Origin of the sequence: Pedobacter sp. MR2016-19 (assembly GCF_014947265.1) — a bacterium.
In the GTDB taxonomy this organism is placed as follows: Bacteria; Bacteroidota; Bacteroidia; order Sphingobacteriales; family Sphingobacteriaceae; genus Pedobacter.
Genome location: NZ_JADCNK010000015.1, coordinates 57,672 through 115,342 on the forward strand (window position 1 = coordinate 57,672; position 57,671 = coordinate 115,342).

Genomic DNA, 57,671 nt, shown 5'->3' on the forward strand with positions numbered 1-57,671 from the left:
TTTTTATGGTAGCCGCTATTTGGGTTTTTCGCGTTGATGATATAAAACCCTTCTGGTGTTTTTTCGTCACCTTCAAATTCCTTATGGCCCAAGGGATTATCACCTAAAGAAATTTTGTATGTTTTGATCAGCTTGTGCTTCGTGTAAGCAAATAGCTGCCGATCAGATTTTTTTACAATAATGTAATCAATTTCGGTATTTAGTGGGAGTTTTTGTTCGGGATATAAATTGTAAATGGCCGCACCGATTATGAAAAACGAAATGATAAAAAGGATTATTTTTTTCATGCGATGTAAATTAGTAACTAAATTAATATGGTTTACATCAGGCGATTTGCAGTAAGCAATGAATATCTAACAATAAAACAATATTAACAATTAGCTAACTCTTCCCAAACCTGTAGTATAAACTCAAACCACCATAATTCTGCGCCTTTGCCACACTTTTAACCTCTTTCGTTTTAAAAATCACATTAAAATCAGCTGTAAATCGCTTCGAACTATAATTTACGCCAAACTGTTGTTCAAAAACGATTGGCTTTACTCCAAATGTTACCGGACTGTTGTTATTGAAAAGGCTTCCCTGTATGGTAGCATCATAGGCAACAAAGTTTAGCTGCGGTTTAACGTAAAAGAAAAACTCTGAATTATTTAGGCTTTTTGTTTTCGAATTTCCAATTACCGCATTATGGTAAGCACTATTGAACAATTGATTGATTTTACCTGCCCTAAATAAAACCGACGCGCCTAGCCCTGAAAAAGTGGTGCCTAAATTGGCATAACCCTGTGCACTGATATCTAAGATAGGATCTTCAGGTCTAAAAAGTAGTTTACTGTAATTTGCGGCAAAGTTTACGGCCAGTTCATTTTTAATCTGGTAATCCCAGCCCGCAGGAGTATAAAAACCTACGGTTTTATGAAGGAAACGTTGCGCAGTTTGAGCAAGTGAGTTGGGGCCAACCGTTCCCAATTCTACACTTGTTTTTAGAACACTTTCATTTTTGTAGAAAACCGAATAAGCGCCACCGGCATAAAGGTAACCTGCAAAAGGCCTGTCCTGATCTGCTTTATTTGGTACCTGGCCCCAATAGGGCGTATACATTTTTTGTCCGGCAGAAATTTCGTAGGTTTTCTTTTCGATCTTATCGGATAGTTTTTCCGTATTAATGGCCCGGCGGAAGTAGATAAATAATCCGTTGGTATAATATCGATCGTTTAAAGTAGCCAGATAAGCGTCGTTTTCAGTTTTAAAACCGAATTCGTTTTTAAAAGATTGGGCAAAACTGGTTGAAACAACCGAACAGAAAACTATGGTAAATAAAAATGATCTCATAAAAAAGCCCAGGCAATTTACCTGAGCTATAAAAGTATTTATTGTAATTGGATTTTTGATCGTTAATCCAAAAGAATTAGCAATTAGTTTACAATCGGAGCAATTTTAACGCTCAGATCTATAGGTTTTTTTACCTTATTTTTAGTTAATGCCAATTCAATTACTTCGCTCATTTCAGTTACATAGTGAAACGTTAAATCTTTAATGTAACTTTCTTTAATCTCTAAAATATCTTTACGATTGCTTTTGCAAAGGATAATTTCTTTAATATTTGCCCTTTTTGCTGCAAGAATTTTTTCCTTAATTCCACCAACAGGAAGTACCTTTCCGCGTAAAGTAATCTCACCAGTCATAGCTAAATGTTGTTTTACCTTACGTTGCGTAAATGCAGAAGTTAAAGCCGTAAGCATCGTTACCCCAGCGGATGGTCCGTCTTTTGGTGTAGCACCTGCAGGCACGTGAACGTGAACATCCCAATTGTCAAATAAAGTGTAGTCTATACCAAATTCAGCTGCATGGGCGCGTAGATAAGCCAAAGCAATTACTGCTGATTCTTTCATTACATCACCCAGGTTACCGGTTAAGGTTAATTTTCCTTTCCCAGGACTTAAACTCGATTCAATAAATAAAATATCACCTCCAACACTTGTCCAGGCTAAACCTGTTACTACCCCAGCAACTTCATTACCCTCGTACAAATCCTTATCGTAAATCGGGGCACCTAAAATACGCTCAACATCATCATTGCTTAAGTTTGCTTCGTAGGTCTCTTCCATTGCAATCTTAGTAGCCACACCACGTACCAAAGAGCCGATTTTTTTCTCTAAGCCACGCACACCCGATTCTCTTGTATAATCTTCGATCACTTTTTCGATCAGGGTAGTCTTAAGGCTAATATCTTTGGTCTGCAAACCATGGTTTTCTTTCTGTTTTGGTAACAGGTATTTTTTTGCAATCTCTATTTTCTCTTCAATAGTATATCCGTTCACCTCAATAATCTCCATACGGTCTAACAAAGCAGGCTGTATCGTACTTAAAGAGTTTGCTGTGGCAATAAATAAGATGTTTGATAAATCGTAATCCACCTCTACATAATGGTCGTAAAAAGCATTGTTCTGCTCAGGGTCTAAAACCTCCAGCAAAGCTGATGATGGATCACCACGGTGATCAGTACCTACTTTATCAATCTCATCCAAAACAAAAACAGGGTTATCTGCTCCGGCTTTTTTAATTGATGAAATAATACGGCCCGGCATGGCACCTATATAAGTTTTACGGTGGCCACGAATCTCTGCTTCATCGCGGATACCACCCAATGCCATACGTACATATTTACGGCCCAATGCCTTTGCAATTGATTTTCCTAAAGATGTTTTACCAACTCCCGGAGGGCCAACCAAACATAAAATAGGCGCTTTCATATTACGTTTTAGTTTTAGCACAGCCAGGTATTCGATAATACGCTGCTTTACTTTTTCTAAACCGAAGTGATCTTTATCTAAGATGCGTTGTGCTCTTTTTAGGTCAAAATTATCTTTTGTAAATTCGCTCCAGGGTAAATCTAATAGTAGTTCTAAGTAGTTTAACTGAACCGAATAATCAGGCGCAGCAGGATTCATTCTACCTAACTTATCTATTTCTTTATCAAAATGATCAGCAACGCCCTGGGTCCATTTTTTCTTTTTAGCCCTTTCCTGTAAAGCATCAAATTCTAAATCAGCAGAATTTCCGCCCAGTTCTTCCTGGATGGTTTTTAGCTGTTGATTTAAGAAATAATCGCGTTGTTGTTTATCTAAATCGGTACGCACTTTTGATTGGATCTGATTTCTCAGCTCCAGCATCTGTAATTCGACCATTAAGAGTTCCATTACTTTTTGCGCTCTTTCCTGCAATTTATCCATTTCAAGGATTTTTTGCTTATCCGCCATTTCGGCATTCATATTTGATGAAATGAAATTGATCAAAAATGAATTGCTCTCAATGTTTTTTAGTGCAATGCTGGCTTCGCTCGGAATATTTGGTGAAAGCTGGATAATCTGTGCAGACATCTCGCGTATAGAAGCAATTAATGTTTTAAACTCCTTATCCGCCTTATGCTTTTGTTCTTCGAACTTTTTAACAACGGCTTTGATATAAGGTTCATTCTGCACCTCTTCAATTAAGCTGAAGCGTTGTTTACCCTGAATAATTACAGTCGTATTCCCATCAGGCATCTGCAACAATTTAATGATGTTGGCAACAGTACCAACAGTGTTAAGTTGCTCAAAAGTGGGATCTTCAATAGAAACGTCTTTTTGAGATACAACACCAATAATCTTATTTCCTTTGTAAGCTTCTTTAATTAGCTTAATCGATTTATCTCTTCCAACAGTAATAGGAATAACTACTCCTGGAAATAAAACTGTGTTTCGCAAAGGCAATATGGCCAACGTTTCAGGCGTTTCCTCATTGTTCATTTCCTCTTCGTCTTGTTGAGACATTAAAGGAAAAAACTCTGTATCTTCATTTATGATTGGCATTGCTGTATGGAAATCAAATATATCTTGTTTACTCATTATCACATTTTCCGCTAACGACAAACTGGCAGTTTGATCGCATTCAATTTGTTTAATTTTGGTATTCGCTTAATAAATTCAACTCTTGTGCCAAAATGAAAATAATATTAATCTTATGTTAAAAAGGCAGAAAAATATAAATATTTTCGCCAATATCATATTAAGCATTTTTTAGCGTTTAAGCTAATGTTTAGGGCACCTGCTGTGAATGAAAGAAAATTAAAAACTTTTAAATTATCAGAATAGGATTATATTGCAAAAAATTTCTCCTATAAAATTCTGTTAGGCGTTAGATTTGTTAACTTATTACTCATACATGAACTATTTTAAAAAGGCGATTTTAGGGTTAATTATTTTTACATCAACGAGTAGTTTTGCGCAAAGCAATTACGAAAGAAGCATGCAGGCTATGATGAAAGGTGATTATAAAACTGCGGCTATACAATTAGAAAAAGCAGATACTAAAACTCCTGATAATGCAAACGTACTTCAGATGCTTGGATATTCTTACTTCCAAAATCGCGAATACGAGAAGTGTATTGCCACTTACAGCCGGTTATTAAACATCAAACCTGGAGCGGTTTCCGCTTACTACTATCGTGGTATCGCAAGGTTGAAAATAGCTAACGATCCCAAAGAATCGTTAAATACCATGCGCGAAAATTTTTATCTGGCATCTCTCAAAGATTTTACAAAAGCCATTGAAATTAATGGTGATGAAGATGTACAGATGTTTCAGAACCGGGGCTTAGCTTACAAGGATTATGCAATTTTCAGATCTTTTAAAGCAAAGAAAAAAGAAGAAAAAGCAGCTTGTGTAGCTTTGTTCAATAACTCTATCGCTGATTTTCAGAAGGTATTAACCTTGCAGCCATTAAGAAAAGATATTGTTGATTGGGTAACCTACGATAAGGCGCAGATTGCTAGCCTAAAATAAAATACATCCTTTCAAAAAAAATGGAACCTGAATATTTTCGGGTTCCATTTTTTTTATTTCAGTTTTCCAATAACTGAATACTTTTTTTCTTTTAGCAATCTGATTTTCTGTTGTTTTTTGATTTCGTATAAGCTATCAGGGCAGTAGATTAAAGTGTCCTGAGATTGGTATAAGATGTTTTTATTATCGATTATGATCTCTATTTTACCTGCTTTCTGGCCTTTCCAGGTTATAGAAATCTTCTTGATAGGGATTTTCTTATTATCGGAAGTGTAAATATCAATTCCATCTTGTTCTTTAGTTTTAAAACTACCTTTCCAGGAGGTTTTATTGATATCGGCATTAACAAAAATGGCAAGTTCCTTTGTCCAATCGGTAATTTTGGCTTTTTTATGTTCCGCTATACCATTTATGCTCACCGTTTTATCTACATCTGGATTTAAATGCTGCAGGCGTGAAATTTCTTTTCCGAAATAACCCTTAACATCGAAATAACTTAAACTGGTATTTGCTTCAGCTTCTTTCCGCTGGTTGCATGAAAATAAAACCAAAACAAATACCGGGATAAAAAGTTTTTTAACCATTATACTAAAACGTTTCCTGTCATTTCTGCCGGAATAGCTACACCTAATATTTTTAGAATAGTAGGGGCAATGTCGCCTAATTTACCATCTGCAATGGTTTTATAATCTTTATCAATTAGAATACAAGGTACCAGGTTGGTGGTATGCGCTGTATTGGCAGATCCATCGCCATTCACCATAAATTCGGAATTTCCATGATCGGCTAAAAGGATAAACGAATAACCATTTTCCAAACCTTTGTTTACCACGGTTTCAGCACATTTATCTGCAGTTTCAACCGCTTTTACTACCGCTTCAAAAACGCCTGTATGCCCAACCATATCTGGATTAGCAAAGTTTAAACAAATAAAATCAGCCCATCCTGTTTCCATTTCTTTGGTAATGACATCGGTAATTCCTGCTGCACTCATTTCAGGTTGAAGATCGTAAGTTGCTACTTTCGGTGAAGGAATTAAAATGCGTTTCTCATTGGCAAATTCAGCCTCTCTTCCGCCAGAGAAGAAAAAGGTTACATGAGGATATTTTTCAGTTTCAGCAATACGGATCTGGTTTTTATTATTATTGGCCAATACTTCACCGATGGTCTGGATTAAATCATCTTTGGTAAAAATTACATTTACCTTTTCAAAGCTCTCATCGTAGGTAGTCATGGTAACATAATACAGTGGCAGTTTATGCATTTGCTGCTCCGGGAAATCTTTTTGTGTTAATGCTGTTGTAATCTCACGTCCTCTGTCAGTACGGAAATTGAAACAGATTACCACATCATCATTTTGAATGGTCGCTACCGGAGCACCATTGTCTTGTGTTAATACTATTGGTTTTAAAAACTCATCAGTTACGCCATCGGCATACGATTTTTTGATTGCAGCCAAGGCATCCTGGGTTTTTTCGCCAATGCCATTTACCATTACATCATAAGCTTGTTTAACGCGCTCCCAACGGTTATCGCGGTCCATCGCATAGTAACGGCCAACCATGGTTGCTAGTTTAGCATTGGTGTTTTGGATATGGTTTTCCAGATCAGTAATAAAGCCCAGACCAGAGTTTGGATCCGTATCACGGCCATCCAAAAAAGCATGAACAAAGGTGTTCGGTACATTTGCTTCATTTGCGGCATCGCATAAAGCTTTTAAATGTTCGATATGTGCATGTACCCCACCGTTCGAAACCAGGCCGATGAAGTGAACTGCTTTATTATGCTGTTTTGCATAATCGAACGCACTTACCAAAACCGGGTTGTGGTGCAATTCCCTGTCGGTAATCGACTTATTAATTCTTCCAAGCTCCTGGTAAACAACTCTACCTGCGCCTAAGTTCATGTGTCCAACTTCTGAATTTCCCATTTGTCCGGCTGGTAAGCCTACTGCTTCACCAGATGCTTCAAGCCTGGAATTTGGGTATTTCTGTAATAATGAATCGAAAAAAGGAGTATTGGCAGCATATGCAGCATCAGAATTATCTTGTTTTCCGTAGCCCCAGCCATCAAGGATTATAAGTGCGAGTTTTTTATCGTTTACCATTTTTATTGTAAAATTTATTGATCCAAATCAAAACATTTTCATGTATAACATGGTTTAGTGTTTTGTTTATATGGCAAATATAACTTTATTGATGCTTATACAAATGAAGAAATCCTTTTTTTGATATGCTAATGGCATAATTTTAGCTATAGGGTTCTGTATAAAATACAGAAATGATCCGGAGCTTATTTTTACTCGTTATTAGTTTATCGTCATTATATTACCCTACAGCCATCCAGGCAGATATAATTGATGATTTATCTTCGTATTTTAAAGCTGGCAACTCAAAAGAAATTGCTAAAAGTTTCGCCTCAACCATCGAACTTATCATTGTTGATGAAGAAGATGTATACTCAAAAGCACAGGGTGAACAAATTTTGAGAGATTTTTTTATTAAACATCCTCCGGTAAAAACAAGTATTTTTCATAAAATTAATACAAATCCAAATTATCGTTTTGGCGTAATTATTTTAAGTACTGCTAAAGAAACCTTCAGGATTTCTATTACCATGAAAAAATTCAATACCAGCTTTTCAATTACTGAATTAAGAATTGAACCGGCTAAGGATTAATTGGCTATCCAGAACTTACGGAATTTTGCCAACGCTATGCCTTGCCAACTTCATAAGTCGCGGAGGCTGGAAACTTCTGATGTTAACAAATTCACTTTAACCTTTCAGTAAATTGCCTGCTAATAAATAATTCTTATTTTTGCGGCATAAAACCTATATTTTGGATACTCAACTTATACATCAATTCATAAAAAATGCCCTTACCGAAGATGTTGGTGATGGAGATCATACTTCACTTTCAACAATTCCAAAAGGAACGCAGGGAAAAGCAAAACTGATTATCAAAGAAGATGGTGTTTTGGCTGGAATTGATTTGGCCCTTGAGATTTTTAAGGAGGTTGATGCCGGACTGAAAGTTGATGTATTGCTACAGGATGGTGTTGCTGTAAAAGTAGGCGATATTGCTTTAACCGTTGCTGGAAGTACACATGCTATTTTAATAGCAGAACGATTGGTTTTAAACTGCATGCAGCGTATGAGTGGTATTGCTACCAAAACTCATCGTATTGTTTCACTGTTAAAAACGGCTAAAACCAAGATTTTAGATACTCGTAAAACTACTCCCGGTTTGCGTTATTTAGAAAAATGGGCAGTTAGGATTGGTGGTGGTGTAAATCACCGCATTGGTTTATATGATATGATCTTAATCAAGGATAATCATGTAGATTATGCAGGAGGGATTTCAAACGCCATTACCGCTGCACAAAAATATCTGATCAATCAGAATAAATCACTACAGATCGAAATTGAGGTTAGGAACTTAGAAGAGTTATCCCAGGTTTTGGCTATTGGTGGTGTAGACCGCATTATGCTTGATAATTTTAGTTTTGAAAACTTAAGGGCTGCCGTTGCATTAATCGACGGGAAATTTATTACAGAAGCTTCCGGAGGAATTACTGAAGAGAATGTTGCAGAATATGCAGCTTGTGGAGTAGATTTTATTTCGATGGGTGCGCTTACACATTCTGTGAAAAGCCTGGATATGAGTTTAAAAGCATACTAAAGTGATTTGCTATAAAATTGAAAGCTTATTTTTTGTATCATTGTAGGCTATGGTTACGGTTTATTCTCTCAGCGCGTTATTAATTGCTTACCTTTTTGGATCTATACCAACAGCTGTATGGCTTGGTCAGGCATTCTATGGAGTTGATGTAAGGGAATACGGAAGTGGCAATGCGGGAGCAACCAATACTTTTAGGGTACTAGGCAAAAAAGCCGGAATTGCTGTTATGATCATTGATATTGCAAAAGGTTATACTGCAACCAATCTTGCCTATCTGATCGGTATGTCGGTTACCGGGCCACAAAATTCAGTTGTTTTTGTTAACTACCAACTTGCCTTGGGGGTGACCGCGGTAATGGGACATTTATTTCCTGTTTTTGCGGGTTTCAGGGGGGGGAAAGGAGTAGCCACACTTTTTGGAATGATTTTAGCAGTTAACTTCGAAGCATCTATGCTTTGCGTTCTGGTTTTTGTGGTGGTATTGTTGTTAACTAAATATGTTTCATTAAGCTCTATTTGCGCCGGATTTACTTTTCCGCTAAGTGTAGTTTTCTTGTTTCAGGTTTCCATCAAATCTGAAGTGCTTTATGGCATGGTGGTTTGTATTTTAATCTTAGTTACGCACCAAAAAAATCTCGAAAGATTGCTGAAAGGCAAAGAATCTAAAGTGTATTTGTTTAGGAAGAAGACTAATTAATTAACAAAACACATTTCTTTAAAACTTATTTATAGGCTTACTGTTTAATCATCGACTTTACCTATAGGTATTACTAATCATTTAAAATCGCATTTATGAAAAAGTTATTTTTAACAGCAAGTGTTGCTGGGATTTTATTATTTAACTCATGTTCTACAGTTCCTTTAACAGGACGTAGTCGATTTGATTTAGTTAGTAACGATCAGGTTTTGCCAATGGCATTCCAAGCCTATAGTACCTTTTTAACAGAAAATAAAGCAACCGTTTTACCCGCTTCAAATGCCCAGGCCTTAAAGGTGAAAACGGTTGGAAGCAGGTTAATTACAGCTGTAAAATCTTATATGAACAGCAATAATTATGGCAACCTGATTGCTGATTATCAATGGGAAGTTAATGTAGTACAGAACAATGAAAAAAATGCCTGGTGTATGCCAGGAGGGAAGATTGTGGTTTATACTGGTATTTTGCCTGTTACCCAGGATGACGCCGGTTTAGCAACTGTTATGGGGCATGAGATTGCGCATGCCATTGCGGGTCACTCAGCTGAGCGTATGTCGCAGGAGATGGTTGCCCAGGGTGTTGGTGCAGCAGCGGGAGTCGCTTTATCTAAAAACCCTAAAACGCAGTCTATTTTTAACACATTATATGGCGTTGGTACACCAGTTGCGATGTTGAAATTTAGCCGTAATCAGGAATTGGAAGCCGATCGTTTGGGCTTGATTTTTATGGCCATGGCCGGATATAATCCGCAAAATGCGACCAGTTTCTGGAATAGAATGTCGGCTGCATCTGCAGGAGCCCAAAAGCCGGCTGAATTTTTAAGTACCCACCCAAGTGATGCTACACGTATTGCACAGATTCAAAAATATTTGCCTGAAGCACAACAGTATTATAAGAAATAAGGTAGAAGGCTGAAGGTATAGAGGTGGAAGGTTTTGCAAGATGCAGAATTTTCTGCCTTTTTTGTTTTCCGAAAATTGTCATTCTGAGTTTACTAAGAATCTGCAATTCGAAAGTGTAAAACGATTACGAGAGGATAAAGCAAGAAATAAAAAGATTCTTCACTGCGTTCAGAATGACAAACTGGCTAATGAATGAATGGCAAGTGAACTAATGAACAAATTAACCTCCCAATACCTTCAATATCGCACTGGCTTTTAGCAAACACTCCTCATATTCTGAAGCCGCATTACTTTGGTAGGTAATCGCTCCTCCAACCTGAAAAGATAAATATTTGGAATCGGCATTATACAAAATGCTGCGGATAACCACATTAAAATCGAAATCACCATCAGGACTGATGCAGCCGAAAGAACCCGAATAAATACCTCTTTTGGTCACTTCGTATTCTTCAATTAATTTCATGGCTTTAACCTTTGGGGCACCTGTCATGGAACCCATTGGGAAAGCATTTTTAATGGCATCAATAAAATGCACTTCTGGATTTAAGTCACAGCTAATAGTAGAAATCATCTGGTGTACCTGCGGGAAGCTGTAAATGCCGAATAATTCATCAACGGTAACAGAACCCTTAACGGCTGATTTGGTAAGGTCGTGGCGTACCAAATCAACTATCATTACATTTTCTGCCTGTTCTTTAATGTCGTTTCTAAGCTGCAGCTTTATGGCTTCATCTTCTGCCACATCAGAACTTCTTTTAGCTGTGCCTTTAATGGGCTGTGAGGTAAGTTTTGAGCCACGTTTGCACAAAAATCTTTCTGGTGTGGCAGATAAAATATATTTACCATAAACCTTAAAATAACCTGCAAAAGGGGTGGGAGAGACTTGATTTAGCGCCTCAAAAGTTTGAATGGGGTCTATTTTTATATTTTCGGCAAAAAACTCCTGACAGAAATTAACTTCATAAATATCGCCACGAATAATATGATCTCTTAAGGAGCCTACTTTTTGAATATATTGGTCCTTAGACAATCGTTGCGCTATCGTTACTTTTTTAGATTGGGTTCCTGTGTTAAGCTGAAAGGAATTTATGTCCGCTAAAATCGATTCAGGACCAATCAGAACCTCAACATTGCCCTTTTTGAAGGCTACGAGGTATTTTGGAACAAAAAAATATAGATCTGGGAAATTTAAATGATCCGGATGATTAGATTGAAGATCTTCGATTTCGTTTTTCAGGTCGTAACTGAAAAAGCCGAAGATCCACTGCTGATGTTGAGAATGAAAACTTTTTAGCTGATCAAATGCATTTCCTGCTCCACATTTTAGTTCTGCATGAGCACCGGCCGCGATAATGAAATCGTAAGCTGAATAAGCATCTTTGTAGTTATTTGAATCTAAAAAGCAACAAATCTCGAACTGGTTGGCCCAATGCAATGCTTTTTGTTTGAAATCGGATATGTTTTGCGGGGTTTTCAAGCTGCCGCAAAGGTAAAAATAGAGATGGTATTGTAAGAAATTAATTTTTATCTTTTGGAGCGGCTTATTGATTTTCTCATAGCACTTTCATTCATATAAATCGTCATTTCGAGCGGAGTGTAGCGTAGTCGAGAAATCTGTTTAGATAGATCTCTCCGTTTCGCTACGCTTCAGTCGAGATTACGTTAGGTATAGTTAAGTAATCCTGAAGCCTATTGCAGTAAGATTCCCGCCTGCGCAGGAATGACGATTTTTTTATTATAATTAACTGAAAAACAAAAAAGCAATCCGCTATGGATTGCTTTTCTTTAATTGATTGTCACCCTGAATTTATTTCAGGATCTATTAGTGTTAATAGAGTAGATAGATGCTGAAATAAATTCAGCATGACGAATTATGTTTCTAACGTAACGCTAAAGTTTGTGCTCTATCTGGTCCTACTGAAAGGAATTTAATCGGCACTTCTAATTCTTTCTCTAAGAAAGCAATATAATCGCTCAATTTAGCTGGAATTTCATCTACAGAAGTAATTTTAGTTACATCAGTAGCCCAACCGTCAATTGCTTTTAATACTGGTTTTGGTTCGATTGAAATGATATCATATGGCATATAATCAATCGTTTCACCATTATATTCGTAGTGGGTACAAGCATAAATGGTATCAAAAGTATCGAGAACATCAGCTTTCATCATAATTAATTCGGTTACACCGTTTAACATGATGGCATATTTTAATGCAGGAAGATCAATCCAGCCACAGCGACGGGCACGACCTGTAGTTGCGCCAAATTCGTGACCTAAAGCGCGTAAATTTTCACCAACTTCATTATCTAATTCAGTAGGGAAAGGGCCGCCACCAACACGCGTACAATATGCTTTGAAGATACCATAAACGGTTCCTACTTTATTCGGTGCAATACCTAAACCAGTACAGGCACCAGCAGTTGTAGTGTTACTAGAAGTTACAAAAGGGTATGAACCAAAATCCACGTCCAATAATGTTCCCTGAGCACCTTCTGCTAAAACCGCTTTTCCTTCTTTTAAGAAACCATTCACATAATGTTCGCTATCTACGTGAGGGATGGTTTTTAAGAATTCGATTGCTTCAAAGAATGATGCTTCTTTTTCCGCTAATTCATATTCGAAGCCTTCGTAATGAGAAAGGATTTCAGTATGTTTTTCTACCAGTTTAGCATAACGCTCTTTAAAATCAGGTAGGGTAGTATCACCAACACGTAAACCGTTACGGCCAGTTTTATCCATATAAGTTGGACCGATACCTTTTAAAGTTGATCCAATTTTATTTTTACCCATGCGTGCTTCGTTCGCAGCATCCAATAATTGGTGGGTTGGTAAAATTAAGTGCGCTTTACGGGCAATCACCAATTTGCCATCGGCAACAGGATCATGACCAGCTTTTTTTAAATTATCTAACTCTCTTTTTAGGATAATAGGGTCGATTACTACACCATTACCAATCAGGTTCATGGTTTTTTCGTTAAAAATTCCTGAAGGAATTGTATTTAAAACGAATTTTTTGCCATCGAACTCTAAAGTATGTCCGGCATTTGGGCCACCCTGAAAACGGGCAATAAGATCATATTTTGGACTTAGTACATCAACGATTTTTCCCTTTCCTTCATCGCCCCATTGCAGGCCGAGAAGTACATCTACTTGCGTCATTATTAATAAATTAAGCTGGTTTTATTTGTATTTTGATTTAATTTTGTTTGATTTTTTCGACTGTGGCCGCACTTTCGCTAACTTTTCTGGCCATACTGCAGTCAGAGCAGAAACCATAAAGATTTAATGAATGGTGTTTAACATCAAATTTTAAAAGATCGCCAACCATAGTTTGGATCTGGTGGATTCGGGGATCGCAGAACTCTACTACTTTACCGCATTCGATACAGATCACGTGATCGTGCTGGCGGTAACCATAAGATTTTTCGAATTGTGCCATGTTTTTACCAAACTGGTGTTTGGTAACTAAATCGCATGAAACCAATAACTCCAATGTATTATAAACCGTAGCACGACTTACGCGATACTTTTGGTTTTTCATGTGGATATAAAGGGTTTCTACATCAAAGTGATCGTTTCTTGAATATATTTCTTCCAATATAGCGAAACGCTCTGGTGTTTTACGTAGATTTTTGTTTTCTAAATAAGCCTCAAAAATCTTGCGAACGAGCTCATTTGTTTTTTGTTCAGACATAGTTTTTAAACTCCACTCAAAGGTAGGTAAATAGTTTTGAAAAATGATTACACCGATTAAATGATTACACAGATTTGGGAATTGATTGATCGTTGTAGTGTTTGATCGTTGAAATAAAGTCGGAGGTCAGGAAGACAGAGGTCCGAAGTTCAATCTGTCAAATAGCGTATAACGTTCCGAGGCTTGGCGAAGGTGGCAGCTTGAGATAACCCATACATTTAACATGTGATGCAATATTTCTTGCCCCTTTATCTAAGCCACTCTTATTAGTAGTGATTTGAATCATGTTAAAGAGCTCTGTTCCATTTAGGAAGCTGCCCAAATATTTCTGTATGTCGCTTGAGTAGCTTATTTTCTAATACTCTTGGACAGTCATTTAAATTTATGTCATGTGTTGCATACCAATAAACATCCAAAGCCTCAATCCCCTCACTTAGCATTTGGATTGGCCATGATTTTCGTCTGGCAATTTTACCAAATTGATGCCCGTTTACAATCCTGTCTTTTATGCCACCCAAACCTGTTTTTCGAATGAACATTGTACCATCAGATTCAATCTTTCCTGATCTTCCAATATAGATTAATTCAATTTTTCCACTCTTTAAAGCATATACAATATAAATTCCACTTTGGTTGGTTGGTGCATTGCAAACTTGGCTTAAAGTATCGGTGGCTCGAAAGAAGAAATGGTCCTTCTTTTTATATTTTGTCAATTCATCGAACATAGTATTTGCATTTATTTTAGTCGTACTGATCATTATGATTTAAGACTTATGACTATTTGATCCTGCAATCTGACTTCCAACATCGGACTCCGGACTTTCGGACTAATTAGGCATCAAACCTCGTTACTCCCGTTACCCCTCTAACTTTTAATAAATTTTTAATCAGGTTTTCCAGGTGTTCGGTATCATTTACAAAAATCATAATCGAACCATCAAAAATCCCCTCATTGGTATCAACCGTAATCGATCGCATATTTACTTTAAAATCGGTAGAGATAACCCTGGTAATGTTGTTGATCAAACCGACATCATCAATGCCAACAATCCGTAAGCCTGTTAAAAAGGTTAATTCCTGTTGTTTGTTCCATTTGGCTTTTACCACACGATAACCATAATTGGCCATTAACTGTGCTGCATTTGGACAATTGGTACGATGTATTTTAATGCCTTCGCTCACGGTGATGAATCCAAAAACATCATCTCCAGGTATCGGGTTACAACAGGCTGCCAATGTATAATCAATACGCTGCATATCTTCACCAATCAGTAAAATATCAGATTCTCCGCCTTTTATTTTACTCTTGATTCCATCTACAGAAAGGTTTTCAGGACGTTCTGGTCCACGGTTTTCGACCTCTTTCTCGCTAGACAGGTATTCTTTTATGTCTTTTAGCTCGATTTTGCCCAAGGCAACATTTACAAAAAGCTCTTGTGTAGAAGGCAGCTTAAAGAAATAGCTGAGCTTTTGTATATTATCGGTATTATAAGTGATTTTTAATGACTTTAGCTTTCTTTCCAGGATTTCTTTCCCGTTTTCAGCAATTTTCCGCTTTTCTTCTTTTAGCGATGACTTAATTTTAGATTTGGCTTTAGCAGTAACCACCACGTTTAGCCAATCTTCTTTAGGGGTTTGTTTGCTCGAGGTAATAATCTCTACCTGATCGCCATTTTGCAGTTTATATGAAATCGGAACCAGTTTGTGGTTTACTTTAGCACCGATACAGGTTGCGCCCACATCGGTATGGATCTCGAAAGCAAAATCCAATGCGGTAGCGCCTAAAGGCAACTGGATTAAAGCGCCTTTTGGCGTGAAAATAAAAATCTCATCAGAGAAAAGATTCATCTTGAAATCGTCAAGGAAATCTAAAGCATTGGCCTCAGGATTGCTTAACATTTCGCGCACTTTCTGGATCCACTGATCCAGACCGTTATCGTTACTCGATTCTTTGTATTTCCAGTGTGCGGCGAAACCTTTCTCTGCAATTTCGTTCATCCGTTGCGTACGGATCTGTACCTCAACCCATTGTCCACGTGGGCCCATTACCGTCGTGTGTAAACTTTCGTAACCATTTCCTTTTGGTGAGGAAACCCAATCGCGTAAACGATCAGGATTGGGGCGGTATAAATCGGTAACGATAGAATATGCTTTCCAGCAATCAGCCTTTTCATTTTCCGGGGCCGAGTCCAAAATAATCCGGATCGCAAAAAGATCGTAAACCTCTTCAAAAGGGATATTTTTCTTTTTCATCTTGTTCCAGATGGAGTGGATTGACTTCGGCCTGCCGTAAACATCGGCTACTAAACCTTGTTCATGAACAATTTCATCAATAGGTTCTACGAATTTTTTGATGAAAAGCGCACGTTCTGCTTTTTTCTCATTTAATTTTTTAGCGATGAACTTATAAGTATCAGGATCAAGATATTTCATCGAAAGATCTTCCAACTCTGATTTTATGGCATATAAACCCAATCTATGGGCTAATGGAGCGTATAAATAAATGGTTTCTGAAGCGATTTTAAGCTGCTTGTGGCGGGGCATAAAATCCATTGTACGCATATTGTGCAAACGATCGGCAAGTTTGATCAGGATTACCCTCACATCATCCGCCAGGGTAAGCAGCATTTTACGGAAATTTTCGGCCTGTAAAGAGCTGTTGGTATCGAAAACGCCAGATATTTTAGTTAAGCCGTCGATAATTTTAGCGGTTTTTTTACCGAACTCACGTTCAATATCTTCTAAAGTGATATCGGTGTCCTCTACCACATCGTGTAGTAAGGCGCATACTATTGAGGTTGTTCCCAGGCCAATTTCTTCAGCAGCAATCTGAGCGACAGCGATAGGGTGGTAGATGTAAGGTTCGCCAGATTTACGGCGCATATCTTTATGGCTTTCCAGTGCCATATCAAAAGCTTTTCTGATTTCTTTTTTATCGCCCTTTTGTAAAGTAGATTTGCTTGCCCGTAGTAATGCCCTATATCTTTTTAGAATCTCTTGCTTTTCCGCCTCTAAATCAATCACTAACTCTGTTTTCATTTGTATTTTTTGCGTAAAAATTTGCGTCTTATTTATGAATAAAACTTATATTAGTTTTGTGAAACAACTAATATATGAAATAACACCTAACTTTGTAAAAGTATAAATTTATGAAATTTAAAGGGCTCTTTTTTCTTTCTATTGTAATGATTTGCAGCATTTCGCTACGAGCCCAGGATCCTGCTGCACCTGTATTTCCAAAAAAGGGTAAAAGCGATACGATTAGAGTAGCCTCAACAAACGATAATGGTGTCATGATTCCCTGGATGCAACTTAATGAGGTTAACATTTACGCAGCCAGAATCTGGAAATCGCCGGCAGAACAGGCTGCCTACAACCGTTTAAGGTATAACGTACTAAAAGTAATGCCTTATGCACTGTTTGCAAAACGCCGATATGAGCAATTGGAACAGGATTTGGCCCGGACTCCCGAGAAAAAAGAACAGAAACAACTGGTTAAACAATGCGATAAAGAAATTAAAGACATGTTTAACCGCGAAATAAAGGAATTAACGATTACTCAGGGTCAGATTTTAACAAAACTGATCGACCGCGAAGTAGGCAGAACAACATATGATATAGTAAAGCAAACCAAAGGCGGTTTCGCTGCATTTTCTTATCAGATTGTTGCCCGTGTGGTAGGACATAATTTAAAAAGCACTTACGATCCGAATACAGATAGAGATATAGAGTCTATTATCCGTACGTCAGGATTTTATCAATAACATATAATGCAGGAACGCATTCCGAATATTTATTCGTTTAAGGTTAAGAAAATTAATGGCGAAGAGCAGCCATTATCAGCCTACCGCAACAAAGTTGTTTTAATTGTAAATACGGCATCAGAATGTGGTTTTACGCCACAGTTAAAAGAATTACAGCAACTTAAAGACGAGATTAACAGCCCTGATTTTGAAATTCTGGGCTTTCCCACAAATGATTTTGGAAAACAAGAACCTTTAAATGGGTCTGATATCGCATCTTTTTGCGAGATTAACCATGGTGTAAAATTCCCTGTTTTTGAAAAGATTATGGTCCGTGGCGAACATGCTCATCCACTTTATCAGTTCCTGAGCGATAAAAAGCAAAACACAAAATTAAGTTCGAAACCCCGTTGGAACTTTCATAAATACCTGCTGAACAAAAATGGCGAACTGGAAGATTATTTCTTGCCCTTCACCAAGCCGTTGAGTTCGAAAATTAAAAAGAAAATTCAGCAACTGCTGAGCCAAAATACCCAATAATTACGTCATGAAGTTAGATATTTTAGTTATAGCCGTGCATCCTGATGATGCAGAGCTTTGCTGTTCCGGTACTATTTTAAAACATATTGCCCTTGGTAAAAAAGTTGGAATTGTAGATTTAACCAGAGGCGAACTGGGTACGCGTGGCACAGCAGAAACAAGAGATGAAGAGGCTGCAGACTCTGCAAAAATTTTGGGCTTACATGTTCGCGAAAATTTAAGATTGAGAGACGGATTTTTTCAGAATGATGAATTTCACCGTTTAGAAGTGATTAAAGTCATCAGAAAATATCAACCCGAAATTATTTTAAGCAATGCTTTGGAAGACCGTCACCCTGATCATGGAAGGGCAGGCGACCTGGTGTACGATTCGGTTTTTTTATCAGGTTTACCAAAAATAGAAACGTTGATAGATGGTATTAAACAAGAGGCCCACCGCCCGAGGTTGCTGTTGCAATACATCCAGGACAGATACTTGAAGCCTGATATTATTGTAGATATTTCTGATCACATGGATAAGAAAATTGAATCGATTAAGGCTTTTAAAACACAGTTTTATAATCCTGATGTAGATGGTTTGCAAACTTATATTTCATCGCCGGAATTTTTCGAAAGCGTAATTGGCCGTTCAAGAGAATTTGGTAAAAGCATTGGCGCCACTTTTGGCGAAGGCTTTACTTCGCGGAAATTGTTGGGTGTTGATAATTTGTTTGATTTAAGGTAGAAAAATTTGTCATTCTGAGCGCAGAGAAGAATCTTTCAGGTAAATGCACTAACGCAAATACAACAAATTTTTTTGTACTCTTATCGTGCGAGGCACAAAGCATCTTTTTCATCGGTTAAAGATTCTTCGTTCCTCAGAATGACAAAGCCCGGAGTCCAACAAAACCGCCCTTTATTTGTTATTCTCAAAACGAATAATAATGGCGAATATATTCTCTTCTCTCAAAAACGCTTACAATCTCTTTAAACACGTAGATTTCGATAAGTTAGAGGCTTTATCGAAAAAAGTCGATTTACCCAAAATGGTCGAAACCATATCAAGCCTGGATGATAAACAAATCCAGGGAATGATGAAAATGATGGGTGGATCGGGTAAAAAGAAAGAATTACCACCCATTGAAGGTGATTTTTACCATTTGGGCGATGAAGCGCTCAAAGATGAAGACCGTGAGCTTCAGTTAAAAGTACGTGCTTTTTTAGAAAAAGAAGTAAAACCCATAGTTAACCATTACTGGAACAAAGCTGAATTCCCTTTCGAAATTATTCCAAAACTTGCCGAACTCAACATTTGTGGATTAACCTATAAAGGTTATGGCTGTCCGGGGAAATCGAATTTAATGGAAGGTATTTTAGCGATGGAAATGGCCAGGATTGATACCTCGATTTCTACTTTTTTTGGTGTACAGAGCGGCCTGGCCATGGGGTCGATCTATTTATGTGGATCGGAGGAACAGAAACAACAGTGGTTACCGCTCATGCAGCAATTTAAAATTATTGGTGCATTCGGATTAACCGAACCCGAAGTTGGCTCTGCCGCTGCTGGCGGTTTAACCACAACCTGTAAAAAGGTAGCCGATAAATGGATTTTAAATGGTCAGAAAAAATGGATTGGTAATGCCACCTTTGCAGATATCTTAATTATTTGGGCACGCGATGAGGAAAGCGGAGAAGTAAAAGGCTTTATCGTGAAAAAAGACAATCCAGGTTTTACTGTAGAGAAAATGCAGGATAAAATGGCATTGCGGATCGTGCAGAATGGAATCATTACCTTAACCAATTGCGAGGTAGAAGAGGCCGATCGCTTACAAAATGCCAACTCATTTAAAGATACCGCTAAGGTATTGCAAATGACGAGGGCAGGGGTTGCCTGGCAGGCGGTAGGCTGCGCCCGTGGTGCTTATGAAAATGCTTTGGAATATACCCAGACCCGAAAACAGTTTGGTAAACCCATTGCTTCTTTTCAATTAATTCAAAACCACCTGGTGGAAATGTTATCAAATTTAACAGCGATGCAAACACTTTGTTTCCGTCTTTCGCAATTACAAGACCAGGGTTTATTGAAAGATGAACATGCTTCGTTAGCAAAGGTATTCTGTTCATTAAGAACGCGTGATGTAGTAAGCAAAGCAAGGGAAGTAATGGGCGGAAACGGTATTTTACTCGAATATAATGTAGCACGTTTTGTGGCCGATGCCGAGGCGATTTATTCTTATGAGGGTACAAAAGAAATTAATACACTGATTGTTGGCCGTGCAATAACCGGATTTTCAGCATTTGTTTAGAGGGGAAACTCACGAAGTTTGAAAGGGTAAGAGCAGTTTGGGAACTTCGTTAGTTTTGAGTTGGGTCAATTAGTTGCTTGTCCGTCTGAGCGTAGCCGAAGACTCATAGGAATAATAAATAATAGTGTTAGGAAACGAACGTCAGCATTTCATAGGGGCTATGGTCCTGCCATTCGCTGTAGCCCGATAGAAAAATCGGGGCTGCCGCTGCTGTCAGGTTTATTGAATAGCGTTTTTTTTCAAGGCACAAAACATTGTTCATAAACCCGATTGGAACGGATGCCTCCCGATTTTACATCGGGATCAAATTGGCAGGAGGGAAAGCGGGACTGAAAATGCCAAATGCACAAAACCCTTCATTTCCAAATCATAAGGATTAACGCATTCGGCAAACAAGTCATGGAATTTTACATATTTGAATGCTGGTATTTCGTTCTGTTTAATTAAATCGCTTTTAAAACCCAGGTTTCCCTGATTCTCCCAATTTTATTAGCCTGTTCTTTCATTTTTTTTAACAATTCAATATCAATATATTTTAGCGAGGAAAGTTGATGCCAGACTGAAGTTGCTTTAGTGATCAATTTGAAACCTTGTTCAAGAAAGAAGTGTTCAGCCTGTTCAAAGCTATCAAACTTATTATCTTCTACATGGTGTGCTTCCAGAAACTGAGAAAAATGATCATTGGTTTCATTTTTAGGTATCGGTCTTTTAACATATACATCAGCTGTGATCCAATAACCACCTCTTTGTTTTAATGATTTATGGATGGTTTTACATAATGATATCTTTTCTTCATTATTTAAATACACCAATAAACCTTCATTTATAATACTAACCGGGCCAAGAGGCATTTGATTTATAACATTTGAAAAAGCATCTCCATCCAAAGCATTTAAAGCCTCGGTTTTGAGTTTACCCTTTAGTTGTAATTTCTCATCTACAATTAGCCGATCAATCAAATCTTTTTTGATATCGATTACGCCTTGTAAATCAGTATCCAAATAATAAATCGTTGGATGCCTTAAAACCAGGTCCAAGCCCCTGAAAGAAAAGCCAGAAGAAATTTCTATAATATTTAAAGAGCCTGATGCAAAAAGTAAGCTATCCAGAGATAAATATCTACTTTCAAAATGCACCAAGCGTTTTAAAAATACCTCATCAAAATCTTTATGATATAATTTTTCAAGGGCGTCGTTACCGTAAATTAACTTAACAGCATCGGCAACAAAGGGAATATTTGTTAAACTTTTGGCAAGTAAAAGCGATTTTGCTGACGGACTTATCGAACTATAATCACGGTTCATTTGTAATTAAAAAAACTGCTTTTAAAACGGATACTTGTTAAACGCCACCTGGCTCATTGCACTTTTTTCAAATAAGGCAATACAATTTTTATTAAACTGAGGGTCGAAGTTTACTTCTCCAGGCTCTAATATACTTGGAACATTTCCATTTTGCATAAAGAAGTAAACTTTCGTATTCCCGTATTTAGTATGGGGCATTAGGTTGCCATAATCTTCCATCTCTTTCCATATCGAATCTTTAACCGTTACGATGTAAATCCGTTGTACCGGCCCAGTGTTATTGGCGTTTCTATACTTGATAATTTCCTTAAAGCCAGCTTTCATATCCCCAATCCCAGGTTGGTCGAAAACATCTTTAACCATGAAAATGATCAATACTAAAATCCCTGCAACGAAGAAATAAACTAACGATTTTCTATTCATGCCTACAATAAAGGCAATATTTTTTCCATAACCGTCAAGCCTTCGTCAATATGCTTTTGCTCAATACAAAGTGCCGGACGAAAGCGTATGGTTTTATCGCCACAGCCCAAAAACATCACATTGTTCTCCAATCCTTTACCAATAAATGCATTGCGCATTTCTTTTGTCGGGAAATCAAATGAACACAGCAAACCCCTTCCGCGTATATTTGTCATTTGATCAAACTTATGTGACAGATTTTTCAACTGCTCTTTTAAATACATGCCTATTTTTGCCGCATTGTCGCATAGCTGATCTTCTTCTACGATCTGTAAAATCTGGGTAGAACGTACCATATCTACAAGATTGCCTCCCCATGTTGAATTAATCCGGCTGGGTACTTTAAATACATTGGTTTCAATTTCGTCTACTTTATTCCCAACAAGGATGCCGCAAACCTGCATTTTTTTACCAAAAGCCAAAATATCAGGTCTGGCTTTTTCGCTGAAATGTTGGTGACACCAGAATTTACCGGTTAAGCCAACACCAGTTTGTACTTCATCATAAATCAAAAAGGCATCATTTTCATCGGCCAAAGTCTTAAGTTGGATCAAAAACTCATCCCGTAGGTGATTATCTCCACCTTCAGATTGAATCGGTTCTACAATTATCGCGCAAATATCATCTTTATTATCCGCAAAGGCTTTTTTGATCTGTTGGAGCGAAGCTTCTTCAGTTGCAATGGCATGACTTAAATTATCTCCTGAAAGTGGAAATTTAACTTCCGGAACAGCCACTCTTGGCCAATCAAACTTGGCAAACCATTTTGTTTTATCGGGTAAGGTATTGGTTAAGCTTAAAGTATAGCCTGTTCTGCCATGAAAAGCTCTTTCGAAGTGTAAAACCTTGAAGCCTTTTTCTTCTGTATATCCTTTTGCAAAGTTTTTCTGAACCTTCCAGTCCATGGCTACTTTAATTGCATTTTCTACTGCTAAGCCTCCGCCCGCAATAAAAAAAGCGTGTGGCAAATAATCAGGGATGCCAACTTTAGAAAATGTTTCAACAAACTGTGCATACTGCTGGGTGTAAACATCAGAGTTCGATGGATTGGCTAAAGCAGCGAGGAGAAGATTTTTCTTAAACGCTTCATCATTAATCATTTTAGGGTGGTTATAACCTAAAGGAACGGAAGCAAAGCAAGTAAAAAAATCGAGCAAAGTTCTGTTGTATTTAGAGTCGTAAATATAGGCGCCGTGACTCTTTTCCATATCGTAGGTCAGGTCGAAACCATCGGCCAGAATGTGCTTACTTAAAGATTCGTTAACGTGATCTGCAGGTACTGTTAATTGATACATAAACTTGGTTTTGGTATAATCCAAATTTAGTTAAATGTGCCTAAAATCAAAATTTAAGCACTTTTTGTGCCCATGAAGCAAAAAATAGGTTTAAACAGTTTAAAGTATGATTATAGACAAAATAGGGTTTTGGACTTCACAGGTGTGGAAAACTTTTTGGCAGGAATCTCTTTCAAAGCATCTCTATTTCATCTTTCTCCATTAGATTTATTCCTTACTTTTTTGTGAAATTAGCTCTATTATTATTTTAATGTTGTTTTTTATTATTGTATTCATTGACTATTTTTCTAAAAAAAAAAATAATCTTAAAACGCTATAATCGTTGCGATTCATTTTCCAGTCCAGACTCGCGGCTGTCTTTTGATTTGATCTTGGTGTTTCCAAAGCGATAGGTAAAACTCAATCTGATCTGTCGGCTCTCACCTACATAGGTGGTATGAAGCAGTAAATTGTTAAGTTGAGTATCTGTAATAATCTTATTTTTCCTTAATATATCGGAAGCCGCTATTCTAAGCGTTGCTTTTTCATGCATCAAATTCTTTTGCAGGCCAATGTCAACCTGTGAATTACCCTTTATATAAGTATTTAATCCACTTATATTTTTTGAGTTAACCACGCCTATTGCCTCGGCAGTAATGTGACTGGGAAGATTGAAGGTTTGTTGAATATTAATCGTTCCCGCAAAACGGCTCCGGTTATAATTCCCATAATCTATAGTTCCTACTTTATTCTCCAGACGATATCCAATACCGGTCAGACTCATATTCCACCATTTTGCCAACCTGATCTGTTGTGTAACAGTTAGGTTTATATTGTTCTGAAATCCGATATTCCTGGGCACCATATTAATGATACTCCCTTTAATTACTTCCGTAATAGTGCTGCTTATATCGCTTGTATGTGTGTAACTGGCAGCGATGGTCGTCTTTTTGTAACTATATTGAAGCGCTAATGTATTCGCATACTGTGGCTGCAGGAACGGATTACCTTTCCAATAGGAGAGTTCATCTACAGGATATGAAAATGGATTCAGGTTGTTATAAGCCGGGCGGTCAACGCGACGTGCAAAACTTAGGTTGTAGGTGCCTTCTTGCTTAGTTTTATAAGTTATTGCAGCCGTAGGGAAAACGTTCAGGTAGTTTCTAACTACAGAAGTTGCAGATTGACTACTACCTGCTGTCGGTAGTAAGTTTCCTTCGGAATGTGTATGTTCTAATCTCACGCCAAGATCAAAGCTCAGTGCATCATTTATTGGCGTTTCATATTTAAGGTATCCAGCACTTATTTGTTCCTTGTAGTCAAAAGTATTGGACAGGTTGATATCAATAATATTGACGCTGCCATTTGCATCATACTGGTCAAATACATTTTTTGCATTTACCTCAGAGAACTTGGCGCCTGTTAACATCCGCCCTTTCCCGATTGGAAAGCCATAATCACCCTTAACCGCATATAGCTTAATATTTCGGCTATTGGCCACAAGGAAATTATTTGAGGACTGGAATTTTCCTTCAGCTGAATAAAAAGCATTGGTACTCAAATTTTCTGTAGCAGCATCAAAAATGCCATAGTCGGCATCTATGTCCAGACTTGTGCGATTACTACCTTTATACCTATAGTTTAAGTTGGCGTTATAACGTCTGGCTCTTTGTGCCGGATAGCTACTCTCACTTTTAAGTGTCTGTAAAAGTGCTCCTGTTAACTGATCAAAAATATTTGTCGTCGGTGTGATCAAGCCGCCACCACTTGAAAAATTACCATTCACTACCATTCCGATTGTTTTGGTGGTATCTATTGCGTAATCTAAACCGACAGTAGATCCCATACTATGTTTTTTGTCCACATCATGATTGGAGTTTAAGTATACCTTTCCGTTTGTTGTCCGGTCATAGTCGTAGTCCATCGCAAAATGTCCAAAATTATGATTGTAACTACCGAAGGCATTAAATTTACCCTTTCGAAAATTAAGGTTCAAATTGGTGTTTTGTTTTAAGGTAATACCAAAAGCGACACCATTATTAATAGTACCGTTGAAACCCTCTGCAATTGATTTTTGAAGTACAAGATTGACGATGCCACCAGTTCCGGCAGCGTCATACTCAGCAGAAGGATTTTTGATGACTTCAATGGCTTTTAAATCGGATGCGGACATTGACTTAAGCAGTTGAGTCAATTCTTCAGCCTGTAAATAGGTCTGTCTGCCATTAATCATCACCAACGCAGCACTGGCTCCATTCAGGGTGATAGTATTGTCCTGGTTCACAACTACTCCCGGTGTTTTTCTTAAAGCTTCCAAGCCATTTAAACCCTGAGCTGTTATGCTTTTTTCAATGTTATAAATCATTTTTCTTCCTTCGATTTTAACAAGCGGCTTACTCATGGAACTCTGAATAACAACTTCTTTTAAACTGTGGGCGGTAGTTTCAATCGTTATAACACCTACATCCATGTTGCCTGTTAATTTTAACAGCTCACTCTGGTAAGACAGCGTGCCCAGATAACTAATAAAAATCAGATAAGTACCAGACTTAACCGTAAAAGAAAAGTTGCCATCCTTATTGCTCAATGTCTGTTTAATTAACTCACCATCAATACCGCTTTTTAAAAACAGAGTTGCACCATCTATAACCTCATTATTCGAATCTTTAATGATACCTTTTAAGGTATTGTCCTGATTACTTTGCGCAAAAGACTTCGAACAAAAACATGTCAAAATGAAGAATAAATAACAGGTTTTCCTTAGTTTATAGGTTATCATAATAGTTTTTATATTATTCAATCTGATAAAATTTAAATATTGATTTTTTTTAGTTTCTTCAGTATTTCCCATTGCTGTTTTAGCGTTTCGTTACCAAAAAACGGATGTGAAAGGAAAATATTCCTTTTCTCAGAAGTAAACATCTCTATGTTATCTAGGATAAGCAGATCGCAGATATTTGAAGTTGGATTCATTCAATACTTGATTATGGGTGCATTTATGACAGTCCTGTAAGATAAGAACTTATATTAAACCTTCTTTACAAACCATTATTACATGAAATTAAATAATTGTGCTAATCACCATTTCCTTATTGTTTTCCTAACCAAAAGTCTGGCGCAAGTAATAACAAAGCGATTAGAACTACTTAATTTGTAACTTTCCCCTCAAAAATTAATTAACTGTTATTAGTTCACTGCCCTGTAAAACATGATAAAAAAACTATTTTTCAGCATATTCTTTTCCTTGGGCTTCTTCACCTCCTTTGCTTTGTTGCCCGTAAAGCGTCAGGATTCCCTTCTTAGTAAGTTAAAGGATTCAATCTTAAGCAACCATTATCCAAAAATTCATAGTTTACTGATTGCCCGGGGGAAAAATTTGTTAATGGAATCCTATTTTAATGGCTACACCCGCGATTCACTCCACGACACCCGGTCTTCATTTAAATCGGTCACGAGTTTATTGGTCGGCATCGCAATAGATAAAGGTTTTATAAAAAATGTTGATCAAAAAATTTATGAATTCTTTCCTGAATACCCATGGCTGAAAGAAGATCCGCTCAAAAAATTGCTCACCATCAGAAACCTGCTGGAAATGAAATCCGGGCTGGACTGCGAAGAATTTAATGAAACAAAGGATTGTGAAGATGAAATGAGCCAGACCGATAACTGGGTGAAATATGGACTTGAAATTAAAATGATTCATAAGCCCGGGGAAATCTGGTCGTATACTTCGGTCGATCCTATGATTCTCAGCGGTGTTTTGCGAAGAGCCACTCATATGACTGTAATGAAATTTGCAGAAAAGTACCTGTTTAAGCCGCTGAACATAACGCACTACAAATGGAGTACTGATTCATCTGGTAATGGCATGACCGCGGGCTCTTTTTACATCAGGCCGGTTGATATGATTAAATTAGGTCAGCTTGTGAAAGGCGATGGGGTTTGGAATGGTAAAATGGTAATTTCAAAGCGTTGGATTCAGCAGTCTACAGACTGTAAAATTGAGATCCCGGATTTTTCTTATATGCAAACGAGTCGAACCAAGTTCGCTTACCCACAGCAGGCTTACTATGGATTTTATTGGTACAGGGAAATGATAAAAACTGACCTTTTTAAAGAAGATGTATTGTTCGCATCCGGTAACGGGGGGCAATACATTTTTGTTATCAAGCGTTTAAACCTGACAGTAGTTTTTACCCAGGGCAATTATAAAACTTTCAAAGCAAAGCAGGCTTTTGAAATTCTTGCCAAATACATCATCCCTCATTTTATATCAAAAGCGTAACCAGTGCAAGCTTTTGCTCCAACAAGTGCTTCCTGTGATCATACAGATCAAAAGGTTGAATATCGGAACGCTTTGGATTACACACTGAATCTGATAAAAAATATCAGATCCCACAATCTTCTATTAATTTGTCCGGGATTAAAAGATACCCATATCTACAGCAATCTGAGGACCCACTAGCCCAGCAACGAGTCCTATGATCATCAAAAAACCGCTTAATGTTAAAAGGGGGATAGCGATTAGAAAATAATACACTGGCTGACTTTCGCGAATCTGTATAAAATAATGGTCTTTATCTACTGGTTTGACTGGCAACGTGTCTTTAAGCATTTTTTGTAGGAGATTACCGTCAGGTTGATCGAGGAGAGATAGGGTATACTTGCCGGCAGCTGCTGTAAACTTTTTGAGCTCGGTTCTGCCAGTATCCCATCCATTTTTATGCACCCTGAACCAGGTGGGATTGAGTCTGATTATTGTTCCGCTTTCATCCTTGACTTGTAGCTTGAAGTCACCGATTGGAGTTTTCCGGAATAGCTGTCCTTTTTGCCAGATGGCATAATGCCCCGATTCCGGTAATTCAAAGGTGCCTGATTTATCCTGGAAAGGTATTTCCTTGATGATTTTTCCACTGAAAGTTTTTTTGAGCATCCTGATGACTTTGACCAGCAAAAAGATGCCGATTGGGATCATGCTGAACATAAGAATTCTAAATAGTATAGGTTCCATCTCTTTCAATGAATAATTTTGCTTCTTTTCTGGAAAGATACGGAATTAATGAACTGGTAGTAGATGAGACAGGCAATCAGTAGATATTTGATATCAAGTTCTCTTTTTAGCCCGAAAATCCCCGGAGTTTACAGGATATTATAACAGGGATGGGGCTTAGTTTATCAAAGGAAACCCGACCGATGATATAATAACCCTTACCATCATGAGTAACTTTAAATATAAAGTACACGGTTAGATGAAAGTGAGGGCTAATGTTGCAGACAGGATAAATAGTGTACATTTACGTTCTTGGCAAGCCACTACAAAGACGCTATGTTATGAATGTAGACAGAAAGAACCGCCAAATGGTGCATTTTTTTAAATTGTATTAAACTATAACATATGAAAACTTTTACACTGTTCCTTTTGATAGTTTTGTCGTGTTCTTTGGCGGCGATTTCACAGAATCGTGTTCTAACAAAGAAAATAAAAGCAGAAACCATTGCTGGCATCTCAAAGAGCTTAAAAGAAAATTATATTTTTCTTGATACTGCCATTCGGATGGGGGATTTTATTAGCCGGCAATTTAAAATGGGTGTCTACGATACCATCAAGACACCAAGTGTTTTTGCAAACAAATTAACTACGGACCTACTGTCGGTTTATCAAGATGGTCACTTGTCGATTAGCTATGATCCTCAGACAGCTGAATTAGAAGAAAAACCTGATACCGTTGCACAAAGGACAAGGCGTCTTCAATTCAGAAAAGAAGTAAATTTTGGAATGGAAAAAGCTGAAATTATGCCCGGAAATATAGGGTATTTAAAGTTGAAAGGTTTTTTCCCGCCTGACCAGGAGGCTAAGGTAGCAGTTACAGCGGCATTACAGTTTATTAGCAATAGTAATGCACTAATAATCGACCTCAGGGATAATCGGGGTGGAGATCCGGCGGCTGTAAGTTTTTTCTGCGGATTCTTCTTCAAAGAAAAAACACATCTAAACGACCTTTATTGCCGTAACGACCGCTCTTATACTCAATTCTGGGCAATACCAGAAACTTCTTTACAGGCGCTTAAGACCATCCCAATCTATATTTTAACTAATAATCAAACCTTTTCAGCTGGAGAGGAATTGGCTTACGATCTTCAAGCCCAGCGCCGGGCGTTAATTGTTGGCGAACGTACCGGAGGCGGTGCGCATCCCGTAGCTCCAGAACCGGTAGGTAACGGATTTACGGCTAATATTCCCAATTCCAGAGCAATAAATCCGATTACGAAAACGAACTGGGAAGGCGTTGGTGTACGTCCTGATAAGGAAGTGATAGCCGATAAAGCTCTTGAAACAGCATTAAAACTGATAAAGTAGAAATGAGCAAGGTAACTAGATGCTACTTTGTTTCCCCCGGCATACCCAACTGGCAAGTGCTTATCTTTATCTGATCGGCTGTCCATAAATTTAAGCAACCAACTCATTGTAGAATCAATTTCGAGGCAAGCAACTCGAGCTGGAGCAACGACATGAATATTATGGATTTTGCAAATGATGATAGCTACAGGTCTTCATGGGAATCAAACAGTACAGCCACCAATCCCTGGTACGAAGTTGATTTTAAGAATGAAAAAGCTATAAATATATTTAAAACTTATCCTTCATCCCAAAAAGCCCCATCAATCCTCCGGTATGGATGGCCAGGATTTTTTCATCCTTACCGATAATTCCTCGTTTCTGTAAATCAAAAATGGCATAAAACATCTTTGCCGTATAAACAGGATCTAGCAGCAGTCCGGTTTTTGAAGTAAAATTTTTGATAAAGCTGATCAGTTCAGGGGTTATTTTTGCATAGCCGCCAAAGTGATAATCTAAGTGGAGATTTAAATGATCAGAAAGAGGCGTATGCTGCACAATTTCATCTTCAATAAATGAACCGCCTTTTAGCACGGGAATAATGTGGAGTTTCGTGTTTAATTGATGTTGCTGAATTCCTTTCAATAAACCTGCAGCTGTGGTTCCCGTTCCGGCAGCGCAGAAAATATGATCGTAAGTTTCGGTTAACTCACCGATGATTTCTGCACAGCCTATAGTAGCTTCTGGCGAAGCACCACCTTCATCAATAAAATAGCTTTTTTCATCGTCAGCAAAATGCTGTTGAAACAATTTGTGTTTATCCCGATAACTTTCACGGTCGGTAAAAATGAGTTTCATCCCGAATAAACTGCATAGCAATAACATTTCATTCTGTACTTCTTCTCCACGTACAAAAGCTGTAGCGGTTAACCCTGATCTTGATGCAGCAGCAGCTGTAGCTACCAGATGATTGGAATAAGCCCCTCCAAAGGTGACCAAATGTGTTTTTTTTTCCTCCTCAGCCTTAGCTAAAATGTATTTAAGTTTGCGCCATTTATTACCCGAAATATAGGGGTCAATCAGATCATCCCGCTTTATAGAAAGATTGTTAAAAGGTGCAAATGTTATTTTTTGTACCGGGCTATATATTTCTTCGAACACGTGTAAAAATAAAAAACACCTGAATATTTCAGGTGTTTTTAAACAAAATTATATCTAATCGTTTGTTATTTACCGATCCCTAACCCAATACCTGCATTAACCATGCTGTATTTTGCCTGGGTATACGAGCCATAAAATTTAAAGAAACCAAATTTCAGCTGAAAGCCTAAACTTGCCCTCACACCATCAATGTCGGTTTGTTTAACCGAAATCGGGTCAACATAAGTTGCCGAAGTTGTGGCACTGGTGGCAAAACGGTAAGTACCCAAAGCCTTTAAATTAGTATTTGAAGTTTGGTAACCGATGCTGGCGAAAGGGGTGAAAAACAGAATTTTTTTGGAAACAATGGCATCAAAGTTTACACCATTGAATTTAGCATCTATACGTTGATCCGAATTCGTCGAATTATCGATATTCAATGGTAAATTATATTTGTATTGGGTAAATCCTCCTGCGATTGCAATGTCTACAGGAACCAGTTTCTCTGTTGTTGATCCCATAAATAAAGGTAAAAGTTCAACTTTTGCACCAAAACCGATCATGGATAAACTTCCTAAATCGTTACCCAATTTTACTTTAGGCATTGCCCTTAAAGTAACATCAATGTTTTTTGGTAAACCCAGTGTAGCCTGTATCTGTGCCGAAGGTACTACATGGAAACCCACGCCCTGTGGCAGGTTGAAAAATTTACCTGTAGGGATACCGCTGCTGGTGTACACTTCCATTTTACCACCTTCGCGATCATCGCCAAAAGCAGTAGGGCCTATTGAAGAAGCACCAGGAGCAGGTTTAATATTGCTTAAGCCTAATGTATTTACATCGTAACTTCTGGCCGATTGCGGAACAAAAGCCCCGGAGGCTGAAACCCTGACATCAAATTTTAAAAAACCTTTTGATTGGGCAGTGTTAGACCATCCATCGGTTAAACCCAGTCCTAAGCCTTTGTATAAAGGATCGAAATAGGCATTAACCAATTTGGTTGCATCGGCTGGTCCGCCCACAAACAAGCCTCCAACATCTTGTTGAGCACTTGCTTTTTCAGCCGTTGCCAATAAAAATAAGGCACATAAAGCTTTTAAAATGTGATATTTCTTCATATAAACGATTTAGGATGATTTCTTTGTCTAAAGATAGAGTTGTTTTCTTTAAAACTGTAATCATTAAAAAATTCTTGAAGTTAAAAGTTTATTTTTGCCCCATGGAAAATGTGGTCGAATTGCAGGAATCAGAAGAGCAGGAATTATATGAACATTTAAAAATTATTGTCGATAAGGGGCAGTCTTTGCTGCGTATCGATAAATTTTTGATGGTACGCGTAGAAAATGCTTCCCGAAACCGTATTCAGAATGCAATTGATGCAGGAAATGTATTGGTTAACCAGAAACAGATCAAAGCGAGTTATAAGGTTAAACCTCATGATGAAATATCTATTGTTTTACCGCACCCACCGCGCGATACCGAAGTTTATCCTGAAGATTTGCCATTGGATATCATTTACGAGGATAGCGATCTTTTGGTGGTAAATAAAGCTGCCGGGATGGTTGTACACCCAGGTTTTAACAATTATACCGGAACCTTGGTTAATGCTTTGGCATTCCACTTTGAGCAACTCCCTCAACTGCCGGGCAATGATGGCCGCCCAGGCCTTGTGCACCGTATTGATAAGGATACCTCGGGTTTACTGCTAATCAGTAAAAATGAAAAGTCGATTACGCACCTTGCACGTCAGTTTTTTGATCACAGCATTACCCGTAAATATATTGCGTTGGTTTGGGGCGATATCGAAAACGATGGAACGGTAACCGGTTACATTGGCAGAAGTGTGAAAGACCGTCGGGTGATGGATATTTACGACGATGAAGAAAAAGGGAAATGGTCTGTAACACACTATAAAGTATTAAAACGTTTGGGTTATGTTACCTTAATCAGCTGTGAGTTAGAAACGGGCCGTACGCACCAGATCAGGGCACACATGCAACATATTGGTCATCCACTTTTTAACGATGCGATGTATGGTGGCGATAAGATTTTAAAAGGTACTACGTTTAATAAATACAAACAGTTTGTAGATAACTGTTTCGAATTGTTGCCACGTCAGGCTTTACATGCACAAAGTTTGGGTTTTATCCACCCCACCACTAAAGAGTATGTTTATTTTGAATCGCCATTGCCACCCGATTTTAAAGCTGGCCTAACCAAATGGGAAAATTATATCGCTACATCATAAAATATGCATCAGGAGTACCTCTTATTTAATGATGAATTTCAGGCGGTAGATGACCCGATTTTGACAGCTTCCAACAGAAGCTTCAAATTTGGCGATGGACTGTTCGAAAGCATGCGGATGATTAATAATAAGCTGCAATTTGCCGATTTACATGCCGATAGATTAACGGCTGGCATGAAGGCGCTTAAAATTGACGGTCATGCTTTAATGGATGATTATTTTCTGCGCCAAAAAACCGCCGATCTGGCAAAACGCAACAAATGGAACGGTAACGTGCGTTTTCGTCTTTCAGTTTATAGGGGAGGAGCAGGTGTTTATACACCCGAAATAAATAAAGCAGGTTATATTTTAGAAGGCATTCCCTTAAAAGCATCCACATATGAGTTAAATAGCAAAGGTTTGATCATAGATGTTTTTGACGAAATGACCAAGCCGGTTAATAAACTCTCGAATTTTAAAACAGCCAATGCCCTGCTGTATGTTATGGCCGGACTTTTTAAAAGTCAAAACCGCCTGGATGAGGCGATGATTTTGAACCAATATGGCTTTCTTTGCGAAAGCATTAGCGCTAACGTTTTTGTGGTGTACAACAAGCAGATTTATACGCCCTCATTAGCTGAAGGTTGCATAAGTGGTGTAATGCGGACGGCTATTATGCAGTTGTGCAAAATGAACGATATGCCTTTGATTGAGGCACAGATCAACCCTGAAATATTAAAAGAAGCTGAAGAAGTTTTTATCACCAACGCTACGCAAGGCATACAATGGGTAATGGGCTACGGCAGAAAGCGTTATTTTAACGAAGTATCTAAGTTTTTGATTGAGAAGCTGAATAATTTCTAGCGTTAATCATGCGCTGGTCAAGAGATCACATTTTACACTTTGTAAATACTAGCTGATTGGATCGCTTCATATTTAACTCATTTCTTTTTTTGGAAAGCAAAGCTTGTAGTGCTTCGGTTCAGGTTAGTCCCGCTCTTTGCTTAATCCCGATGAAATTTACTTCACAAGAGAAACAAATCCCTAATCGGGATAACGCTGTCGGTCGGGTTTATTTAACAAGGGATAGTTCTACTCTGCAATTTAAACCCAAATAATTGCACTTTGTGGCCACTTAAACCCGATCAAAGCGGGATGCCAATTTTCTTCTAATTGGCAGAAGCGGGAGCGGGACTGCATTATCCTAAAAGTTACTGTTACTGCTTTCCAAAAGAGAATTGCTGCATATTAAATGCTGTCTTCATGCTGATGCTATAGCTATCGGATTATTAAACATCTTTTATGCTAATCTTGTTCTGGACCAACCACCCTTCATGAAATCAACTAGCAGAGTTGTCAACTTTCTTGCATCATGGTCATTAAAGTTGACAACTCAAATTCCCAATTACAACCGCATTCCTCTCAAGAAATCTTCGATCAGCATCCGTTTTTTGCCTTCGTACTGAATATCTAAAAGCTTGATAAAACCATCTTTAGCGGCAAATTTTAAATAGGTTTTACCGTCTGTTAAAAAGCCGCCAGCAACTATACCCGGTTCTTTATCTTCTATTTCGGCCTTAAATACCTTCAGGGTTTTATCGTTTAAAAAAGTAAAAGCAGTAGGATAAGGGCTCAGGCCACGGATTAAATTATAAATCGTCTGCGCTTGGTTATTCCAATCGATTTTGCAATCGTCTTTGAAGATTTTAGGTGCATGCTTTAATTCGCCGCTTTGTGGCTGCGGTTGTTCGTTAACCTCTCCAGCCTCAATTGCTTTAAGCGTTTTTACCAGCAGGTTGGCACCAATGTACATCAGTTTATCGTGCAGGTCGCCAGCGGTTTCATCATCGGCAATGGTGGTGCTATCACTAAGGATAATATTACCGGTATCAATTTCATGTGTAAGGAAAAAAGTTGTTACACCACTTTCCTTTTCTCCGTTTATTATGGCGTGGTTTATTGGTGCGGCACCACGGTATTGTGGTAAAAGCGATCCGTGTAAATTAATGGTTCCCTTTGGAGGCATATTCCATACCACTTCGGGTAACATTCTAAAAGCCACTACCACTTGTAAATCGGCTTGGTAAGATCTTAGTTCTTCAATAAACTCAGGGTTCTTTAACTTTTCAGGCTGTAGAACTGGAATTCCTTTTTCTACAGCATATTTTTTTACCGCACTTTCGTTCAGTTTTTGGCCACGACCTGAAGGCTTATCTGGTGCAGTAACTACTGCAACTACATCGAAATTGGCTTGTACCAAGGCATCTAAAGAGGCTACCGCAAAATCGGGCGTACCCATAAAAACTATTTTCATAAAGAAAGTGTTGTGTTTCTAAAAATAACGTGGATACCCACGCTAAAGTTTTGCAAAATAACTAAAAATAAACCCATACTTACAGGCAAAAATGGTACAAGGCAAAGATGTTGTTAAAGCAAGTGGATTGGTGTACGTAACCGACGGTATGCCTGGGATTTACCGGAAAGGCAAACCGGGGAAATTCCACTACGAAGATAAAGATGGACATAAAATAACCGAAGAGAAACACCTTGAGAGGATCAAAACACTAGTTATTCCTCCCGCGTGGCAAAATGTATGGATTGCCAATAAACCCAATGCCTACCTGCAGGTTACCGGTATTGATGCTGCCGGCAGAAAACAATATAAATACCACAGCAAATGGACCAGCCGCCGATCGGAAGATAAATATTTCCGTTTACTCGAGTTTGGAAAGGCCTTACCCAACGCAAGAAAAAACCTGGAAAAAGACCTCAGAAGGAAAGAATTAGATGAACGTAAAGTCTTAGCCATTTCGGTAGATGTGCTTCAAAAAACACTCATCCGTGTGGGTAACGAAAGTTATAAACAGCTTTATGGCTCCTTTGGGCTCACGACTTTACGCGATAAACACGTTAAGATCAACGGCAGTAAAATTACGATGGATTTTATAGGTAAAAAGGGTGTTCAGCAGAAAGTAGAACTGAATGATAGATCCTTAGCTAAACTGGTCAAAAAATGCAGGGATATTCCCGGGCAGGAGTTATTCCAGTTTTATACTCATGGAAAAGAACATAAAAGCATAGATTCTGGCAAAATAAATGCCTACATCAGGGAAATTACCGGTGATGATTTTACTGCAAAAGATTTCAGGACCTGGGGTGGCACATTAGAAGCCTTGCGTCAGTTTTCGAAATGCAGCGCCGACGAAAACTTTAACCTCAACTCTAAAAAGGCCATTGTTACCGTGTTAGATTGTGTAGCGAAAAAGTTAGGCAATACGAGAGCCGTATGTAAAAGTTCTTATGTGTATCCGCTGTTGCTTACCGCTTATGAGAATGATGAACTGGGGAAATACATAAAAAAAATGAACAACAATAAAATAACCGGAAAATCGGGCCTGGCACATGATGAGAAAGTTTTATTGTCGTTTTTAAAAGCAAATAGTAAATAGACAATTTTGATGTAAAAAATCGTCATTTCGAGTGTAGTGAAACACAGTCGGGCAATCTGTTATAGGCAGCTACATTTCGCAGCTGATGAAAATCGATAGAGGTAACGCTACAGTCGAGATGACGATATTTCTGAATTATTCTTTAGGTGCCTTTTTAATCGGATGAACAGGTTGTTCTTCGTTTTCACGTTGTTTCGCCGGATTATTCGTCCGAACAGGCTTAGTGGGTGTACTGTCGTTTTCTTTTCTTACTGTTTTGTGGTCAACAGGTTCTCTCCCTTTTGGTACCTCTTCCTGGTAATTGCTTCCAGGTTTATCGCTTTTCACTTTTGGACCGCTCATACTTATAATTATTGAATGATTGATTTTTGGATGATTGAATAGCGCAACGCTTATCAATTATAAATAATAACAAACCTCTATCTGTTAAGTTTGAAAATAATTGCAAGAGCAATTCAATCCTGCTCTCATTCAATCATTCTCTCATTCAATAACTAATTGTATAGCAAATATTTCTTACGCATAGTTTTGTAAGCGCTTAGGCCGGGTTCCCAGCTCGCCCTGATTTCTGCCTCACTTTTTCCATTTATTACCTGTTGCCTGAAATCTGCCACCCCAACCAATCTTTCGATAATACCCATTTCTTTACTTAATTTGGTATTAAAGAAATCTTCTTTTCTTGGCGATGCCTGGTATAGTTCGATTAACCAGCTGATGTTTACCTGTTTCGATTTTACCAGTTTTGAGGTATCGTAAGTTCTTAAATCTAAGCCATAACAAACCTGATCCTGAAATAATGGTGTTTCAGACATTCCTTTTATGCTTTTTGGCGTAAAACTGAAATCGAATTTACCTTTAAGGTATGGTGCTCCAACAACAGTAAAAGGAAACATTGTTCCGCGGCCATGATTTAAATAAGTGCCTTCAAATAAACAGGTAGATGGATAAAGTAAAATCGCTTGTTGTGTATTTAAATTTGGAGAGGGTTTGACCGGTAAAGTATACTCCATATCATGATTGTAATTTGCGTTTTTGATGATGGTTATTTTGCATTTCACCTTGTTTTTTAACCAGCCTTCGCCGTTTAACATCTGTGCATATTCGCCAACTGTTAAGCCGTGTGCAATAGGAATAGGTTGTATACCAATACCTGATTTAAATTTTGGATCTAAAATCGGCCCATCAATTAAATAGCCATTTGGATTTGGGCGGTCTAAAATCAATAATGTTTTATTGTTTGCAGCACAAGCTTCCATAACATGTTGTAGGGTATTGATGTAGGTGTAAAAACGAACCCCAACATCCTGGATATCGAATACCATAATGTCAATATCTGCTAAATCTTCAGCTGTAGGTGTGCTGTGTTTGCCATAAAGTGAAATGGCTTTTATCCCTGTTTTGGAATCAACATCATCATTAACGGTAACGCCGGCACTCGCATTGCCTCTAAAACCATGTTCAGGACCAAATATCTTCTGGATTTTAACACCTCTTTTCAGCAGGCTATCAACCGAAGTCTGCGTACCGATAACCGATGTAGGGTTAACGACCATACCAACACGCTTGCCTTTTAACAGCGGGAGATATTTTTCAGTCTGCTCTGCACCGGTTTTAATTGCCGTTGGCAGTTTAACAGTCTTGATCATCAGTTTTCTGTTTTCCGGGCTTTTCTTTCCTAAAGCTTCCTGTTCAAGTGGTTTGGGTTGTCCACAGGCCGATAATGTAATTAAACTGGTTAAAGCAAAGCTGATGTAATTTTTCATTTTAAATATATTCTAATCTTCCGGGTATGATAACAAAACAATTTACAGCATATTTTATTTATGCTATTGGTATTTTATTGCTATAACTTCATGACTGATGTTTAAAGTTGGTTATTTATTTTCGAAAATGCCATTTTTAAAAAGGAATTGAGCATTTTTGTTACTTACTAATTGATTAAATTGAATTTCGAATATTTCATAGCAGGGCGGATAGCCATTAAATCTGAGCGCACTTTCTCAAAGCTTATTGTCCGCATTGCAATAACTGGCGTGATGTTGAGTTTGGCTGTTATGATTCTTTCTATAGCCATTATTAAAGGCTTTAAAACTGAAATACAGGATAAAGTAAGGGGATATTTAGGTGATGTACAGATTACCCGTTACGATCTGAATAATTCTTTTGAGCATTCTCCTTTCGTAATGGATGGAGAAACCAAAAAAATCCTCAAAAATAATCGGGATATAGAATATTATTATCCTTTTGCTACAAAACCTGCCATCCTTTCGGCTAATAATGAAATTGAAGGCATTAATTTTAAAGGGATAGACAAAAGCTACAAGTGGGATTACATTAAACAGCATATTATCAGCGGAACCATTATCGACTTTTCTGACAGTACGGCTGCCATGCAGGAACTGCTCATCTCGAATTATACGGCTAATCGTTTAAAACTCAAAACAGGTGATGATTTTATCATGTACTTTGTTCAAAACCAGTTACGCCCGCGTAAATTTAAAATTGTAGGTATTTATGATATTGGTGTGGAAGATATCGATAAGGGCTTTGTGCTGGGTAATCTTAATATTATTAAACGGCTGAATAACTGGAAAGCCGACGAAATTGGTGGCATAGAAATCAGGATTAAGGATTTTAACAGGCTTAAGCCCATTGCCGATAATATTTACGAACAGCTTCCGCGCCATTTGCGCTCTTATTCTATTGAAGAAAATTTTCCTAATATTTTTACCTGGTTAGGCCTTCTTGATGTAAACACCAATGTGCTTTTAATCCTGATGCTCATTGTAGGTGTAATTAACATGGTTACCGCATTGCTAATCATGATTTTAGAAAAAACCAATATGATTGGAATGTTAAAATCTTTTGGGGCCAGTAACTGGAGCATTATGAAAATTTTCCTTTACAACGCAGCTTATTTGATTGGTATCGGCTTGTTACTGGGGAATATTCTGGGCTTAGGTCTTGGTTTCTTACAGCAGTCCACGCACATTTTTAAACTTAATCAGGCGTCTTACTTTTTAGCTTATGCACCCATAGAATTTCATTTTATTGATGTGCTGCTGCTTAATATCGTTACGATAGTGGTGTGTTTAACGGTTTTGATTATTCCTTCATTATTGATCAGCAAGGTTTCTCCGCTTAAGGCAATCAGATTTAAATAAAAAAACTTGGAGCACCGGACAGATCATTTCCCGATGCCCAAGCAAACCTAAACTTAAATTTTTGTCAACTCAACTTTTACAGTTTTTGTAATATTACTTTTCTGAAGCTGAGGATATGGTGTGATGTCGATTAATTTGAGTGAATAATTTATGCCGTTAATTTTAATGTTTGCTACACTTTCTAATGTGCCACATTCTCCACCGTTGCATAAAGTAATTTCCTGATCAACATCATTGCCTGTTAATTTGAAATGTGCTGTTGCACTTCCGGCGCTAATGCAATCAGCATTTATTGGGCAACGGTTATCACTAATCGATTTTAATGCTAATGTAGATGCACCAATTGATTTTGACGTATTGATTTCAAAATCGTAATTCTTTGTTTTTGTTTCAGATTTTTTCTTACATCCAAAAACAAAAATAGATAGGGCGATAAATAAGAATATTAAATTTTTCATTTATATGGGGTTAATTAGTTCTTTTTAAAATGTATTCATAATCTATGGTAGCGTTAGAGGTAGCAGGAGACAAATCTGTTTTTGCATTGAATCTTTTTCTAAGGGTTAAATCTACTGCGCTGCTTCTGATATTGTATTCGCCGTTTAAAACCATATTCCAATCAAAATCTGCTGTCCAAATGTCCTCATCGGTAAAATAACCGATCCCATTTTTAAAAGTATATGTTCCCTTGCCTCCCGATGGTTTTAGGTCAGCACTTGGCATAATGTTAAATTTTCCATCTTTTAACGAAATTGAAATCGGGCGGGTTACCGGCACAGACTTAACACTATTAGTAATGACCAATACACCTGTATAGGTGCCGTCCAATAGAACATCTACCGTTGTAGGTTTTTTACATCCTAAAGATAAGATCAGGGCAAAAAGGAAAATACAGATTTGGGCTTTCATACCCCTTAAACGGAGTTCCAAATAAAAACGCTACACTTAAATTGAAATCCAGTCTATACTTTGAGTACTATGGATAAATTCAGTCCGCGGTTCGAGGTTTAAATATGGATAAGTGACTTTTGAAAGGTACAAACCTGTGGGATGAGCGGGCAATGATAATTTTGAGGCTTGAAGGGTAACCAGTTCGCTTTCAAATTCGTCAAAACTAAGTTCTCCTTTACCTACCATTAACATTTTACCTACAATGATGCGAATCATTTTACCCAAAAAACGGTTACTGGCAATGTGGAACCTTAGCCTGTCGCCTTTTGAGTTTACGAATAAATCTGCTTCCATTACATTGCAAATGGTATGTTCGTATTTATCAGGATGGGTACAGAAAGCCCTGTAATCTTTGTATAGCGGTAATAATTTTACCACAGCCTTCATTTTATCAAAGTCTAAATTGTTTAATTGATAAAAGGAACTTTGGGTACTTAAAAAAGGATCTTTATAGGTATGGATAAAATAATCGTATTTCCGTTGTACAGCATCAAACCGGGCATGCGGTTTACCTTCCATTTTAATAATGTCGAATACGGCGATATTATAAGGTAAAGCTTTATTCAGGATGTAGAGCAGATCGAAATCAATCTCTTTTTCAATATCAGCATGGAAAAAAAACTGACTGGCATGCACATGCGCATCAGTCCGCCCACAGCCGTTAATGGCAATGGGCGATTTTAAAATCTTCGATAGAGTTTGTTCAATAACTTCCTGAACACTTTTAACCCCAGGTTGTTTTTGCCACCCACTAAAATACTGGCCTTGATAGGCTATGTGAAAGAAATACCTCATTATTCTGCTGCAATTTTACGGAAATTTTAACAGCAGGAATATTAAATGATACTTTTGTGCAGTAAATTTTAATCATGAATTTAATAAACTGCCCTTGCGGAAGCGGAATAAACTTCGGGCACTGTTGCCAGCCTTATCATTTAAAAACGAAAACAGCACCAACTGCAGAGGCCTTAATGCGTTCCAGATATTCGGCATTTGTAGTGGCAGATGCGGATTATCTTTATGAAACTACGCATAATAGTAAAAGAAAAGGACATTCAAAAAGCGCATATTTAAACAGTGCGAAAAATACCAAATGGCTAAAACTCGAAATCGTTTTTTCAGATTTTGATGTTGTTGAGTTTAAAGCCTATTATCTGAATAAGAAATTTCAAGCTGAAATATTGCATGAAAAATCTAATTTCAGGTTAGAAGATGGGCGATGGTATTATGTGGATGGGGAATTTTTTGGCTAACTTTAAGCGTATCGTCACCTTGAGGATTAATTAATTGTTTAAAATCAATATGGATGGCGTAAAATTGTTTTCTCTTGTCCTACGGCGCAGTCTTGCCTCGGCTCACCGCCGCCGAAGGGCTCTTTCTTTTTGGCATCAAAAAGAAACAAAAAATGCCGGCTGAAAATTTTTCTTTTGAAGGCAGTTCTACGGCTAGAACAGTGCAGCCCGAAAAATTTGTTAGGCCGGATTTAAGTAGAACGGGGGATACCGTGCTATGGCCAAGCTGGATGGAAATGCGAAAGTGGTTAAAATACTGATTAATAATGGTTTACAGGGTAGCGTCAATGGTAGTTTATTTCAGTGGCTATAATGGTAGTTTATTTCAGTGGCTATCTTGTAGGAAAGATGCTGACCACGTAGTAGCTACAAGACGATTGAAAACACTATTTCTACTTGTAAAATAAATCCGATAACTATCGGATCAGTATGAAGTCTCGGGCTGAATTACGACAAAATCCTGAAAAACTATAATTTCTTTGCTTCGTTCCAATACACATCCATTTCTGAAAGTGTCATATCAGCCAGGGCTTTTCCGTTTTCTTTTGCTTTGGTTTCGAGGTACTGAAAACGTTTGATAAATTTTTTATTGGTTTTTTCTAAGGCATTTTCAGGATTGATATTGATGAAACGCGCATAGTTGATCAAAGAGAAAAGTACATCGCCAAATTCGGATTCAGCTTTTTCGATGTCAATGGCCGTATTATCGGCAACGTTAAATTCATTTTTAAACTCCTGTAGTTCTTCTTCTACCTTTTCCCAAACCTGATTTTTATCTTCCCAATCGAAACCTACGCCACGGGCTTTTTCCTGGATACGGGCAGCTTTAACCAAAGCTGGTAATGAAGATGGAACACCAGCAAGCACCGATTTGTTGCCTTCTTTCAGTTTAATCTGCTCCCAATTGCGCTTTACATCTTCTTCATTTTGCACTTCAACATCGCCATAAATATGTGGATGCCGATTTACCAGTTTATCGCAAACCCCGTTTAAAACATCGGTAATGTTAAAATCGTTGGTTTCAGAAGCAATTCTAGAATAGAAAACAAGGTGCATCATTACATCACCAAGTTCCTTTTTAATTTCGTCTAAATCGCCCTCTAAAATGGCGTCGCTTAATTCATAAGTTTCCTCTATCGTTAAATGGCGCAGGGTTTCCATGGTCTGCTTTTTATCCCATGGGCATTGTGTACGCAATGTATCTAAAACGGTGAGTAAACGTGTAAAGGCATCAGCTGGATTATTGGCGCTTGCCGGAATTGGATTGTTAGGCATGTTTTATGGTTGAACTATGTTTATCGAACGCTAAAGTACCAAACCCAGGCGATTAAGAAAAGCTGAAAGGGTATTCTGAACCATAAATATTTTGGTCCTGGCCCTGGTTTATACAAATCTTCGTAATTGATGCGGTGTTTGGCTGCGTAAATATTGGCAGGTAAAATAGCAATGTAAAAAATAATCAGGGCTATCCCGGTAAAATATCTGGTGCTTTCAATCGCCAGGCCAATGGCAAATAAGATTTCCAGCACACCTGTTAAAAGTACAATTTCTACTTTTTTAGGAATAAACAGGGGGATCATGGCGGCCATACTGGTTTTAAACTTAAAATGTCCGATAGCGGTAAAAAGTAACATCACACCCATGGCAATGTTGCCTGCAAAAATATTCCCTTTATCAAATGTGGTATGACCACCAAAGGCTAATAGGGCAACATACACGACAAGTAATACAAATAAAGGTTTCATTTAATATAATTTTTAACTTACTTGATCAAATTAAAGGCAATTAAAATTGTAGCAAGAAACAACACCAATAAACCGGATAAAAAGATGAGATCAGCAGCTTTTTCCAGTCGCTGACTTGCCGTTTCTTGTCTCCTCATCGAGATAAAAGATAAGATGCAGCTGGTCATAAAAAACATTACAGCAGCTACAGCAAATTCGTCAATTAAAGAGCCATCGGTAAGTGCTAGTTTTTTTAAAGAAGTAAGCACAATAAAGCAAATACCCAAAAGATTGGCAGAAGTGCTTAAAATATGAGGCGATCTGTTTTCGGCCATTTTAATCTTTTTCTTCTAATTTAATCTTTTTTGTAATCCGGTAAACACGCTTCTTTTTATCAGGCTTATGTTCTTCTCCCATTAAAATGCCCCAGGGTTTTAAGCTATCTACTCTGTCGAATATTATTTTTAACATGGCGAGGTAAGGAATACATAAAAACATGCCTGAAATGCCCCAGATCATCTCACCTACTACAATTCCAATAAAGGCAAATAATGCATTTATTTTTACTTTCGAGCCTACCACTAATGGCATCAGTATATTTCCATCAATAGCATGTATACCAACATAGGCAATTAAAACCAGCAGCACTTTACCTGCACCAGCGGTTGCAAAAGTAATCAGGCAGCTTACTAACAGGGCAAAGAATATTCCCAAATAAGGAACTACATTAAAAATACCAGCTACCAGACCCAAAAGAACTGCGTATTTAACGCCTAATAAACTCAGAACGGTAATCATTAATACCGTAACAATAAGCATCTGTAAGAATAAACCTATGATGTATTTTTTTATGATGTACTGAATCTGACTTACAATTTCTGAAACTTTTTCTTTGTGTTCTTCACTAAAAACCGAAGTTAAAAAAGTAAATAAAACTCTTCGGTAGTTTAAAATAAAGAAAGTGAATAATAGTGTGAAACCTAAAAATAATAGGGTAGAAGATAGCGTGGATAAGGTAGTGGCTACAATTGCTGCACTAGTAGCCAAAGCTTTCTCTGTGCTATCATTTAAATAATCGAGTTGTTTCTGAGAATTTATGCCGAAAGTGTGTGAAATCCATTTTTGAAGTTCGTGATAAGAAACATTCGCTTTCTCTTTAAGTAAAGGCCAATCTGCCCATAAATCGCTTAATTGATTGCCAAAGAAATAAATAATTCCACCAATTACAGCAATCATCAAAATTACTGAAACCAGAGTTGATAAACTCCTTTTGAATTTTAATCTGCGTTCTAAAAAATTGCCAACAGGTAATAATAAGATGGCCATTAAAAAAGAGAAAAGTAGGGGAGCCAACAAAGAATGGCCTAAAATGGCGATGTATGTTAAACTGATTAAACAGAAAAGAACCAGGGCAAGCTTGGGCAGGAACGATAGTTTGTCTTTCATATAATTTTAAATCCTGTTTAATACAAAATGCCCGATTAATTGTTTCATCAATCGGGCATTTAAATATAAGAGATTATTTTTAATAGATACTCGCTTTATCTAAAAGGGAAATGTCTTCGGGAGATAATTTTAGATTTGCGGCTTCAGTGAACGATTTTAACTGGCTTAAATCGGTAACACTTGCAATTGGCGCTGTAATTGAAGGATGATAAATTAACCAGGCCAGGGCTACAGAAGCTGGCTCAACATGGTGTTTTTCAGCAACCTGATCCAGTGCGGCTAAAATTTTAAAGCCCCGTTCGTTCAGGAATTTTTTAATGCCTCCACCACGCTGACTTTTCTTCAAATCATCTTCACTGCGGTATTTTCCGGTTAAAAAGCCACTAGCTAAAGAATAATAGGTAACTACAGCCAATCCGTGATCTAAACATATTTTTTCATGATCCTGTTCAAATTCCTCCCTATTGTAAAGGTTGTAGCCCGGTTGGTAAACCTCATAACGTGGAAGACTATGCTCGCTAGAACTAAGTAGTGATTCTTTTAAACGATCAGCAGAAAAATTTGATGCCCCGATCCAGCGGACTTTGCCAGCTTTAATTAAAGTTTCGTAGGCGCTTAAGGTTTCTTCAACAGGCGTGCTTTCGTCATCAAAATGAGAGAAATAAAGATCGATATAATCGGTTTGCAGGCGCGATAAAGAATGTTCAACTTCATTAATGATATAATCTTTTTTTAGTGATTTACCCTGGCCCATATCTGAGCCTACCTTGGTAGCAATAATAATATCATGGCGTTTTTGCTGTTTTTTAAGCCATTTACCAATAATCGTTTCCGATTCTCCACCATTATTTCCAGGTACCCAGCGCGAGTATACATCGGCCGTATCTATAAAATTGAAACCACTTTCTACAAATTGGTCTAATATTTCAAACGATTTTTTTTCATCAATCGTCCAGCCAAAAACATTTCCTCCAAATGCTATTGGCGCAATATTTAAATCGGTTTTTCCTAAGGTTCTTTTTTTCATGATATGAATGTTAATGATATTTTAACAAAATCAGGATGATGTGGTTTTTGCAGGAGATGAAATTATGTTAAAATGAGAGGAGAGTGGTCTTTTGGAAAACGATCAATTAACAAAATCTTCATCTGATAGCTATCAGATGCTAGGCTGGACAAGCGTGTGGAAAAGCCATTTTTCTTTATAAATTAACATGTGCTCTATTTTGTTGGAAAACAAGGCCTGTAGTGCTTGGGTTAAACCAGTCCCGCCCTTTGCTTAATCCCGATAGATCACCAATAAATAAAATAATACTCCAATCGGGATAACGCTGTCGGTCGGGTTTATTTTACCACAGATAGTAGTACTGTTTAAGCCACCTAAACCCGATCGAAGCGAGATGCCGATTTTTCATCGGCAGAAGCGGGAGCGGGACTGCAGGGCGCCATTCGCTTCTGCTAAGCTTTCCAAAAAACTGATTTAACAAACTGTCCTGCTGAGTGTGGACAAACGCTTTTCGAGGCAATCATATACCATAATCACCTAAAAACCTTATGCCTTAAACCTTTAACCTTCCGCCTTAGTTGCTCTTAGCATTTCCCTTTTCCCAGGGGCGCCAGGTAATTTTTCGATGGTAAATCCGCAAGCTTTAACGGCCCTTTTCAGTTTTCCGGTAATAGCGTAGGTAACAAAAGTTCCGCCAGGTTTTAAGAAACTGCAGGCATGTGCAATAATTTCATCGCTCCACATTTCGGGCTGGTGCTGTACGGAAAATGCATCATAATAAATCAGATCAAATTTTTGATCACTACTGTATTCTGCCAATGTTGTGTGCGGGATTTCTAACGAGCAAAGCGAAGTTAATTTTTTTGGTGCTTTTAATGCGTCTGGATAATTTGAAATAAAATCGGTCCATATTTCTTCAGGAACATATGCTGCATAACCTGTTTGCTCAATTATCTCTATTGTAAGCGGAAAGGCCTCAATGCTGGTATAGTTAAGGTTAATGCTATTTTCTGTACAATATTCGAAACTTAAAATAAAGTTCAGTCCGGTGCCGAAACCAACTTCCAAAATGGAAACTTCATTTAAATTAGTAGAAGCAAATTTTAATCCGGCATCAATAAACACATGTTTGCTTTCTTGTAGTGCACCATGTTTACTGTGATAATGTTCGCCTATGGTTTCGTTGTAAAGTGTATTCGAACCATCAGCCGTAGGCGTAATAATATTCATGAGCTAGGATTTTAAGGATTCTTGGATTTTAAGATTATGACGCAAATATAGATAAGATATAGTATTAATATGATTTTTGGATTTGGGGATAAATTAGCCACAGAAAGGATAGGTAAGTTAATCAGCTTTAATCTTCGGACTCCGACCTCTGACTTTTTCTCTTCCGGCTTTAATCTTTTGTTCTTAGCTTTGGTCTTACCCTAAACCCTAAACCCTAAACCCTAAACCCTAAACCCTAAATATGGACATCGAATCGTTCAGAGAATATTGTTTGAGTTTACCCGGCACTACAGAAGGTATGAAATGGGAACATTTGTGTTTTATGATAGAAGAGAAAATTTATGTAATTATTGCTATTGATGAGGGTAACCGTTTTTCTATCAAATGCAATCCGGATGAATTTGATGAACTTGCTGCCAGAGACGGTATTGCGCAGGCCTATCATATGGCAAAGCGGCAATGGATCCAGATCGAAAATTTGGATGTATTGAACGATAAAGAACTAAAAAATAGGGTGGCAGATTCGAGGGCGATGGTTTTGGCTAAACTCCCTAAAAAGACACAGGCAAAATACGCTTAAGTTTTCAGGGCTAGACCAATTTCTTCAATGCCATGATATAACCGATATGCATCCCCTCGTGGAAAGGGATAAAGTTTATGGCATCTTCTATCGAATTTAGTTTCATACCATAACGTTTGTCCCAAGGATCGAACTTTAGAAAAATACCACTCAAATAATCGGTGGTTAAACGATCCATGCTGGTTAAGAGTGTATCAAAAATGGAATCAATCTCTGTCTGCTCAATAAAATTTTCTGGTTTTGTTCCGCTTAAAAATGGCGAAAAATGTTTTTCTTTAACCGTTACCGTTAATCCCGATCTTACATAACATAGGTTTTGCTGTGCAGCGGTTAAATGGGCAATATTCCAGATCATGTTATTGTTAAAACCCGAAGGAATTTTGTTTAACTGCTCTGTGGTTAAATCTTTTACTAATTCCAGAACAAAAGCCCTGGTATTTTTGATCTGGGTGATGGTAGCGAGTGTATCAGGCATCGAATTGTTTTGTAGACAGCGATTTATTGCTCGTTTTTAGTTTCCTCTTTTTTAGATTCGTCTTTTTTTATGCCTTTGTCAGCATTCAGTTCTTTCGACTTCATAATATTAAAACGGTACATTTCTTCAATCCCAACAAGTTTTCGGGTACATTTATCAATGTCGGTTCCTTCCTCCCATAAATAAGGGCGGAAACTATAGGTTTTGGTGCCATCTAAATTGGCAATAAATTGATCCCAGCTGCTCCAGCGTAAACCTTTATAAAATTTAGAGAGATCACTATCGAAACAAAAAACAAGAAATTCGCCATAACCCGCTCCAAGTGGCTGCCAGGTTAGGCTGTTTGGCTCAAGGTAATATACGTTTTTAATATCTTTACCCAAACCGCCATAATTAATTGCAAAGAAACCACCTACAGCATCATCAGCAATTAAAAGATAGGGAATATTATCGCCATATTCCTGTATGGTTTTTCCTTTGTTCCATTCCGCAACATTCCGGTTTAATCTTTCGCTGCCTGAGCCCAAAATCCTAATCCAGCCATTATCAACCATTATGCCTCCGGTGTTGTAAATTACCGAACCAAGTGTAGCATAGGTAGTCATTTGCGAGTTGTATAAAACTTCTTTTGCTTTTGCAGAATCAACAGGTAGAATTTCAACCTTGTTTTTTGCAGAGTCGATCCACTTTTTTACCAGTGGCCAGGCCGGATCGGTTTTATTTATCAATGCTTCAAGACTGATTAACTTATTGTCTTGAGCAAAGCTTATGGAAGAGAGTAAGGTTAAACTTAGGATAAGAATTGTTTTGAATGCGCTTCTCATGAAAAGGGGCTTATGTTTTCTCAAAGATAGAATGATAATTAAGAATTACTGAAAGGAGATACATTAATTTTGATTTGGGATAAATATTGAGGTTGGATTAATTTTTAGGTCTTGGAGACACAAACCAAGGCGGTGGGTAATCGTGCAGTCGGATGGTAACATCCGACTGATTTATCAACATCTAAAAAGAATCGATTAATTCGATGAATTGAATTGATAATTTCAGCTATTGTCAGATGGTAACATCTTACACCACGCTAATAAACAAAACGCCCCAAATAAATCGGGGCGCTTTTAATATAGGGATGATATAAATAATAGAATTTTAAAGTTGAGGTTAAAACTTCCATCTCAATTAAAACTATCGGGTGGAAAAGCCTTACACCCTCCACCTTCCAGCCCTCAACCTCAAAACTACCACATTCTAATTCTGTCTTCTGGTTTTTTATATAATTTATCACCAGGTTTAACATCAAAAGCATTATACCACGCATCCATATTTACAGGTGCACCAATGGTACGGTATGGACCTGGAGAATGCGGATCAGTTTTAATTAGCTGAGCAGCACTTTCGGGTAAAATATTACCTCTCCATACTTGTGCCCAGGCCAGGAAAAAACGCTGATCTGGTGTAAAACCATCAATTTTTTCATTGCTTTGACCTTGTTTGGTCATTTTGAACGCAGTATAAGCGGCATTTAAACCTCCTAAATCGCCAATGTTTTCGCCCATGGTTAATTTACCGATTACATGGATGGTATCTAATACGGTATAAGCATCAAACTGCTCGCCTAAAGCCTTTGTTTTTGCGTCAAATTTAGCTTTGTCTTCAGCAGTCCACCAGTTTTTTAAGTTACCGGCAGCATCATATTGACTTCCGCTGTCATCAAAACCATGGCTCATTTCGTGACCAATTACTGCGCCTATACCGCCATAATTAACGGCATCATCGGCATTTGGATCAAAGAAAGGGAACTGTAAAATACCAGCAGGGAAAACAATTTCGTTCAGTGTAGGGCTATAGTAAGCATTAACCGTTGGAGGTGTCATACCAAAACGTTTGCGATCAACAGGTTTACCTAACTGATCAACCATTTCTTTATAGCCCCAAACACTTGCATTGCGTAAGTTTTGGAAATAAGTACCCTTATTAATCACTAAACCATCGTAGTTTTTCCATTTTTCCGGATAACCTACTTTTGGTGTAAAGGCATGTAATTTAGCTAATGCCTTTTGTTTGGTTTCAGGGCTCATCCACTCTAAACCATTAATTCTGATTTCGAATGCTTTACGCAAGTTTACAATCATCTGGTTCATCCGCTCTTTAGCTTCTGGCTTAAAATATTTGGCCACGTAGAGCTGGCCTAATAATTCGCCGATAGTGCCATCAGTTAAAGATGACATGCGTTGCCAACGTGGTGTTTGTACTTTCTGACCTGTTTGAGCCTGCGTGAAAGCGAAACTCGCCTTCACAAATGGAGAGCTTAAACTGGAAGCCGAACCTTTTAAAATGTTCCATTCCAGATAAGTTTGCCAATCGCTAACCGGAACCGATTTCAACATTCCATCAAGGCTTACCATAAATTTAGGCGAAGAAACCAGAACAGTATCTTGATTTTTGATTTTGAACTTAGGCAAATAGGTTGCCCAGTTAATATCTTGTGTTTTTTGGTTCAGTTCGGCAACAGTAAGCTTGTTATAGGTTGCGTAAGGATCGCGCATTTCTAAACGGCTCATCTGTGCTTCAGCGAATTGCTTTTCAATTTTATAAACGGTTGCTGCTTTTTGTTTTGCTTCTTCCGGTGTACTTCCCGTTAAGGTAAATAAAGTAACCATATAGGTATTGTAAGCATCGCGGATCTTAACACTGCGTGTATCATCTTTCAGGTAATAATCGCGATCGGGAAGTGTTGTGCCGCCCTGACTAATATTCACCATGTATTTGTTTACATTCTTGCGGTCCTGGCCAACACCAAGGCCAAACATTCCGCCACCCAAGCCATTGGTTCGCATGTAAGCCACCTGATCCAGTATACCCTGAATATTTTTAATTTGCTTAATTTTCGCTAAATCGGCTTTTATTGGAGTATAACCCAATTTCTCAATGGTTGCACTATCCATAGCAGCCGTATAAAAATCGCCAACTCTACGCTTAACCGAACCTGCAGGAGCAGATTTGTCAGCTGCTGCATCTTCCACTAAAGATTTAACAGCGTTGATGTTGAAATCGCGAAGCTCGTTAAATGAACCCCAACGCGTTTCTTTAGCAGGAACTGGATTGTTTTTTATCCACGTACCACTTGCGTAGGTGTAGAAATCGTCGCCTGGTTTAACGGAAAGATCCATGTTGGCAGGGTCGATAAATTTTTTGGTTTGTGCATTTGCAGAAAAGCCAGCAGCGACTATACCTAGCGCTGCAAAACATCTTTTCAAATTTTGGTATTTCATTCGCTTAATAAGTTAATAATGATGCGAAATTTATGAAATACTAATTAATACTGGTGTTATATATTAAGAATATTACTTGTTAAACCAGTAGTATATTTTTGCTAAGCCAAGCCGCCTGATAAGTTCTGATGCTGAAAAAGAAATTTTAATAGATTTCATGATTTTAAATCTTTTATACCACTATTAACATTTTTTAACAAAATTTATTGTGTGCTTGTAAAAATTATTGCTATTAATAATGATTCGGGATAAAACATTTTATTTTCCATAAATTTGAAAACGGTTATCTAAACCTGCGAGGTTTTATCGTTAACAATAAAATGATGTTTAGCATACTATAAATATAATGAGTCACTCACACGATAAAGAAGATAGCTGTTGCAGCAGTAAAGTACATTCCGAACCAAAACATAACCATGATCATGATCACGCACATGAAGAAGGCGACGAACATGACCACGACCATGGTGGAGATCCTTCAGCTTTTAAAACGTATTTGCCAGCCATCGTAACATTGGTTATGCTACTGATTGGAATCGCGTTTGATAACCTTTTTACGGTTCCTGTATTTCAGATCATCAGGCCTTATTGGTATATAGTGGCTTATTTACCGGTGGGAATTCCGGTTTTGCGCGAGGTTTGGGAAACTTTTAAAGCCAAAGATTTCTTTACCGAGTTTTCTTTAATGTCTATCGCTACCATCGGTGCTTTTGCCATTGGAGAATATCCTGAGGGTGTAACGGTGATGCTTTTTTACACTATCGGCGAGTTATTTCAAATGGCTGCAGTAAACCGTGCCAAAAGGAATATTAAAGCATTACTTGATGTCCGTGCAGATGTAGCGCACGTATTGCGCAACGGAAAATACGAAGACATTAATCCTGAAATGGTAGAAATTGGCGAAACCATTCAAGTAAAGGCTGGTGAGAAAATCCCTTTAGATGGAGAATTGATTAGTGATAAAAGCAGTTTTAATACCGCTGCTTTAACTGGCGAGAGCAAACCGCGTACAATTAATAAGGGTGAATCGATTTTGGCAGGGATGCTTAATTTGGATAAAGTAGTCGAAGTTAAAGTGACCAAAGCTTTTGCAGACAGTGCATTATCACGCATTTTGGAAATGGTTCAAAATGCCACTACCCGCAAAGCTAAGACCGAACTTTTTATTCGCAAGTTTGCGAAAATTTATACCCCAATTGTTTTCTTTTTAGCCCTTGCGCTGGTTACTATCCCAATTTTAGTTTTAGGAAACGAATATCATTTCCAAACCTGGTTGTATCGTTCGCTGGTTTTCCTGGTTATATCTTGCCCATGTGCGCTGGTCATTTCTATTCCATTGGGCTATTTTGGCGGAATCGGTGCGGCATCGGCAAATGGCATTCTTTTTAAAGGCTCTAATTTCCTTGATCTGATTACCAAACTGAATACGGTTGTAATGGACAAAACAGGAACCTTAACAAAAGGTGTTTTCAATGTTCAGAAAGTAGAAAGCAGTATTGATGAAGCAGAATTTTTGAGTTTATTAACGGCTGTAGAAGCCAAATCTACCCATCCAATTGCGAAGGCCATTGTAGAATATGCTGGTGAAAAAGAAATTCATCCTGCCGAAAACATCGAGGAAATTGCTGGAATGGGCTTAAAGGGCCTGGTTAATGGTAAAGAGGTTTTAGCAGGTAATGTTAAACTTTTGGAGAAATTTAATATTGATTTTGAGCCTGAAATTGCGTCGATAGAAGAAAGTATTGTGGTTGTTGCTATCGACCAGAAATATGTTGGTTATGTTCTGATTGCAGATGAAATAAAAGAAGATGCTGCCGATGCCATTAAACAGCTCTACGAAAACAGAATAAAACAGGTTGTGATGTTAAGCGGTGATAAGACCTCAATTGTTAAAAAAGTAGCCTTGAGTTTAGGTATTGATACCTATTTTGGGGATTTATTACCTGAAGATAAAGTTGCCCGACTGGAAGCAATTAAAAGTGACAAAAGTAAGGTGGTGGCCTTTGTGGGCGATGGAATTAATGATACGCCGGTATTGGCGATCAGCGATATTGGTATTGCCATGGGTGCAATGGGTAGCGATGCCGCTATTGAAACAGCCGACGTAGTGATTCAAACCGATCAGCCTTCTAAAATTGCAACCGCGGTTAAAATAGGTAAGGCAACCAAAAATGTAGTCATCCAGAATATTGTATTGGCATTTGCGGTAAAAGCAATTGTCTTAATTTTAGGGGCAGGAGGTATAGCAACCATGTGGGAAGCGGTTTTTGCCGACGTTGGTGTGGCACTTCTGGCTATTTTAAATGCGGTGAGAATTCAGAAGATGAAGTTTTAGTAAATTTATACTTTTACCATTAAGAAAATTAAAATAGTTAAGGAATTGCCTAAAACTTAATGTCCTTAATTTCTTAATGGTATTAAGATATGTTGAAAAATAGAAAGTTGGAATACTATAAATATTAGTATATTTGATTATGTCTGAACCCGTTCCATATCCTGTTTTAAACGATGATGAACCTGTAAGGCAGTTCAATGAACTTGATGCATCGTTAACTTATAGCTATTCTAACTATTTAAACTGGCTTTTTCCTGAAAGAGTTGAACTGATTAAAGGTAAAATCTTTAAGATGAGTCCTGCGCCTTCAAGCGTTCATCAGGGAGTTATTGGTAACATATTTATTAAGCTAGGAAATTTTTTAAAAAAGCAACCTTGTAAAGTTTACCTATCGCCATTTGATGTTCGTTTTCCAAAGGAAAGTCACCATGATAAAGCTATTTTTACCGTTTTACAACCAGATATCTGTGTAATCTGCGATAGAAACAAAATTGATGCCCGTGGCTGTATCGGAGCGCCCGATCTGGTTGTCGAGGTTTTATCTCCCGGAAATACGAAAATGGAACTGCTTAATAAGTACCGTGTTTACGAAGAATTTGGTGTTAAAGAATATTGGGTGGTGAGCCAGAGTGATCAAAGCATTTTGATATATACCCTAAACGAGATGGGTAAATTCCAACCCTCTAAAATATTCACCTTAAGCGAAAAAATTACGTCAACTGTATTGCCAGGTTTTGAACTGGCATTGGATGATGTTTTTGATGATTTATAAAATCCACAAATATTTTTAGATTACTACTTTTTTTAGTATCTTAGACTATGTCTGAACCTGTTCCATATCCTGTTTTAAACGATGACGAGCCTGTAAGGCAGTTCAATGAACTTGATGCATCGTTAACTTATAGCTATTCTAACTATTTAAACTGGCTTTTCCCTGAAAGGGTAGAGCTGATTGCAGGCAAAATATTTAAAATGAGTCCTGCGCCATCAAGGGTGCATCAAGGTGTTTCTATTAATTTGTTAAAGCCATTAATTAATTTTTTGGATGGTAAGCCCTGTAAAGTTTATGCGGCACCCTTTGATGTCCGTTTTCCAAAAGAAAGCAAAGCTGATAAAGATGTATTTACTGTTCTCCAACCAGATATCTGCGTAATCTGCGATAAAAGCAAACTTGATGCCCGCGGCTGTATCGGTGCGCCTGATCTGGTAATCGAAATTTTATCGCCAGGAAATACCAAAATGGAGCTGCTAAATAAGTATAAGGTTTATGAAGAGTTTGGTGTTAAAGAATATTGGGTGGTGAGCCAAAGTGATCAAAGCATTTTGATATATACCCTAAATGAGATGGGTAAATTCCAACCCTCTAAAATATTCACCTTAAGCGAAAAAATTACGTCAACCGTACTGCCAGGTTTTGAATTGGCATTAGATGATGTTTTTGATGACGTAGAATAATCGTTTAATAAAACTTCATTATCGTTCTTGTTTTGCACGAACCAACTTTTCTAAACCTGATTGACGTGGTAACTCCCGACTTCACGTCAGGGCTACAAACCAAAAGCAGGGCTAAATCAAAATACGCACCTGCTTTCCAAAAACTAACACGCATATCTTTTCTACATACACTCATCTGAAGTTTACCTGCTTTAGTCTTTCAGCTTTCCACTTGCTTGGCTTTGGTCTTTCAGCTTAATTAGCTATTTTTGAATTTTTAATACATTCATGAGCATATCCACCAAGTACAATCCTGCAGAAACAGAAGATAAATGGTATAGCTATTGGCTATCTAAAAAGTTTTTCCACTCAGAACCTGATGAGCGCGAACCTTACACCATTGTAATTCCGCCACCAAACGTCACAGGTGTACTGCACATGGGGCACATGCTCAATAATACCATTCAGGATGTATTGATCCGTAAAGCCCGTATGCAAGGTAAAAATGCTTGTTGGGTACCCGGAACTGATCATGCCTCTATTGCAACCGAAGCAAAAGTCGTGGCGATGTTAAAAGAACAGGGAATCAATAAAAAAGATCTCTCTCGTGAGGAATTTCTGAAATACGCCTGGGAGTGGAAAGAGAAATACGGCGGTATTATTTTAGAACAATTAAAGAAATTGGGCGCAAGCTGCGATTGGGACCGTACCCGTTTCACCATGGAAGAAGATCTTTCTGAAGCGGTTATTGATTCGTTTATTCATTTATATAAAAAAGGGTGGATTTACCGGGGTATCCGTATGGTTAACTGGGATCCGGCTGGTAAAACGGCCGTTTCTGATGAAGAAGTGATTCGTAAAGAAGTAAACCAGAAACTCTATTACATTAAATACCTGATTTCGGGAACCGAAGACCAGTTTTTAACCATAGCGACTACGCGTCCGGAAACGATTATGGCCGATGCGGCGATCTGTATCAACCCGAACGATGAGCGTTTTACGCACCTAAAAGGTAAAAAAGTTTTCGTGCCTCTGGTTAACCACGAAATTCCGGTTATTGAGGATGAATATGTAGATATCGAATTTGGTACAGGCTGTTTAAAAGTTACACCTGCACACGATTTAAACGATTATGAACTGGGTGTAAAACACAATTTACCAGTTACCGATATCTTAAACGATGACGGAACTTTAAATGAACTGGCCGTTATTTTAGTGGGCGAAGACAGATTTGTTGCGCGTAAAAAAATCGCCAAAATGCTGGAAGAGGCTGGGCATTTAGAGAAAGTGGAGGATTATAAATCGCAGGTTGGTTTTTCTGAACGTACCGATGCTGCTATCGAACCAAAACTTTCGATGCAATGGTTTGTGAAGATGAAAGAGATGGCGCAGCCAGCTTTGGATGATGTATTGAATGGCGAGGTAAACCTGATTCCAAATAAATTTGAAAATACCTACCGCCACTGGATGGAAAATGTTCGCGATTGGAACATTAGCCGACAGTTATGGTGGGGGCAAAGAATTCCGGCCTGGTACGATGATAAAGGAAATTGGGTAGTTGCCAAAACTAAAGATGAAGCATTAGAAGAATTCTGGAAGAAAAAACATTTAGATGAAAGCTGCTCAGAAACGGAAAAAGCTGGATTCAAACATCAGCTAGAGCCATTTTTAAGGCAGGATGATGATGTGATGGATACCTGGTTCTCATCATGGTTATGGCCGATTTCAGTTTTCGATGGATTTAAAAACCCTGAAAATAAAGATATCAACTATTATTATCCAACTAACGATCTGGTTACGGCGCCTGAAATCTTATTTTTCTGGGTAGCACGTATGATTATGGCCGGACATGAGTTTATGGGCAAAAAACCATTTACTAATGTATATTTAACGGGGATTGTACGCGATAAATTGGGTCGCAAAATGTCAAAATCATTGGGTAACTCACCTGATCCGATTGGATTGATTGAAAAATACGGTGCTGATGCCGTTCGTGTAGGGATGTTAATGTCGTCACCTGCAGGAAACGATTTAATGTTCGATGAAAGCTACTGCGAACAGGGGCGTAATTTCGCCAGCAAAATCTGGAATGCTTTCCGTTTGGTAAAAGGATGGGAAGTTGACGAAAACCTGGTTAACCCTAATGCTCAGGCCATTTCTTGGTTCGAAAACCGCTTTAACGAAGCATTGGTAGAAATTGA

At 37.9% G+C, this 57,671-nt stretch carries 53 protein-coding genes (2 of these 53 cut by a window edge); 21 read left to right on the forward strand and 32 right to left on the reverse strand.

All coding sequences use genetic code 11. The features are described from left to right. The 3 genes from IM793_RS17715 to lon all read right to left on the reverse strand — a co-directional run. Window positions 1-287, reverse strand: the 5' portion of a protein-coding gene (locus tag IM793_RS17715) for a murein L,D-transpeptidase family protein (RefSeq protein ID WP_193423644.1). Its footprint begins 229 nt before the window's first position; 287 of the gene's 516 nt are visible here — the first part of the coding sequence; it begins with the start codon at window positions 285-287; the stop codon falls past the left edge of the window. Window positions 288-381: 94 nt separating this feature from the next. Next, complete coding sequence (locus tag IM793_RS17720; RefSeq protein WP_193423646.1) at window positions 382-1,332, reverse strand: lipid A deacylase LpxR family protein; 951 nt, start codon at window positions 1,330-1,332, stop codon at window positions 382-384. Window positions 1,333-1,415: 83 nt separating this feature from the next. Next, window positions 1,416-3,887, reverse strand: a complete 2,472-nt coding sequence (lon, locus tag IM793_RS17725) for an endopeptidase La (protein WP_193423648.1) — start codon at window positions 3,885-3,887, stop codon at window positions 1,416-1,418. Window positions 3,888-4,203: 316 nt separating this feature from the next. On the opposite strand from lon, the gene IM793_RS17730 reads away from it, so the two are divergent. Beyond that, window positions 4,204-4,824 carry a tetratricopeptide repeat protein gene (locus IM793_RS17730; RefSeq protein WP_193423650.1) on the forward strand — a complete coding sequence of 207 codons (621 nt, stop codon included), beginning with the start codon at window positions 4,204-4,206 and terminating at the stop codon, window positions 4,822-4,824. A 53-nt stretch (window positions 4,825-4,877) separates the two neighbouring features. On the opposite strand, the gene IM793_RS17735 is transcribed toward IM793_RS17730, so the two are convergent. Together IM793_RS17735 and gpmI are read right to left on the reverse strand one after the other, a co-directional pair. Further along, on the reverse strand, window positions 4,878-5,408 hold the full coding sequence (locus IM793_RS17735) for a hypothetical protein (protein WP_193423652.1): 531 nt from the start codon (window positions 5,406-5,408) through the stop codon (window positions 4,878-4,880). Next, complete coding sequence (gene gpmI, locus IM793_RS17740) at window positions 5,408-6,931, reverse strand: 2,3-bisphosphoglycerate-independent phosphoglycerate mutase (protein WP_193423654.1); 1,524 nt, start codon at window positions 6,929-6,931, stop codon at window positions 5,408-5,410. The genes IM793_RS17735 and gpmI overlap by 1 nt, the downstream gene beginning before the upstream one ends. 173 nt (window positions 6,932-7,104) lie before the next feature. On the opposite strand from gpmI, the gene IM793_RS17745 reads away from it, so the two are divergent. From IM793_RS17745 to IM793_RS17760, 4 genes are all read left to right on the forward strand, one after another. After that, window positions 7,105-7,503 carry a DUF4783 domain-containing protein gene (locus IM793_RS17745; RefSeq protein WP_132395305.1) on the forward strand — a complete coding sequence of 133 codons (399 nt, stop codon included), beginning with the start codon at window positions 7,105-7,107 and terminating at the stop codon, window positions 7,501-7,503. A 160-nt stretch (window positions 7,504-7,663) separates the two neighbouring features. Next, the gene (gene nadC / locus IM793_RS17750; RefSeq protein ID WP_193423656.1) at window positions 7,664-8,506 is read left to right on the forward strand and encodes a carboxylating nicotinate-nucleotide diphosphorylase; all 843 of its coding nucleotides are present in this window, start codon (window positions 7,664-7,666) and stop codon (window positions 8,504-8,506) included. A 49-nt stretch (window positions 8,507-8,555) separates the two neighbouring features. Further along, window positions 8,556-9,203, forward strand: a complete 648-nt coding sequence (plsY, locus tag IM793_RS17755) for a glycerol-3-phosphate 1-O-acyltransferase PlsY (protein ID WP_029279402.1) — start codon at window positions 8,556-8,558, stop codon at window positions 9,201-9,203. A gap of 95 nt (window positions 9,204-9,298) precedes the next feature. After that, window positions 9,299-10,105, forward strand: a complete 807-nt coding sequence (locus IM793_RS17760; RefSeq protein WP_193423658.1) for a M48 family metallopeptidase — start codon at window positions 9,299-9,301, stop codon at window positions 10,103-10,105. 220 nt (window positions 10,106-10,325) lie between these two features. On the opposite strand, the gene IM793_RS17765 is transcribed toward IM793_RS17760, so the two are convergent. The 5 genes from IM793_RS17765 to IM793_RS17785 form a co-directional block, all read right to left on the reverse strand. Then, window positions 10,326-11,582 carry an anthranilate synthase component I family protein gene (locus tag IM793_RS17765; protein WP_193423660.1) on the reverse strand — a complete coding sequence of 419 codons (1,257 nt, stop codon included), beginning with the start codon at window positions 11,580-11,582 and terminating at the stop codon, window positions 10,326-10,328. A 402-nt stretch (window positions 11,583-11,984) separates the two neighbouring features. Continuing rightward, the gene (locus IM793_RS17770; protein WP_193423662.1) at window positions 11,985-13,265 is read right to left on the reverse strand and encodes an adenylosuccinate synthase; all 1,281 of its coding nucleotides are present in this window, start codon (window positions 13,263-13,265) and stop codon (window positions 11,985-11,987) included. A gap of 37 nt (window positions 13,266-13,302) precedes the next feature. Beyond that, window positions 13,303-13,800: a Fur family transcriptional regulator gene (locus tag IM793_RS17775; RefSeq protein ID WP_090500261.1), complete on the reverse strand. Its 498-nt coding sequence runs from the start codon at window positions 13,798-13,800 to the stop codon at window positions 13,303-13,305. 287 nt (window positions 13,801-14,087) lie between these two features. Further along, complete coding sequence (locus IM793_RS17780) at window positions 14,088-14,558, reverse strand: hypothetical protein (protein WP_193423664.1); 471 nt, start codon at window positions 14,556-14,558, stop codon at window positions 14,088-14,090. A gap of 73 nt (window positions 14,559-14,631) precedes the next feature. After that, entirely contained in the window at window positions 14,632-16,839 is a 2,208-nt protein-coding gene (locus tag IM793_RS17785) for a bifunctional (p)ppGpp synthetase/guanosine-3',5'-bis(diphosphate) 3'-pyrophosphohydrolase (protein ID WP_138817956.1), read from the reverse strand. Between the two features lie 110 nt (window positions 16,840-16,949). Between IM793_RS17785 and IM793_RS17790 the strand changes: the two genes are divergently transcribed. The 4 genes from IM793_RS17790 to IM793_RS17805 all read left to right on the forward strand — a co-directional run bounded on the left by IM793_RS17790 (window position 16,950) and on the right by IM793_RS17805 (window position 20,368). Further along, complete coding sequence (locus IM793_RS17790) at window positions 16,950-17,564, forward strand: DUF4294 domain-containing protein (protein WP_193423666.1); 615 nt, start codon at window positions 16,950-16,952, stop codon at window positions 17,562-17,564. A gap of 6 nt (window positions 17,565-17,570) precedes the next feature. Continuing rightward, window positions 17,571-18,083 (forward strand): glutathione peroxidase, encoded by a 513-nt coding sequence (locus IM793_RS17795; protein WP_138817954.1) that lies wholly within the window; start codon window positions 17,571-17,573, stop codon window positions 18,081-18,083. 7 nt (window positions 18,084-18,090) lie between these two features. Next, window positions 18,091-18,807: a bacillithiol biosynthesis deacetylase BshB1 gene (gene bshB1, locus IM793_RS17800; protein ID WP_193423668.1), complete on the forward strand. Its 717-nt coding sequence runs from the start codon at window positions 18,091-18,093 to the stop codon at window positions 18,805-18,807. 199 nt (window positions 18,808-19,006) lie between these two features. Then, window positions 19,007-20,368: an acyl-CoA dehydrogenase family protein gene (locus IM793_RS17805; protein ID WP_193423670.1), complete on the forward strand. Its 1,362-nt coding sequence runs from the start codon at window positions 19,007-19,009 to the stop codon at window positions 20,366-20,368. A gap of 443 nt (window positions 20,369-20,811) precedes the next feature. Here the strand turns inward: IM793_RS17805 and IM793_RS17810 are convergent, their stop codons facing one another. The 4 genes from IM793_RS17810 to IM793_RS17825 all read right to left on the reverse strand — a co-directional run bounded on the left by IM793_RS17810 (window position 20,812) and on the right by IM793_RS17825 (window position 26,142). Continuing rightward, window positions 20,812-21,672 carry a hypothetical protein gene (locus tag IM793_RS17810; RefSeq protein ID WP_193423673.1) on the reverse strand — a complete coding sequence of 287 codons (861 nt, stop codon included), beginning with the start codon at window positions 21,670-21,672 and terminating at the stop codon, window positions 20,812-20,814. A 21-nt stretch (window positions 21,673-21,693) separates the two neighbouring features. Further along, complete coding sequence (locus IM793_RS17815; RefSeq protein ID WP_193423675.1) at window positions 21,694-22,095, reverse strand: hypothetical protein; 402 nt, start codon at window positions 22,093-22,095, stop codon at window positions 21,694-21,696. A 2-nt stretch (window positions 22,096-22,097) separates the two neighbouring features. Then, the gene (gene lat, locus IM793_RS17820) at window positions 22,098-23,429 is read right to left on the reverse strand and encodes an L-lysine 6-transaminase (RefSeq protein ID WP_193423677.1); all 1,332 of its coding nucleotides are present in this window, start codon (window positions 23,427-23,429) and stop codon (window positions 22,098-22,100) included. Window positions 23,430-23,742: 313 nt separating this feature from the next. After that, on the reverse strand, window positions 23,743-26,142 hold the full coding sequence (locus tag IM793_RS17825) for an outer membrane beta-barrel protein (protein WP_193423679.1): 2,400 nt from the start codon (window positions 26,140-26,142) through the stop codon (window positions 23,743-23,745). A gap of 474 nt (window positions 26,143-26,616) precedes the next feature. Here IM793_RS17825 and IM793_RS17830 point away from each other — a divergent pair, with 474 nt between their 5' ends. Beyond that, window positions 26,617-27,693, forward strand: coding sequence for a serine hydrolase (locus IM793_RS17830; protein ID WP_227256307.1), 1,077 nt, complete (start codon window positions 26,617-26,619; stop codon window positions 27,691-27,693). 138 nt (window positions 27,694-27,831) lie between these two features. Here the strand turns inward: IM793_RS17830 and IM793_RS17835 are convergent, their stop codons facing one another. After that, complete coding sequence (locus tag IM793_RS17835; protein WP_193423683.1) at window positions 27,832-28,419, reverse strand: hypothetical protein; 588 nt, start codon at window positions 28,417-28,419, stop codon at window positions 27,832-27,834. A gap of 384 nt (window positions 28,420-28,803) precedes the next feature. Here IM793_RS17835 and IM793_RS17840 point away from each other — a divergent pair, with 384 nt between their 5' ends. After that, window positions 28,804-29,766 (forward strand): S41 family peptidase, encoded by a 963-nt coding sequence (locus IM793_RS17840; protein WP_193423685.1) that lies wholly within the window; start codon window positions 28,804-28,806, stop codon window positions 29,764-29,766. A 270-nt stretch (window positions 29,767-30,036) separates the two neighbouring features. Here the strand turns inward: IM793_RS17840 and IM793_RS17845 are convergent, their stop codons facing one another. Then, complete coding sequence (locus tag IM793_RS17845; RefSeq protein ID WP_193423687.1) at window positions 30,037-30,906, reverse strand: pyridoxal-phosphate dependent enzyme; 870 nt, start codon at window positions 30,904-30,906, stop codon at window positions 30,037-30,039. 65 nt (window positions 30,907-30,971) lie between these two features. Beyond that, complete coding sequence (locus IM793_RS17850; RefSeq protein WP_193423689.1) at window positions 30,972-32,003, reverse strand: DUF6588 family protein; 1,032 nt, start codon at window positions 32,001-32,003, stop codon at window positions 30,972-30,974. A gap of 101 nt (window positions 32,004-32,104) precedes the next feature. On the opposite strand from IM793_RS17850, the gene IM793_RS17855 reads away from it, so the two are divergent. After that, the gene (locus IM793_RS17855) at window positions 32,105-33,133 is read left to right on the forward strand and encodes an RluA family pseudouridine synthase (protein WP_132395286.1); all 1,029 of its coding nucleotides are present in this window, start codon (window positions 32,105-32,107) and stop codon (window positions 33,131-33,133) included. 3 nt (window positions 33,134-33,136) lie between these two features. Further along, on the forward strand, window positions 33,137-33,976 hold the full coding sequence (locus IM793_RS17860; RefSeq protein ID WP_193423691.1) for an aminotransferase class IV: 840 nt from the start codon (window positions 33,137-33,139) through the stop codon (window positions 33,974-33,976). A 541-nt stretch (window positions 33,977-34,517) separates the two neighbouring features. Here the strand turns inward: IM793_RS17860 and fmt are convergent. Next, window positions 34,518-35,426, reverse strand: a complete 909-nt coding sequence (gene fmt / locus IM793_RS17865; protein ID WP_193423693.1) for a methionyl-tRNA formyltransferase — start codon at window positions 35,424-35,426, stop codon at window positions 34,518-34,520. 91 nt (window positions 35,427-35,517) lie between these two features. On the opposite strand from fmt, the gene IM793_RS17870 reads away from it, so the two are divergent. Next, entirely contained in the window at window positions 35,518-36,561 is a 1,044-nt protein-coding gene (locus tag IM793_RS17870; RefSeq protein WP_193423695.1) for a DNA topoisomerase IB, read from the forward strand. Between the two features lie 135 nt (window positions 36,562-36,696). On the opposite strand, the gene IM793_RS17875 is transcribed toward IM793_RS17870, so the two are convergent. After that, window positions 36,697-36,903: a hypothetical protein gene (locus IM793_RS17875; RefSeq protein WP_121287149.1), complete on the reverse strand. Its 207-nt coding sequence runs from the start codon at window positions 36,901-36,903 to the stop codon at window positions 36,697-36,699. Between the two features lie 152 nt (window positions 36,904-37,055). After that, a complete protein-coding gene (locus IM793_RS17880; protein WP_370629816.1) occupies window positions 37,056-38,207 on the reverse strand; it encodes an exo-beta-N-acetylmuramidase NamZ domain-containing protein in 1,152 nt (383 codons plus the stop codon). Window positions 38,208-38,504: 297 nt separating this feature from the next. On the opposite strand from IM793_RS17880, the gene IM793_RS17885 reads away from it, so the two are divergent. After that, on the forward strand, window positions 38,505-39,725 hold the full coding sequence (locus IM793_RS17885) for an FtsX-like permease family protein (protein ID WP_193423699.1): 1,221 nt from the start codon (window positions 38,505-38,507) through the stop codon (window positions 39,723-39,725). Window positions 39,726-39,778: 53 nt separating this feature from the next. Here IM793_RS17885 and IM793_RS17890 read toward each other — a convergent pair whose 3' ends face one another. Genes IM793_RS17890 through IM793_RS17900 form a run of 3 tightly spaced genes read right to left on the reverse strand, consistent with a single transcriptional unit; the run spans window position 39,779 to window position 41,471 of the window. Beyond that, a complete protein-coding gene (locus tag IM793_RS17890; protein WP_193423701.1) occupies window positions 39,779-40,183 on the reverse strand; it encodes a hypothetical protein in 405 nt (134 codons plus the stop codon). A gap of 10 nt (window positions 40,184-40,193) precedes the next feature. Next, window positions 40,194-40,634, reverse strand: coding sequence for a hypothetical protein (locus IM793_RS17895; RefSeq protein WP_193423703.1), 441 nt, complete (start codon window positions 40,632-40,634; stop codon window positions 40,194-40,196). 36 nt (window positions 40,635-40,670) lie between these two features. Beyond that, window positions 40,671-41,471 (reverse strand): tRNA pseudouridine(38-40) synthase TruA, encoded by an 801-nt coding sequence (locus IM793_RS17900; RefSeq protein WP_193423705.1) that lies wholly within the window; start codon window positions 41,469-41,471, stop codon window positions 40,671-40,673. A 74-nt stretch (window positions 41,472-41,545) separates the two neighbouring features. On the opposite strand from IM793_RS17900, the gene IM793_RS17905 reads away from it, so the two are divergent. Continuing rightward, window positions 41,546-41,929 (forward strand): YchJ family protein, encoded by a 384-nt coding sequence (locus tag IM793_RS17905; protein WP_227256308.1) that lies wholly within the window; start codon window positions 41,546-41,548, stop codon window positions 41,927-41,929. Between the two features lie 507 nt (window positions 41,930-42,436). Here the strand turns inward: IM793_RS17905 and mazG are convergent. From mazG to mnmD, 6 genes are all read right to left on the reverse strand, one after another. Next, window positions 42,437-43,243, reverse strand: a complete 807-nt coding sequence (mazG, locus tag IM793_RS17910) for a nucleoside triphosphate pyrophosphohydrolase (protein WP_193423707.1) — start codon at window positions 43,241-43,243, stop codon at window positions 42,437-42,439. A 20-nt stretch (window positions 43,244-43,263) separates the two neighbouring features. Beyond that, complete coding sequence (locus tag IM793_RS17915; RefSeq protein WP_193423709.1) at window positions 43,264-43,713, reverse strand: hypothetical protein; 450 nt, start codon at window positions 43,711-43,713, stop codon at window positions 43,264-43,266. A 17-nt stretch (window positions 43,714-43,730) separates the two neighbouring features. Beyond that, window positions 43,731-44,027 (reverse strand): hypothetical protein, encoded by a 297-nt coding sequence (locus IM793_RS17920; protein ID WP_193423711.1) that lies wholly within the window; start codon window positions 44,025-44,027, stop codon window positions 43,731-43,733. Between the two features lies 1 nt (window position 44,028). After that, window positions 44,029-45,138 (reverse strand): AI-2E family transporter, encoded by a 1,110-nt coding sequence (locus IM793_RS17925; protein ID WP_193423713.1) that lies wholly within the window; start codon window positions 45,136-45,138, stop codon window positions 44,029-44,031. Between the two features lie 79 nt (window positions 45,139-45,217). Continuing rightward, window positions 45,218-46,165, reverse strand: coding sequence for an aldo/keto reductase (locus tag IM793_RS17930; RefSeq protein WP_193423715.1), 948 nt, complete (start codon window positions 46,163-46,165; stop codon window positions 45,218-45,220). A gap of 540 nt (window positions 46,166-46,705) precedes the next feature. Next, window positions 46,706-47,374, reverse strand: a complete 669-nt coding sequence (gene mnmD / locus IM793_RS17935) for a tRNA (5-methylaminomethyl-2-thiouridine)(34)-methyltransferase MnmD (RefSeq protein WP_193423716.1) — start codon at window positions 47,372-47,374, stop codon at window positions 46,706-46,708. A 241-nt stretch (window positions 47,375-47,615) separates the two neighbouring features. Between mnmD and IM793_RS17940 the strand changes: the two genes are divergently transcribed. Then, window positions 47,616-47,954: an MmcQ/YjbR family DNA-binding protein gene (locus IM793_RS17940; RefSeq protein WP_193423717.1), complete on the forward strand. Its 339-nt coding sequence runs from the start codon at window positions 47,616-47,618 to the stop codon at window positions 47,952-47,954. Between the two features lie 10 nt (window positions 47,955-47,964). On the opposite strand, the gene IM793_RS17945 is transcribed toward IM793_RS17940, so the two are convergent. From IM793_RS17945 to IM793_RS17955, 3 genes are all read right to left on the reverse strand, one after another. After that, window positions 47,965-48,429, reverse strand: a complete 465-nt coding sequence (locus IM793_RS17945) for a DinB family protein (protein ID WP_193423718.1) — start codon at window positions 48,427-48,429, stop codon at window positions 47,965-47,967. Window positions 48,430-48,452: 23 nt separating this feature from the next. After that, the gene (locus IM793_RS17950) at window positions 48,453-49,253 is read right to left on the reverse strand and encodes a DUF2625 domain-containing protein (protein ID WP_193423719.1); all 801 of its coding nucleotides are present in this window, start codon (window positions 49,251-49,253) and stop codon (window positions 48,453-48,455) included. Window positions 49,254-49,667: 414 nt separating this feature from the next. Next, complete coding sequence (locus IM793_RS17955; protein ID WP_193423720.1) at window positions 49,668-51,701, reverse strand: M13 family metallopeptidase; 2,034 nt, start codon at window positions 51,699-51,701, stop codon at window positions 49,668-49,670. 346 nt (window positions 51,702-52,047) lie between these two features. Here IM793_RS17955 and IM793_RS17960 point away from each other — a divergent pair, with 346 nt between their 5' ends. The 4 genes from IM793_RS17960 to IM793_RS17975 all read left to right on the forward strand — a co-directional run. After that, complete coding sequence (locus IM793_RS17960) at window positions 52,048-54,036, forward strand: heavy metal translocating P-type ATPase (RefSeq protein ID WP_193423721.1); 1,989 nt, start codon at window positions 52,048-52,050, stop codon at window positions 54,034-54,036. A 139-nt stretch (window positions 54,037-54,175) separates the two neighbouring features. Further along, complete coding sequence (locus IM793_RS17965) at window positions 54,176-54,808, forward strand: Uma2 family endonuclease (protein WP_193423722.1); 633 nt, start codon at window positions 54,176-54,178, stop codon at window positions 54,806-54,808. Between the two features lie 47 nt (window positions 54,809-54,855). Further along, entirely contained in the window at window positions 54,856-55,491 is a 636-nt protein-coding gene (locus IM793_RS17970; protein WP_193423724.1) for a Uma2 family endonuclease, read from the forward strand. A gap of 267 nt (window positions 55,492-55,758) precedes the next feature. Next, window positions 55,759-57,671, forward strand: the 5' portion of a protein-coding gene (locus tag IM793_RS17975; RefSeq protein ID WP_193423726.1) for a valine--tRNA ligase. Its footprint extends 754 nt past the window's final position; the window shows 1,913 of its 2,667 coding nt (coding positions 1-1,913); the start codon lies at window positions 55,759-55,761; its stop codon lies beyond the right edge, outside the window.

Bases quoted from the DNA above. Each gene is read 5' to 3' on its own strand.
- IM793_RS17720 (WP_193423646.1), bottom strand. From the start codon at position 1,332: ATGAGATCATTTTTATTTACCATAGTTTTCTGTTCGGTTGTTTCAACC.
- lon (WP_193423648.1), bottom strand. From the start codon at position 3,887: ATGAGTAAACAAGATATATTTGATTTCCATACAGCAATGCCAATCATA.
- IM793_RS17730 (WP_193423650.1), top strand. From the start codon at position 4,204: ATGAACTATTTTAAAAAGGCGATTTTAGGGTTAATTATTTTTACATCA.
- IM793_RS17735 (WP_193423652.1), bottom strand. From the start codon at position 5,408: ATGGTTAAAAAACTTTTTATCCCGGTATTTGTTTTGGTTTTATTTTCA.
- gpmI (WP_193423654.1), bottom strand. From the start codon at position 6,931: ATGGTAAACGATAAAAAACTCGCACTTATAATCCTTGATGGCTGGGGC.
- IM793_RS17745 (WP_132395305.1), top strand. From the start codon at position 7,105: ATGATCCGGAGCTTATTTTTACTCGTTATTAGTTTATCGTCATTATAT.
- plsY (WP_029279402.1), top strand. From the start codon at position 8,556: ATGGTTACGGTTTATTCTCTCAGCGCGTTATTAATTGCTTACCTTTTT.
- IM793_RS17760 (WP_193423658.1), top strand. From the start codon at position 9,299: ATGAAAAAGTTATTTTTAACAGCAAGTGTTGCTGGGATTTTATTATTT.
- IM793_RS17770 (WP_193423662.1), bottom strand. From the start codon at position 13,265: ATGACGCAAGTAGATGTACTTCTCGGCCTGCAATGGGGCGATGAAGGA.
- IM793_RS17775 (WP_090500261.1), bottom strand. From the start codon at position 13,800: ATGTCTGAACAAAAAACAAATGAGCTCGTTCGCAAGATTTTTGAGGCT.
- IM793_RS17780 (WP_193423664.1), bottom strand. From the start codon at position 14,558: ATGATCAGTACGACTAAAATAAATGCAAATACTATGTTCGATGAATTG.
- IM793_RS17785 (WP_138817956.1), bottom strand. From the start codon at position 16,839: ATGAAAACAGAGTTAGTGATTGATTTAGAGGCGGAAAAGCAAGAGATT.
- IM793_RS17790 (WP_193423666.1), top strand. From the start codon at position 16,950: ATGAAATTTAAAGGGCTCTTTTTTCTTTCTATTGTAATGATTTGCAGC.
- IM793_RS17795 (WP_138817954.1), top strand. From the start codon at position 17,571: ATGCAGGAACGCATTCCGAATATTTATTCGTTTAAGGTTAAGAAAATT.
- bshB1 (WP_193423668.1), top strand. From the start codon at position 18,091: ATGAAGTTAGATATTTTAGTTATAGCCGTGCATCCTGATGATGCAGAG.
- IM793_RS17805 (WP_193423670.1), top strand. From the start codon at position 19,007: ATGGCGAATATATTCTCTTCTCTCAAAAACGCTTACAATCTCTTTAAA.
- IM793_RS17810 (WP_193423673.1), bottom strand. From the start codon at position 21,672: ATGAACCGTGATTATAGTTCGATAAGTCCGTCAGCAAAATCGCTTTTA.
- IM793_RS17815 (WP_193423675.1), bottom strand. From the start codon at position 22,095: ATGAATAGAAAATCGTTAGTTTATTTCTTCGTTGCAGGGATTTTAGTA.
- lat (WP_193423677.1), bottom strand. From the start codon at position 23,429: ATGTATCAATTAACAGTACCTGCAGATCACGTTAACGAATCTTTAAGT.
- IM793_RS17830 (WP_227256307.1), top strand. From the start codon at position 26,617: ATGATAAAAAAACTATTTTTCAGCATATTCTTTTCCTTGGGCTTCTTC.
- IM793_RS17835 (WP_193423683.1), bottom strand. From the start codon at position 28,419: ATGGAACCTATACTATTTAGAATTCTTATGTTCAGCATGATCCCAATC.
- IM793_RS17840 (WP_193423685.1), top strand. From the start codon at position 28,804: ATGAAAACTTTTACACTGTTCCTTTTGATAGTTTTGTCGTGTTCTTTG.
- IM793_RS17850 (WP_193423689.1), bottom strand. From the start codon at position 32,003: ATGAAGAAATATCACATTTTAAAAGCTTTATGTGCCTTATTTTTATTG.
- IM793_RS17855 (WP_132395286.1), top strand. From the start codon at position 32,105: ATGGAAAATGTGGTCGAATTGCAGGAATCAGAAGAGCAGGAATTATAT.
- IM793_RS17860 (WP_193423691.1), top strand. From the start codon at position 33,137: ATGCATCAGGAGTACCTCTTATTTAATGATGAATTTCAGGCGGTAGAT.
- fmt (WP_193423693.1), bottom strand. From the start codon at position 35,426: ATGAAAATAGTTTTTATGGGTACGCCCGATTTTGCGGTAGCCTCTTTA.
- IM793_RS17870 (WP_193423695.1), top strand. From the start codon at position 35,518: ATGGTACAAGGCAAAGATGTTGTTAAAGCAAGTGGATTGGTGTACGTA.
- IM793_RS17875 (WP_121287149.1), bottom strand. From the start codon at position 36,903: ATGAGCGGTCCAAAAGTGAAAAGCGATAAACCTGGAAGCAATTACCAG.
- IM793_RS17880 (WP_370629816.1), bottom strand. From the start codon at position 38,207: ATGATCAAGACTGTTAAACTGCCAACGGCAATTAAAACCGGTGCAGAG.
- IM793_RS17890 (WP_193423701.1), bottom strand. From the start codon at position 40,183: ATGAAAAATTTAATATTCTTATTTATCGCCCTATCTATTTTTGTTTTT.
- IM793_RS17895 (WP_193423703.1), bottom strand. From the start codon at position 40,634: ATGAAAGCCCAAATCTGTATTTTCCTTTTTGCCCTGATCTTATCTTTA.
- IM793_RS17900 (WP_193423705.1), bottom strand. From the start codon at position 41,471: ATGAGGTATTTCTTTCACATAGCCTATCAAGGCCAGTATTTTAGTGGG.
- IM793_RS17905 (WP_227256308.1), top strand. From the start codon at position 41,546: ATGAATTTAATAAACTGCCCTTGCGGAAGCGGAATAAACTTCGGGCAC.
- mazG (WP_193423707.1), bottom strand. From the start codon at position 43,243: ATGCCTAACAATCCAATTCCGGCAAGCGCCAATAATCCAGCTGATGCC.
- IM793_RS17915 (WP_193423709.1), bottom strand. From the start codon at position 43,713: ATGAAACCTTTATTTGTATTACTTGTCGTGTATGTTGCCCTATTAGCC.
- IM793_RS17920 (WP_193423711.1), bottom strand. From the start codon at position 44,027: ATGGCCGAAAACAGATCGCCTCATATTTTAAGCACTTCTGCCAATCTT.
- IM793_RS17925 (WP_193423713.1), bottom strand. From the start codon at position 45,138: ATGAAAGACAAACTATCGTTCCTGCCCAAGCTTGCCCTGGTTCTTTTC.
- IM793_RS17930 (WP_193423715.1), bottom strand. From the start codon at position 46,165: ATGAAAAAAAGAACCTTAGGAAAAACCGATTTAAATATTGCGCCAATA.
- mnmD (WP_193423716.1), bottom strand. From the start codon at position 47,374: ATGAATATTATTACGCCTACGGCTGATGGTTCGAATACACTTTACAAC.
- IM793_RS17940 (WP_193423717.1), top strand. From the start codon at position 47,616: ATGGACATCGAATCGTTCAGAGAATATTGTTTGAGTTTACCCGGCACT.
- IM793_RS17945 (WP_193423718.1), bottom strand. From the start codon at position 48,429: ATGCCTGATACACTCGCTACCATCACCCAGATCAAAAATACCAGGGCT.
- IM793_RS17950 (WP_193423719.1), bottom strand. From the start codon at position 49,253: ATGAGAAGCGCATTCAAAACAATTCTTATCCTAAGTTTAACCTTACTC.
- IM793_RS17955 (WP_193423720.1), bottom strand. From the start codon at position 51,701: ATGAAATACCAAAATTTGAAAAGATGTTTTGCAGCGCTAGGTATAGTC.
- IM793_RS17960 (WP_193423721.1), top strand. From the start codon at position 52,048: ATGAGTCACTCACACGATAAAGAAGATAGCTGTTGCAGCAGTAAAGTA.
- IM793_RS17965 (WP_193423722.1), top strand. From the start codon at position 54,176: ATGTCTGAACCCGTTCCATATCCTGTTTTAAACGATGATGAACCTGTA.
- IM793_RS17970 (WP_193423724.1), top strand. From the start codon at position 54,856: ATGTCTGAACCTGTTCCATATCCTGTTTTAAACGATGACGAGCCTGTA.